At 59.8% G+C, this 55739-nt stretch carries 54 protein-coding genes and 2 pseudogenes (2 of these 56 running past the window's edge); 29 read left to right on the forward strand and 27 right to left on the reverse strand.

The window, feature by feature from the left end:
- From KGB18_RS01595 to coaBC, 4 genes and pseudogenes are all read right to left on the reverse strand, one after another.
- Nucleotides 1-1199: pseudogene (locus KGB18_RS01595) on the reverse strand (phosphomannomutase/phosphoglucomutase) (its annotated part extends 205 nt beyond the left edge of the window); the annotation flags it as partial.
- Complete coding sequence (locus KGB18_RS01600; RefSeq protein ID WP_123720225.1) at nucleotides 1190-1390, reverse strand: hypothetical protein; 201 nt, start codon at nucleotides 1388-1390, stop codon at nucleotides 1190-1192. The pseudogene KGB18_RS01595 and the gene KGB18_RS01600, both read right to left, overlap by 10 nt.
- 65 nt (nucleotides 1391-1455) lie before the next feature.
- Nucleotides 1456-1911 carry a dUTP diphosphatase gene (gene dut / locus KGB18_RS01605; RefSeq protein ID WP_007894692.1) on the reverse strand — a complete coding sequence of 152 codons (456 nt, stop codon included), beginning with the start codon at nucleotides 1909-1911 and terminating at the stop codon, nucleotides 1456-1458.
- A 5-nt stretch (nucleotides 1912-1916) separates the two neighbouring features.
- The gene (gene coaBC / locus KGB18_RS01610) at nucleotides 1917-3125 is read right to left on the reverse strand and encodes a bifunctional phosphopantothenoylcysteine decarboxylase/phosphopantothenate--cysteine ligase CoaBC (protein WP_123720226.1); all 1209 of its coding nucleotides are present in this window, start codon (nucleotides 3123-3125) and stop codon (nucleotides 1917-1919) included.
- A gap of 136 nt (nucleotides 3126-3261) precedes the next feature.
- Between coaBC and radC the strand changes: the two genes are divergently transcribed.
- Nucleotides 3262-3936 carry a RadC family protein gene (radC, locus tag KGB18_RS01615; protein WP_123357421.1) on the forward strand — a complete coding sequence of 225 codons (675 nt, stop codon included), beginning with the start codon at nucleotides 3262-3264 and terminating at the stop codon, nucleotides 3934-3936.
- 188 nt (nucleotides 3937-4124) lie between these two features.
- Here radC and KGB18_RS01620 read toward each other — a convergent pair whose 3' ends face one another.
- The gene (locus KGB18_RS01620) at nucleotides 4125-5711 is read right to left on the reverse strand and encodes an ABC transporter substrate-binding protein (RefSeq protein ID WP_223569304.1); all 1587 of its coding nucleotides are present in this window, start codon (nucleotides 5709-5711) and stop codon (nucleotides 4125-4127) included.
- A gap of 445 nt (nucleotides 5712-6156) precedes the next feature.
- Here KGB18_RS01620 and rpmB point away from each other — a divergent pair, with 445 nt between their 5' ends.
- Nucleotides 6157-6390 (forward strand): 50S ribosomal protein L28, encoded by a 234-nt coding sequence (gene rpmB, locus KGB18_RS01625; RefSeq protein ID WP_007894701.1) that lies wholly within the window; start codon nucleotides 6157-6159, stop codon nucleotides 6388-6390.
- An 11-nt stretch (nucleotides 6391-6401) separates the two neighbouring features.
- Complete coding sequence (gene rpmG, locus KGB18_RS01630) at nucleotides 6402-6557, forward strand: 50S ribosomal protein L33 (protein ID WP_007894709.1); 156 nt, start codon at nucleotides 6402-6404, stop codon at nucleotides 6555-6557.
- A 189-nt stretch (nucleotides 6558-6746) separates the two neighbouring features.
- On the opposite strand, the gene KGB18_RS01635 is transcribed toward rpmG, so the two are convergent.
- The gene (locus KGB18_RS01635; RefSeq protein WP_038980750.1) at nucleotides 6747-7109 is read right to left on the reverse strand and encodes a cupin domain-containing protein; all 363 of its coding nucleotides are present in this window, start codon (nucleotides 7107-7109) and stop codon (nucleotides 6747-6749) included.
- Between the two features lie 227 nt (nucleotides 7110-7336).
- On the opposite strand from KGB18_RS01635, the gene KGB18_RS01640 reads away from it, so the two are divergent.
- Entirely contained in the window at nucleotides 7337-8830 is a 1494-nt protein-coding gene (locus tag KGB18_RS01640; RefSeq protein WP_201061253.1) for an aldehyde dehydrogenase, read from the forward strand.
- Nucleotides 8831-9013: 183 nt separating this feature from the next.
- The gene (locus KGB18_RS01645) at nucleotides 9014-10159 is read left to right on the forward strand and encodes an MFS transporter (RefSeq protein ID WP_123720229.1); all 1146 of its coding nucleotides are present in this window, start codon (nucleotides 9014-9016) and stop codon (nucleotides 10157-10159) included.
- A 56-nt stretch (nucleotides 10160-10215) separates the two neighbouring features.
- Here KGB18_RS01645 and KGB18_RS01650 read toward each other — a convergent pair whose 3' ends face one another.
- A complete protein-coding gene (locus KGB18_RS01650) occupies nucleotides 10216-11796 on the reverse strand; it encodes a phospholipase D family protein (RefSeq protein ID WP_201061255.1) in 1581 nt (526 codons plus the stop codon).
- Between the two features lie 56 nt (nucleotides 11797-11852).
- A complete protein-coding gene (locus tag KGB18_RS01655; RefSeq protein ID WP_123720231.1) occupies nucleotides 11853-13274 on the reverse strand; it encodes a PLP-dependent aminotransferase family protein in 1422 nt (473 codons plus the stop codon).
- Between the two features lie 179 nt (nucleotides 13275-13453).
- Between KGB18_RS01655 and KGB18_RS01660 the strand changes: the two genes are divergently transcribed.
- Complete coding sequence (locus tag KGB18_RS01660) at nucleotides 13454-13699, forward strand: DUF1127 domain-containing protein (protein ID WP_123720232.1); 246 nt, start codon at nucleotides 13454-13456, stop codon at nucleotides 13697-13699.
- A 143-nt stretch (nucleotides 13700-13842) separates the two neighbouring features.
- Here KGB18_RS01660 and KGB18_RS01665 read toward each other — a convergent pair whose 3' ends face one another.
- Complete coding sequence (locus KGB18_RS01665; protein WP_223569305.1) at nucleotides 13843-15156, reverse strand: NAD(P)/FAD-dependent oxidoreductase; 1314 nt, start codon at nucleotides 15154-15156, stop codon at nucleotides 13843-13845.
- Nucleotides 15157-15304: 148 nt separating this feature from the next.
- Between KGB18_RS01665 and KGB18_RS01670 the strand changes: the two genes are divergently transcribed.
- A complete protein-coding gene (locus KGB18_RS01670; protein ID WP_007894729.1) occupies nucleotides 15305-15658 on the forward strand; it encodes a YkgJ family cysteine cluster protein in 354 nt (117 codons plus the stop codon).
- Between the two features lie 124 nt (nucleotides 15659-15782).
- Here KGB18_RS01670 and KGB18_RS01675 read toward each other — a convergent pair whose 3' ends face one another.
- Nucleotides 15783-16271 (reverse strand): Lrp/AsnC ligand binding domain-containing protein, encoded by a 489-nt coding sequence (locus KGB18_RS01675; RefSeq protein WP_003206849.1) that lies wholly within the window; start codon nucleotides 16269-16271, stop codon nucleotides 15783-15785.
- Between the two features lie 156 nt (nucleotides 16272-16427).
- Here KGB18_RS01675 and dadA point away from each other — a divergent pair, with 156 nt between their 5' ends.
- The 6 genes from dadA to KGB18_RS01705 all read left to right on the forward strand — a co-directional run bounded on the left by dadA (nucleotide 16428) and on the right by KGB18_RS01705 (nucleotide 22559).
- On the forward strand, nucleotides 16428-17732 hold the full coding sequence (dadA, locus tag KGB18_RS01680) for a D-amino acid dehydrogenase (protein WP_217856857.1): 1305 nt from the start codon (nucleotides 16428-16430) through the stop codon (nucleotides 17730-17732).
- Complete coding sequence (locus KGB18_RS01685; RefSeq protein ID WP_038980768.1) at nucleotides 17704-18057, forward strand: RidA family protein; 354 nt, start codon at nucleotides 17704-17706, stop codon at nucleotides 18055-18057. Before dadA ends, KGB18_RS01685 begins: the two co-directional genes overlap by 29 nt.
- A gap of 96 nt (nucleotides 18058-18153) precedes the next feature.
- The gene (alr, locus tag KGB18_RS01690; RefSeq protein ID WP_223569306.1) at nucleotides 18154-19227 is read left to right on the forward strand and encodes an alanine racemase; all 1074 of its coding nucleotides are present in this window, start codon (nucleotides 18154-18156) and stop codon (nucleotides 19225-19227) included.
- Between the two features lie 128 nt (nucleotides 19228-19355).
- The gene (locus tag KGB18_RS01695; RefSeq protein ID WP_007894746.1) at nucleotides 19356-19904 is read left to right on the forward strand and encodes a cupin domain-containing protein; all 549 of its coding nucleotides are present in this window, start codon (nucleotides 19356-19358) and stop codon (nucleotides 19902-19904) included.
- A gap of 182 nt (nucleotides 19905-20086) precedes the next feature.
- On the forward strand, nucleotides 20087-20503 hold the full coding sequence (locus KGB18_RS01700; protein WP_123720235.1) for a c-type cytochrome: 417 nt from the start codon (nucleotides 20087-20089) through the stop codon (nucleotides 20501-20503).
- A 133-nt stretch (nucleotides 20504-20636) separates the two neighbouring features.
- Nucleotides 20637-22559, forward strand: coding sequence for an acetyl-CoA hydrolase/transferase C-terminal domain-containing protein (locus tag KGB18_RS01705; protein WP_223569307.1), 1923 nt, complete (start codon nucleotides 20637-20639; stop codon nucleotides 22557-22559).
- Nucleotides 22560-22686: 127 nt separating this feature from the next.
- Here the strand turns inward: KGB18_RS01705 and KGB18_RS01710 are convergent, their stop codons facing one another.
- The gene (locus KGB18_RS01710) at nucleotides 22687-23259 is read right to left on the reverse strand and encodes a xanthine phosphoribosyltransferase (RefSeq protein ID WP_007934646.1); all 573 of its coding nucleotides are present in this window, start codon (nucleotides 23257-23259) and stop codon (nucleotides 22687-22689) included.
- An 85-nt stretch (nucleotides 23260-23344) separates the two neighbouring features.
- Complete coding sequence (rep, locus tag KGB18_RS01715) at nucleotides 23345-25354, reverse strand: DNA helicase Rep (RefSeq protein WP_007894754.1); 2010 nt, start codon at nucleotides 25352-25354, stop codon at nucleotides 23345-23347.
- 263 nt (nucleotides 25355-25617) lie between these two features.
- On the opposite strand from rep, the gene KGB18_RS01720 reads away from it, so the two are divergent.
- The gene (locus KGB18_RS01720; protein ID WP_201061266.1) at nucleotides 25618-27288 is read left to right on the forward strand and encodes a putative bifunctional diguanylate cyclase/phosphodiesterase; all 1671 of its coding nucleotides are present in this window, start codon (nucleotides 25618-25620) and stop codon (nucleotides 27286-27288) included.
- Between the two features lie 84 nt (nucleotides 27289-27372).
- On the opposite strand, the gene KGB18_RS01725 is transcribed toward KGB18_RS01720, so the two are convergent.
- The gene (locus KGB18_RS01725; RefSeq protein ID WP_123720325.1) at nucleotides 27373-28770 is read right to left on the reverse strand and encodes a NorM family multidrug efflux MATE transporter; all 1398 of its coding nucleotides are present in this window, start codon (nucleotides 28768-28770) and stop codon (nucleotides 27373-27375) included.
- Between the two features lie 157 nt (nucleotides 28771-28927).
- Here KGB18_RS01725 and KGB18_RS01730 point away from each other — a divergent pair, with 157 nt between their 5' ends.
- From KGB18_RS01730 to KGB18_RS01740, 3 genes are all read left to right on the forward strand, one after another.
- Complete coding sequence (locus KGB18_RS01730) at nucleotides 28928-29848, forward strand: LysR substrate-binding domain-containing protein (protein WP_007894759.1); 921 nt, start codon at nucleotides 28928-28930, stop codon at nucleotides 29846-29848.
- A gap of 185 nt (nucleotides 29849-30033) precedes the next feature.
- Nucleotides 30034-32010, forward strand: a complete 1977-nt coding sequence (locus KGB18_RS01735; RefSeq protein ID WP_123720237.1) for a methyl-accepting chemotaxis protein — start codon at nucleotides 30034-30036, stop codon at nucleotides 32008-32010.
- A gap of 265 nt (nucleotides 32011-32275) precedes the next feature.
- Entirely contained in the window at nucleotides 32276-33490 is a 1215-nt protein-coding gene (locus KGB18_RS01740; protein ID WP_201061267.1) for an aldose 1-epimerase family protein, read from the forward strand.
- Between the two features lie 6 nt (nucleotides 33491-33496).
- Here the strand turns inward: KGB18_RS01740 and KGB18_RS01745 are convergent.
- Nucleotides 33497-33667, reverse strand: a pseudogene (locus KGB18_RS01745) (magnesium chelatase); the annotation flags it as partial.
- 32 nt (nucleotides 33668-33699) lie between these two features.
- A complete protein-coding gene (locus tag KGB18_RS01750) occupies nucleotides 33700-35199 on the reverse strand; it encodes a PLP-dependent aminotransferase family protein (RefSeq protein ID WP_123720239.1) in 1500 nt (499 codons plus the stop codon).
- A gap of 288 nt (nucleotides 35200-35487) precedes the next feature.
- Between KGB18_RS01750 and KGB18_RS01755 the strand changes: the two genes are divergently transcribed.
- From KGB18_RS01755 to glyA, 3 genes are read left to right on the forward strand one after another with little or no spacing between them, the layout of a single operon-like run.
- On the forward strand, nucleotides 35488-36738 hold the full coding sequence (locus tag KGB18_RS01755; RefSeq protein WP_201061272.1) for a benzoate/H(+) symporter BenE family transporter: 1251 nt from the start codon (nucleotides 35488-35490) through the stop codon (nucleotides 36736-36738).
- On the forward strand, nucleotides 36738-37556 hold the full coding sequence (locus KGB18_RS01760; protein WP_223569308.1) for a YggS family pyridoxal phosphate-dependent enzyme: 819 nt from the start codon (nucleotides 36738-36740) through the stop codon (nucleotides 37554-37556). Before KGB18_RS01755 ends, KGB18_RS01760 begins: the two co-directional genes overlap by 1 nt.
- A 55-nt stretch (nucleotides 37557-37611) precedes the next feature.
- Nucleotides 37612-38877, forward strand: a complete 1266-nt coding sequence (glyA, locus tag KGB18_RS01765) for a serine hydroxymethyltransferase (protein ID WP_223569309.1) — start codon at nucleotides 37612-37614, stop codon at nucleotides 38875-38877.
- Nucleotides 38878-38970: 93 nt separating this feature from the next.
- On the opposite strand, the gene KGB18_RS01770 is transcribed toward glyA, so the two are convergent.
- Nucleotides 38971-40464: a YifB family Mg chelatase-like AAA ATPase gene (locus tag KGB18_RS01770; protein WP_123720243.1), complete on the reverse strand. Its 1494-nt coding sequence runs from the start codon at nucleotides 40462-40464 to the stop codon at nucleotides 38971-38973.
- A gap of 178 nt (nucleotides 40465-40642) precedes the next feature.
- Complete coding sequence (locus KGB18_RS01775) at nucleotides 40643-40813, reverse strand: hypothetical protein (protein WP_187326404.1); 171 nt, start codon at nucleotides 40811-40813, stop codon at nucleotides 40643-40645.
- A gap of 244 nt (nucleotides 40814-41057) precedes the next feature.
- Here KGB18_RS01775 and KGB18_RS01780 point away from each other — a divergent pair, with 244 nt between their 5' ends.
- Together KGB18_RS01780 and KGB18_RS01785 are read left to right on the forward strand one after the other, a co-directional pair.
- A complete protein-coding gene (locus KGB18_RS01780; RefSeq protein WP_123720244.1) occupies nucleotides 41058-41336 on the forward strand; it encodes a type II toxin-antitoxin system RelE/ParE family toxin in 279 nt (92 codons plus the stop codon).
- 8 nt (nucleotides 41337-41344) lie between these two features.
- Entirely contained in the window at nucleotides 41345-41650 is a 306-nt protein-coding gene (locus KGB18_RS01785) for a HigA family addiction module antitoxin (protein ID WP_223569310.1), read from the forward strand.
- 53 nt (nucleotides 41651-41703) lie between these two features.
- On the opposite strand, the gene KGB18_RS01790 is transcribed toward KGB18_RS01785, so the two are convergent.
- Together KGB18_RS01790 and KGB18_RS01795 are read right to left on the reverse strand one after the other, a co-directional pair.
- Nucleotides 41704-42225, reverse strand: coding sequence for a Bro-N domain-containing protein (locus KGB18_RS01790; RefSeq protein WP_223569311.1), 522 nt, complete (start codon nucleotides 42223-42225; stop codon nucleotides 41704-41706).
- 454 nt (nucleotides 42226-42679) lie between these two features.
- Entirely contained in the window at nucleotides 42680-42940 is a 261-nt protein-coding gene (locus KGB18_RS01795; protein WP_123720247.1) for an accessory factor UbiK family protein, read from the reverse strand.
- A gap of 416 nt (nucleotides 42941-43356) precedes the next feature.
- Between KGB18_RS01795 and glnK the strand changes: the two genes are divergently transcribed.
- The 4 genes from glnK to sutA all read left to right on the forward strand — a co-directional run bounded on the left by glnK (nucleotide 43357) and on the right by sutA (nucleotide 46136).
- Nucleotides 43357-43695: a P-II family nitrogen regulator gene (gene glnK, locus KGB18_RS01800; RefSeq protein WP_002555808.1), complete on the forward strand. Its 339-nt coding sequence runs from the start codon at nucleotides 43357-43359 to the stop codon at nucleotides 43693-43695.
- A 35-nt stretch (nucleotides 43696-43730) separates the two neighbouring features.
- Nucleotides 43731-45068, forward strand: a complete 1338-nt coding sequence (locus tag KGB18_RS01805; RefSeq protein ID WP_123720248.1) for an ammonium transporter — start codon at nucleotides 43731-43733, stop codon at nucleotides 45066-45068.
- Between the two features lie 214 nt (nucleotides 45069-45282).
- Nucleotides 45283-45708: a secondary thiamine-phosphate synthase enzyme YjbQ gene (locus KGB18_RS01810; RefSeq protein ID WP_007989493.1), complete on the forward strand. Its 426-nt coding sequence runs from the start codon at nucleotides 45283-45285 to the stop codon at nucleotides 45706-45708.
- A gap of 104 nt (nucleotides 45709-45812) precedes the next feature.
- Nucleotides 45813-46136 (forward strand): transcriptional regulator SutA, encoded by a 324-nt coding sequence (gene sutA / locus KGB18_RS01815; protein ID WP_030129119.1) that lies wholly within the window; start codon nucleotides 45813-45815, stop codon nucleotides 46134-46136.
- Between the two features lie 187 nt (nucleotides 46137-46323).
- Here the strand turns inward: sutA and KGB18_RS01820 are convergent, their stop codons facing one another.
- The 6 genes from KGB18_RS01820 to lptM are packed head-to-tail and all read right to left on the reverse strand — an operon-like array spanning nucleotide 46324 to nucleotide 50934.
- A complete protein-coding gene (locus tag KGB18_RS01820) occupies nucleotides 46324-47031 on the reverse strand; it encodes an HAD family hydrolase (protein WP_223569312.1) in 708 nt (235 codons plus the stop codon).
- Complete coding sequence (xerC, locus tag KGB18_RS01825; RefSeq protein ID WP_007942372.1) at nucleotides 47028-47927, reverse strand: tyrosine recombinase XerC; 900 nt, start codon at nucleotides 47925-47927, stop codon at nucleotides 47028-47030. Before xerC ends, KGB18_RS01820 begins: the two co-directional genes overlap by 4 nt.
- Nucleotides 47928-47929: 2 nt before the next feature.
- A complete protein-coding gene (locus KGB18_RS01830) occupies nucleotides 47930-48655 on the reverse strand; it encodes a DUF484 family protein (RefSeq protein WP_223569313.1) in 726 nt (241 codons plus the stop codon).
- A gap of 13 nt (nucleotides 48656-48668) precedes the next feature.
- Nucleotides 48669-49499 (reverse strand): diaminopimelate epimerase, encoded by an 831-nt coding sequence (gene dapF, locus KGB18_RS01835; RefSeq protein WP_038980780.1) that lies wholly within the window; start codon nucleotides 49497-49499, stop codon nucleotides 48669-48671.
- A 4-nt stretch (nucleotides 49500-49503) separates the two neighbouring features.
- Nucleotides 49504-50751: a diaminopimelate decarboxylase gene (gene lysA, locus KGB18_RS01840; RefSeq protein WP_038980781.1), complete on the reverse strand. Its 1248-nt coding sequence runs from the start codon at nucleotides 50749-50751 to the stop codon at nucleotides 49504-49506.
- A 9-nt stretch (nucleotides 50752-50760) separates the two neighbouring features.
- Nucleotides 50761-50934: an LPS translocon maturation chaperone LptM gene (gene lptM, locus KGB18_RS01845; RefSeq protein WP_123720251.1), complete on the reverse strand. Its 174-nt coding sequence runs from the start codon at nucleotides 50932-50934 to the stop codon at nucleotides 50761-50763.
- A gap of 314 nt (nucleotides 50935-51248) precedes the next feature.
- On the opposite strand from lptM, the gene cyaY reads away from it, so the two are divergent.
- The 3 genes from cyaY (at nucleotide 51249) to rnk (ending at nucleotide 52465) form a co-directional block, all read left to right on the forward strand.
- A complete protein-coding gene (cyaY, locus tag KGB18_RS01850) occupies nucleotides 51249-51581 on the forward strand; it encodes an iron donor protein CyaY (RefSeq protein ID WP_123720252.1) in 333 nt (110 codons plus the stop codon).
- A gap of 4 nt (nucleotides 51582-51585) precedes the next feature.
- Complete coding sequence (locus KGB18_RS01855) at nucleotides 51586-51813, forward strand: DUF1289 domain-containing protein (RefSeq protein ID WP_123720253.1); 228 nt, start codon at nucleotides 51586-51588, stop codon at nucleotides 51811-51813.
- A 241-nt stretch (nucleotides 51814-52054) separates the two neighbouring features.
- A complete protein-coding gene (gene rnk / locus KGB18_RS01860) occupies nucleotides 52055-52465 on the forward strand; it encodes a nucleoside diphosphate kinase regulator (protein WP_034147684.1) in 411 nt (136 codons plus the stop codon).
- Nucleotides 52466-52472: 7 nt separating this feature from the next.
- Here the strand turns inward: rnk and KGB18_RS01865 are convergent, their stop codons facing one another.
- Together KGB18_RS01865 and KGB18_RS01870 are read right to left on the reverse strand one after the other, a co-directional pair.
- On the reverse strand, nucleotides 52473-55319 hold the full coding sequence (locus tag KGB18_RS01865) for a class I adenylate cyclase (protein ID WP_223569314.1): 2847 nt from the start codon (nucleotides 55317-55319) through the stop codon (nucleotides 52473-52475).
- 194 nt (nucleotides 55320-55513) lie between these two features.
- A protein-coding gene (locus KGB18_RS01870; protein ID WP_007894898.1) for a TIGR02647 family protein crosses the window boundary here: on the reverse strand, nucleotides 55514-55739 show its 3' portion. The gene runs 20 nt beyond the window's last position; only the last 226 of its 246 coding nucleotides appear in the window; its start codon lies beyond the right edge, outside the window; it ends in the stop codon at nucleotides 55514-55516.

Below are 55739 nucleotides of genomic sequence, written 5' to 3' on the forward strand. Positions count from 1 at the left end.
TGCGCATCGTGCAGTGCATCAATGATGCTGAATTTGCTCTCTTCGGTCACATGGATATTGATCTCTGGCGTAGAAATATCGTTCGGGAAGGTCGCGAACAGCTCTTCCGCGGTGGATTTTTCCTTGCTGAGGATCTCCAGCAGCCGCGCGGCGCTGTAAATACCATCGTCGAAACCGAACCAGCGTTCCTTGAAGAAGATATGCCCGCTCATTTCGCCGGCCAACAGGGCGCCGGATTGTTTCATTTTCTTTTTGATCAACGAGTGACCGGTCTTCCACATCAGCGGACGACCGCCGTATTCCTTGATCAGCGGGATCAGGCGACGGGTGCATTTGACGTCGAAGATGATTTCCGCGTTCGGGTTGCGCGCCACGACGTCGCGGGCGAACAGCATCAACAGGCGATCAGGGAAAACGATGCTGCCGGTATTGGTAACAACGCCTACACGGTCGCCGTCGCCGTCGAAAGCCAGGCCCAGGTCGGCGTTGGTTTCCTTGACCTTGGCGATCAGGTCGACCAGGTTTTCAGGCTTGCCCGGGTCCGGGTGGTGATTCGGGAAGTTGCCATCGACTTCGCAGAACAGCGGGATGACTTCGCAGTTCAGGGCTTCGATCAGCTGCGGGGCGATCACGCCGGCCGCGCCGTTACCGCAATCGACCACCACTTTCAGACGGCGGGCGAGTTTGATGTCCTGGACGATTTCAGTGTTGTAGCGGTCGAGGATCTCGACCTTGGTGATGCTGCCCTTGCCGCTGCTCAGGTTGTTGGTCTTGAGGCGTTCATGCAGGGCCTGGATCTGTTCGTTTGCCAGAGTGTCGCCGGCAATGACGATCTTGAAGCCATTGTAGTTCGACGGGTTGTGGCTGCCGGTGAGCATCACGCCGGATTTGCCGGCCAGTACGTTGGCGGCGTAGTACAGCGCCGGGGTTGGCACCAGGCCGACGTCGCTGACGTGGCAACCGCTGTCGGCCAGGCCTTTGATCAGTTGCTCGACCAGTTCCGGGCCGGACAGGCGACCGTCGCGGCCGACTGAAACGTTCGGTTCATCCTGGGCCAGGCTCTGGGAGCCGATGGCGCGACCAAGCCAATAAGCTGTTTCAGCGTTCAAGAATTCCGGGACGGTGCCGCGAATGTCGTAGGCGCGGAAGATGCTGTCGGGGAACTTGGGTGCGACTTGGGCTGGGGTGCTCATTTCTGGAAATGCTCCATCTCTAAAGTGGCTGGACAAGCCTGCGAAAAATTCGTGGGCTGGCTCAAACTGAAGGGTATGACGGCGTTTTCGGCAGAGAGTTCGTGGTGTGTAAATGCCATGCCATCAGCATCGGCGAGCAATTGGCCGGCCAATGCCTTGATTTCCAGTGGTAAACCTTCCAGATGACGTCTTTGCAATTTTCATCCTTAAAATGCAGAGGACAGGTCAGGCCGGGCAGGGCTCCCAGCCTGAGTGCCGATGATCAGTGGCTACCCGAATGGCCGAACCCGCCGGTGCCGCGCTGGGTTTCGACGAACTCTTCGACCATTTCAAAATGCGCTTGAACTACCGGTACCAGCACTAATTGGGCCAGGCGTTCGCCTACCACCATGTTGAAATCGGTCTGGCCACGGTTCCAGCACGACACCATCAGCGGCCCCTGGTAATCGGAGTCGATCAGGCCAACCAGATTGCCCAGCACGATGCCGTGCTTATGGCCCAGGCCGGAGCGCGGCAGAATCAAGGCCGCCAGGCCCGGATCGCCGATGTACACCGACAGGCCAGTCGGAATCAGCAGGGTTTCGCCCGGCTTGATGACGGTGTCTTTTTCCAGCATGGCGCGCAGGTCGAGGCCGGCGGAGCCTGGCGTGGCGTATTGCGGCAGCGGGAATTCGGTACCGATGCGTGGGTCGAGGATCTTGGCTTGCAAAGCGTGCATGTAAATTAAACCTGGTTCAGACGTTCGGCGATAAAAGTGATCAGCTGGCGAGCGATTTTGCTCTTGCTGGTCTGGGCGAAGAGTGTGGCGTGCAGCTCACGGTCGATCACGCTGCAGGCGTTTTCTTCGCTGTTGAAGCCAATACTCGGGTTCGCGACGTCGTTGGCGACGATCAGATCGAGGTTCTTGTCTTTCAACTTGCGTGCAGCATAATCGAGCAAGTGTTCGGTTTCGGCGGCGAAACCGACACTGAACGGACGGTCGGGGCGGGTGGCGATGGTGGCCAGGATGTCTGGGTTACGCACCATCTGTAGCAACAAGCCGTCGCCGTTCGTAGGGTCTTTCTTGAGTTTCTGTGGGGCGACGACTTCCGGGCGGTAGTCTGCGACCGCAGCAGAGGCGATGAACAGGTCGCAAGGGATCGCCGCTTCACAGGCAGCGAGCATGTCGCGGGCACTCACCACGTCGATGCGCGTGACGCGATCCGGGGTCGGCAGGTGCACTGGGCCTGTGATCAGGGTCACGCGGGCGCCGGCTTCTACCGCGGCTTCGGCCAGGGCAAAGCCCATTTTTCCGGAGCTGTGGTTGGTGATGTAGCGCACCGGGTCGATGTTTTCCTGGGTCGGGCCGGCGGTGATCAGCACGTGTTTGCCGGTCAGCGCCTGGCGCTGGAAGCAGTCTGCCGCGCACTGGGCGAGGTCGGTGGCTTCGAGCATGCGACCCATGCCGACGTCGCCGCAGGCCTGGCTGCCGGAGGCTGGGCCGAAGACCTTGAGCTCGCGGCTTTCGAGGGTTTGCAGGTTGGCCTGGGTCGCCGGGTCGCGCCACATGGCCTGGTTCATCGCCGGGGCAACCGCGACCACCGCGTCGGTGGCCAGCACCAGCGTGGTCAGCAGGTCGTCGGCAATGCCTTGGGCCAGGCGGGCGATCAGGTCCGCGGTGGCGGGAGCGATCAGCACCAGGTCGGCCCACTTGGCCAGCTCGATGTGGCCCATCGCGGCTTCGGCCGCCGGGTCCAGCAAATCGAGATGGACCGGATGCCCGGACAACGCCTGCATGGTCAGCGGGGTAATGAATTCGCTGCCGCCACGGGTCATGACCACGCGCACTTCGGCGCCCTGGTCGATCAGGCGGCGAACCAGCTCGGCGCTCTTGTAGGCAGCAATGCCGCCGCCGACGCCCAGAACGATGCGTTTCCGATACAGCCGCTGCATAGGTCTGCCTTTCATTTCGTTGATGACTGCTTGGCGATACCCCCTCCCCAGGGATGAATTCGCCAGCAAAAAAGATGGGCTACGATATCACAGCGACCGCTATGGAACAGCGGCGCCCACATTCCAGGGAGGTGCTATGAGTATTCGCGATTGGCCGGCGGCGGAGCGGCCGAGGGAGAGGTTGCTTGAGTTGGGCTCGGGGAGCCTTTCGGACGCCGAACTGCTGGCGATTTTTTTAAGGACCGGCGTGTCGGGTAAAAGCGCAGTTGATCTGGCGCGACATCTGCTGAATCAGTTTGGCAGCCTGCGCTCACTGCTAGAGGCCGATCAGGCTGCGTTCAGCAGGCAATTAGGTCTTGGACCAGCGAAATTCGCTCAGTTGCAAGCTGCACAGGAAATGGGCAGAAGGCATTTGGCCGAACGTGCGCGCCAAAAATCGGCGCTGGAGAATCCGCAGGCGGTTCGTGATTACCTGAAGTCGATGCTGCGCCACGAGCCTCACGAGGTGTTTGGGTGTCTGTTTTTGGATTCCAAGCATCAAGTGCTGGCGTTTGAAGTGCTGTTTCGCGGCTCCATCGACAGCACCAGTGTTTATCCGAGGCAGGTGGTTAAACGCGCCTTGGCCCACAACGCCGCAGCGTTGATCCTCTGCCACAACCATCCGTCGGGTAACACCAACCCCAGTCAAGCCGATCGCACGCTGACCAAGCGCCTGCAAGAGGCCCTGGACTTGATTGATGTGCGGGTGCTCGACCATTTCATCGTCGGTGACGGCGATCCGCTGTCGATGGCTGAGTATGGGTGGATGTGAGCGAGGGATTCGAAGTTAAGTGAGTCCCTGTGGGAGCGGGCCTGTGGCGAGGGGGCTTGCCCCTGTTTGAGTGCGTAGCATTCACAAGATTTTTGGTGCATCAGAGATTTTGGGGCCGCTTCGCAGCCAACGGGGGCAAGCCCCCTCGCCACAAAAGCCCGCTCCCACAGGTTTTGTGGTGACGCTAATTACTTGAGGTTGACCTTCGAGTAATCCTGACGACCGAACGGGCTGACCTGATAGCCCTGCACATCCTTACGCGTCAGCGCAAAGGCAGTCGGGTGCGCCAGCGGCAGCCACAACGCTTGTTGCTGGATCTGCGCCTGGGCCTGTTCGTAGAGCTTGGTGCGTACACCTTGCTCGCCGGTGGTCTTGCCGGCGCTGATCAGCTTGTCCAGGTCCTGGTTGCAGTAGCGGGCGAAGTTGGTGCCGGATTTGACCCCCGCGCAGGAAAACTGCGGCGTGAGGAAGTTGTCCGGATCACCGTTGTCGCCAGCCCAGCCCATGAATAGCAAGTCGTGCTCGCCGGCCTTGGCGCGCCGAATCAGCTCGCCCCATTCGATCACGCGAATCTCGGCCTGGATGCCGATTTCCGCCAGGTCGGACTGCAGCAATTGCGCACCGAGGCTCGGATTGGGGTTCAGCAGGCTGCCGGAAGGGCGGGTCCAGATGGTGGTCTGGAAACCACTCTTGAGCCCGGCCTTGGCCATCAATGCCCGGGCTTTCTCGACATCATGGGGGTAGCCCGAGAGGTTTTTGGCGTAGCTCCAGGTATTGGGCGGGTATGGGCCATTGGCGGGTTCAGCGGTGTCTTCGAACACGGCCTTGATGTAATTGGCCTTGTCGAACGCCAGGTTGATGGCCTGGCGCACTTCGGGTTTGTCCAGCGGCGGATGCTGGCTGTTGATGCCAACGAATGCGGTCATGAAGGCGTCAGTCTTTTCGACTTTCAGGGTCGGCTCTTTGTGCGCGGCCTGTACGTCCAGCGGTTTGGGCGACAGGGCGATCTGACACTCGTTGCGGCGCAGCTTCTGCAGGCGCACGTTGGCGTCCGGAGTGATGGCGAAGATCAGCGGGTCAACCGACGGCTTGCCACGGAAGTAATCCGGGTTGGCCTTGTAGCGAATCGAGGCGTCTTTCTGGAAGCGCGTGAAGATGAACGGGCCGCTGCCGATCGGCTGGCTGTTGAGTTTCTCCGGGGTGCCGGCCTTCAGCAGTTTGTCCGCGTACTCAGCCGAATAGATCGAGGCGAAACCCATGGTCAGGGTTGGCAGGAAAGTCGAGTCCGGGTGATCAAGGGTGAAGCGGATGGTAAGCGGATCCAATGCGTCGATCTTCTTGATCAACGCCGGTAACTGCATCGACTGGGCGTGCGGGAAGCCGCTCTGGGCGACTTTGTGCCACGGGTTCGCCGGGTCGAGCATGCGGTCGAAGCTGAACTTCACGTCTTCGGCGGTCAGGTCGCGCGTCGGGTTGAAGTATTCGGTACGGTGAAATTTCACCTGCGGGTGCAATTTGAAGACGTAGGTCAGGCCGTCGGGCGTGACTTCCCAGCTGTCCGCCAGGCTGGCGACCACTTTGCCGCTGGCCGTGTCGAAGTCCACCAGGCGGTCCATCAGCACATCGGCCGAGGCATTGGTGGTGGTCAGCGAGTTGTATTGCACCACATCGAACCCTTCCGGGCTGGCTTCGGTGCAGACGCTCAAGGCGGCAGCATGGGCCAAGGGGCTCAGTAGAAGCGGGGCGAGCAGCAGCGGTAGGGCAGCGAGGCGCATGGTCGGATTCCTTTACAGATCGAAGGCCCATCTGCAAGTGCAGTCTGGAAAAGGCTTACCCTAGTGGGCTCTTTTGCAAATGACTATCCCCTTTTTCGTTTTAAGGGGACTATGTGCGCTTGTTTTCGGTGATGCGGGCCGAGGAAAACCCGGAATCGGTCGGTTTGCCGATTCTCTGCGACGAGCGGTCTTAATCGACGACAGCCTTTATCCAAGGCGCCCGGCGCCCGGAAAAGGGGGAATTTATCAAGTTCGCGCACACGGAATGTTGTTGCTCTCCAGTCTTTCTGGTATAAAGCAGCGCTCTTTTCTAGGGGCCCGGTTCCTTCACTGTAGGTGTAGCCGGTAAGACCTCTAAAGAAACGCGGCGCCTGGCGCCAAATGACTGAGAGATTAAGCGGCCAACCCATGCCGGGTTGGGCATGTGGTTTTAGAGGGCTGAGGCATGTCGAGAGTATGTCAAGTTACCGGTAAGGGTCCGGTGACTGGGAATAACATTTCCCACGCAAACAACAAAACCCGTCGTCGTTTCCTGCCGAACCTGCAGCATCACCGCTTCTGGGTTGAAGAAGAGAAACGTTTCGTGCGTCTGCGCGTATCTGCCAAAGGCATGCGTATCATCGACAAGCGTGGCATCACTGTCGTGCTGGCCGAAATCCGCAAAGCCGGCAAGATCTAAGGGAGCTAATCATGCGTGAATTGATTCGTTTGATTTCGAGCGCCGGTACTGGTCACTTCTACACTACCGACAAGAACAAGCGCACTACTCCGGACAAAATCGAGATCAAGAAATTTGATCCGGTTGTTCGTAAGCACGTGATCTACAAAGAAGGCAAAATCAAGTAATTGATTTTTCCCTCTTACGAAAAAGGCCCGTATCGCGAGATACGGGCCTTTTTTGTTGCCTGCGGGTTTTGTGTTGTCTGTCAGGGCCTCATCGCGGGCAAGCCACGCTCCCACAGGTTTTGTGATTGACACAGATCCCTGTGGGAGCGGGCTTGCCCGCGATGAGGTCGGCCGGGGCAGCACAAATCTTCAAGCCTTCTGTTCAAACACCACATAGATCTTGCGGCACGGCTCCAGCACTTCCCAGGTGCCTTTGAAACCGGCCGGAATCACGAAGCGATCGCCCACACGCAGGGTCTTGGCGTTGCCGTCGCCGTCACGCAGCACTGAAACCCCCTGAACGATTTCGCAGTATTCATGCTCGGTGTAGTTCACTAGCCACTGGCCGACTTCGCCTTCCCAAACACCTGCACTCATCTGGCCGCACGGGCTGTTGTAGTGGTTGTACACCGCTTGCTCGGGGTCGCCCTTGAGGACTTTTGCAGGGTCGGGCCGATAACGATCGGGCTGGGTGTTGGCTTGGCTGAAATCGACGATATCCTGAATGCTCATGCTGGTATTCCCCCGTGATTGCGCTGGAAAATTGAAAGTCTATGTTTATTAAAATGAACATCGCAAGGCCGTTTGCCAGCCTTGTGTCAAATATATTGAAACTTCACCGGCCACTGGTTTAGGGTAACGGTTGCCTTGAGCCGAAAAGCAGGCTGGCCGGGCAGAATTCCTGACAGCACCCGCATAGAACGCGGGGCACTCGTATTCAATAAGAGGAGGACACTCGAATGACCACCCTGACTCGTGCCGACTGGGAACAACGGGCTCGCGATCTGAAGATCGAAGGCCGCGCCTACATCAATGGCGAATACACCGATGCCGTCTCCGGTGAGACCTTCGAGTGCATCAGCCCCGTCGATGGCCGTCTGCTGGGCAAGATTGCCAGCTGTGACGCCGCCGATGCCCAGCGTGCCGTGGACAACGCCCGCGCCACTTTCAATTCCGGCGCCTGGTCGCGCCTGGCGCCGACCAAACGCAAAGCCACCATGATTCGTTTCGCCGGCCTGCTGAAACAGCACGCCGAAGAGCTGGCCCTGCTCGAAACCCTGGACATGGGCAAGCCGATCAGCGATTCCCTGTACATCGACGTTCCCGGCGCGGCGCAAGCCCTGAGCTGGAGCGGTGAAGCCATCGACAAGATCTACGACGAAGTCGCTGCTACCCCGCACGATCAACTGGGGTTGGTGACTCGCGAGCCGGTCGGCGTGGTCGGCGCGATCGTGCCGTGGAACTTCCCGTTGATGATGGCCTGCTGGAAACTCGGCCCGGCGCTGTCCACCGGTAACTCGGTGATCCTCAAGCCTTCCGAAAAATCGCCGCTGACAGCCATTCGCCTTGCGGCGCTGGCCGTTGAAGCCGGTATTCCGAAAGGTGTGTTGAACGTGCTGCCGGGTTACGGTCACACCGTCGGCAAGGCCCTGGCCCTGCACAATGATGTGGACACCCTGGTGTTCACCGGTTCGACCAAAATCGCCAAGCAACTGCTGATCTACTCCGGCGAATCGAACATGAAACGTGTCTGGCTGGAAGCTGGCGGCAAGAGCCCGAACATCGTGTTCGCCGATGCGCCGGACCTGCAAGCCGCCGCCGAAGCCGCTGCCGGTGCCATCGCCTTCAACCAGGGCGAAGTCTGCACCGCCGGTTCGCGCCTGCTGGTGGAGCGTTCGATCAAGGACAAATTCCTGCCGCTGGTAATTGAGGCCCTGAAAACCTGGAAGCCGGGCAATCCGCTGGACCCGGCAACCAATGTCGGTGCGCTGGTGGACACCCAGCAGATGAACACTGTGCTTTCCTACATCGAATCCGGTCACACCGATGGCGCCAAACTGGTGGCTGGCGGTAAGCGCATTCTTCAGGAAACCGGTGGCACTTACGTCGAGCCAACGATTTTCGATGGTGTGAGCAACGCGATGAAAATTGCTCAGGAAGAAATCTTCGGTCCGGTGTTGTCGGTCATCACCTTCGACAGCGCTGAAGAAGCCATCCAGATCGCCAACGACACGCCTTACGGTCTGGCCGCTGCAGTCTGGACCGCCGACATCTCCAAGGCTCACCTGACCGCCAAGGCTTTGCGTGCCGGTAGCGTGTGGGTCAATCAGTACGACGGCGGCGACATGACCGCGCCGTTTGGTGGCTTCAAACAGTCCGGCAACGGTCGCGACAAATCGCTGCACGCGTTCGACAAATACACCGAGCTGAAGGCGACCTGGATCAAGTTGTAATGTGTAGCGGACCCCGGTTCATATCGAGGCCCGACGCAACATAGATCCCTTGTGGGAGCGAGCCTGCTCGCGATAGCGGTATGACAGTCGACGTCAATGTTGAATGTTGCTCCGTCATCGCGAGCGGGCTCGCTCCCACACTGTTTTGTGCTGTACATAAAAATATCCACAGGAGTGTGGAACATGCGTTGGGCGACGTATTTCGCCGTTTTGGCGTCTGTCTTGAGTGTCGGCCTGGCCCTGGGGGTCAGCATGCCGTTGGTATCGCTGCGTCTGGAAGGCTGGGGTTACGGCTCGTTCGCGATCGGCGTGATGGCGGCGATGCCGGCCATTGGTGTGCTGCTGGGGGCGAAAATTTCCAGCCACCTCGCGGCCCGTCTTGGCACGGCCAATCTGATGCGCTTGTGTCTGTGGGCCGGTGCGGTATCCATCGGTTTGCTGGCAGTATGGCCGAGCTACCCGGTCTGGCTGGCACTGCGGTTGATGATCGGGGTGATCCTGACCCTCGTCTTCATTCTTGGTGAAAGCTGGATCAACCAACTGGTGGTCGAGCAATGGCGCGGTCGGCTGGTGGCGCTGTATGGCAGTAGCTATGCGCTGAGTCAGTTGGCCGGGCCGTTACTGTTGGGGGCGTTGGGCACCGAGCACGATTATGGCTTCTGGGTCGGCGTCGGTTTGCTCATGACGTCACCGTTCCTGCTGCTGGGCCGCGGCGGCGCACCCACCAGTGAAGCCTGCAGCGTAACCCTCGGTGACTTGTTGACCTTCTGCCGCGGCCTGCCGGCAATTGCCTGGGCGGTATCGCTGTTCGCGGCGTTCGAAGCGATGATCCTGACTTTGCTGCCGGTTTACTGCCTGCGTCAGGGCTTCACCACGGAAATCGCCTTGGCGATGGTCAGCACGGTGGTGGTGGGTGATGCCTTGCTGCAGTTGCCGATTGGCGCGCTGGCCGATCGCTTGTCGCGGCGTACGTTGTTTACCGGCTGTGCGATGCTTTTGCTGCTGTCGAGCCTGGCTATTCCGTTGCTGATCGACACGCTACTGATCTGGCCGCTGTGGGTGTTGTTTGGCGCCAGTGCCGGCGGGTTATTCACCTTGTCGCTGATCCTGATCGGCGAACGTTATCGCGACGATGCGCTGGTGCGCGCCAATGCCCATATCGCGCAGCTGTGGGGTATTGGTTGCCTGATCGGGCCCTTGGCAGCCGGTGCCGGAAGCCAGTGGATCAGCGGGCATGCCTTGCCGTTGTTGATGGCGGCGGGCGCATTGGGGCTGGTGATTCTGGTATCGCGGCAAGGCGCGTTTGGGACAGTTGCCGAACCGGCCTGAGCACTGCACAAACCTGTGGTGAGGGGGCTCACCACAATTCATCACCAGCCTCTTGGCTACAACATCCGCTCCAGGCCGACCATGCTGCTGAGCCATGAATTGAAGTGTCGCCACCACCCCCCCGGTTCTTTGGTCAATGTGTGCTGCTTGCCGTCATCTTCGGTGACCCAGACGATCTGACCTTTTTCCAGCCGGGCCTGATAGCTGAGGGCCGGCGCCATACCCTCCAGTGCCAGTTCGCGCACCCGCCCGGCGAGCTGCGGGTTGTCCACCAGTACCCCGACTTCGGTGTTCCACAGTACCGAGCGCGGGTCGAAATTGAACGAGCCGATGAAGGCTTTCTGTCGGTCGAAAATCATCGCCTTGCTGTGCAGGCTGGAGTTAGAACTACGATAGGAGCTGCTCCCGCTGTGAAACAGACGCGGTCCACTGCCGCTGTCATCGGTGTCGCCGGGCTGTCGGCGTAATTCGAACAGCTGCACACCATGCTCCAGCAAGGCTTTGCGATAAGGCGCGTAACCACCGTGCGTGGCCGGTACGTCGGTGGCTTCCAGTGAGTTGGTCAGCACGCTGACCGATACGCCGGCATCGGCGCGACCGGTCAGGTAAACCAGCCCCGGTTCGCCGGGTACGAGGTAGGCCGAGACCATGATTAGCTCTTTGCTGACCCCATTAAGTTCGGGCGCCAACTGGGTGGTCAGCAGCAAGTGCGGGTCTGGTTCGCCGTCGGACAGCACCTTGCTCGGCGCGTCCCACAATGCCTGGTTCCAGGCCCATATCAACTCACGGCGCCAGACGTCCAGGCGCGGATGAGTGGTGTAGGTCATCAACTGTTGATAGAGCGCGTGGTTCTGTTTGCGCGTTTCCTCCAGGGATTCGTCCAGTCGGGTCCGGGTGTTTCTGAGATCCCTGGCTGTCGGCTTGGTCGAGAGAAACTGCTCGATCGGCTTGCTCAGGGCGCTGTTCCAGTACTGGTCGAAGCTGTGCCCCAGCTGCTCGGCAACCGGGCCGACACTCAGCATGTCGATGTCGGTGAAATTCAGGTTGGGCTCGGCATCGAAATATTCGTCCCCCAGGTTACGCCCGCCAACGATCGCCGCGCTGTTGTCCGCCACCCACAGTTTGTTGTGCATGCGCCGGTGTTGCTGCGACAGGTTGAAGAACCGGCCCATGGTTCGCGTAACGACGGTGCTGCGGCCCAGGTGCAGCGGGTTGAACACGCGGATCTGAATCTTCGGATGTGCGGCGAGGGTCGCGATGATCCGGTCCAGACCATCGCTGGTGGTGTCGTCGAGCAGAATCCGCACCCGTACTCCGCGGTCAGCGGCCTTGAGCAGCTCGCTCACCAGTATTCGAGTGCTGATGCCGTCATGGACGATGTAGTACTGCAGATCGAGGCTGCTTTGGGCGTTGCGAATCAGCTCGGCGCGGGCGGTGAAGGCCTCTGAGCTATCGGAGAGCAAGCGAAAGCCCGATTGGCCCTCATGGGGGGCGGCCTGTGCCTGGATCGAACGGCCGAACGCCGAGTCGGCCGCCGGCAGGGCCTGACTCGGCTCGCGAGAGACATTGAGTGTTGTGCAGCCACCAAGGAGCGAGGTGAGTAACAGAAGAGCAAGCAGGGGCTGTCTGATTCTCACGGAGCGTATTCCGGGTGGTGGCAGTTAGCATATGGACGCCGCTTCCCGAAGAAAGGTCAGTCGGTTTCCGCCAGCAGTTTGATCGCTGTCGCACCGACCTTGCGTACTGCTTCTTCGATCTGCGGGGTTGTTTTGGCAGCGTAGTTCATCCGCAGGCAATTACGGTATTTGCCCGAGGCGGAAAAGATACTGCCGACAGCAATCTGTACGCCTTGATCATGCAGCGCCCGATTGAGTTTCAGGGTATCGAAGCCCTCCGGCAGTTCGACCCACAGCATGAAGCTGCCTTGCGGACGGCTGGCCCGGGTGCCAGCAGGAAAATAGCGGGTCACCCAGTCGATCATCGCGTCGCGATTGCGCTGGTATTGCGTGCGCATCTTCCGCAAATGCGGTTCGAAGTGACCGGCCTTGAGAAATTCGGCAATCGCAATTTGCGGTTGCGGCGCGGTGGAGCCGGTGCTGATGTACTTCATGTGCAGCACCCGTTCCAGATAACGGCCCGGTGCGACCCAACCAATGCGCAGGCCTGGTGCCAAAGTCTTGGAAAAAGAACTGCAGAGCAGGACGCGGCCGTCTTCGTCGAAGGATTTGATCGTGCGCGGGCGTGGGTAGGTGTAGGCCAGTTCGCCATACACATCGTCCTCGATAATCGCCACGTCGAAGCGCTGCGCGAGCGTCAACAACGCGCGTTTGCGTGACTCCGGCATGATGTAGCCCAGCGGGTTGTTGCAGTTGGGGGTCAACTGTATGACCTTGATCGGCCATTGCTCCAGCGCCAGTTCCAAAGCATCGAGGCTGATTCCGGTAAGCGGGTCGGTGGGGATTTCCAGGGCTTTCATGCCCAGACCCTTGAGCGTCTGCATGGCGCCGTGAAAGCTCGGTGAGTCCACGGCCACGATGTCACCCGGCTCGCAGATGGCGCGGATGCTGGTGGACAGTGCTTCGTGGCAACCGGTGGTGATCACCAGATCGTTGGCGCTCAACTGGCAGCCGGAATCGAGCATCAGACGAGCGATCTGTTCGCGCAGTTCGAGGGTGCCGCAGATGTTGTCGTAATACAGACCGGGCATGTCCTGCCGACGGCTGATTCGCGCAAGGTTGCGCAGCAGCGGTTTCATGGTCGGCGTGGTGATGTCCGGCATGCCGCGACCCAGTTGCACGACGTCCTTGCGCGGTACGGCGCGGATCAGTTCCAGCACTTGATCCCACTGCGAAATATCCACCGGTCGTTGGGCTGGCCGGCCAACCACTGGCAGCTCCGGCAGCTCGCGACTCACCGGTACGAAGTAGCCGGACTTGGGTTTTGGCATCGCCAGGCCAACGTCTTCCAGCACTCGATAGGCCTGCTGCACCGTGCTCAGGCTGACCCCGTGTTCGACACTCAGTGCCCGCACCGAGGGCAACCGGTCGCCGGGACGATAGAAGCCCTGTTCGATACGAGTGCCGAGTAATTCGGCGAGGTTGACGTAAAGGGTCATGGCGCAGTCTCGGTGTGGGTGATTCGGTTAACCAGCACAGATGGGGCAAAAATATGTGATTCAGAGGCTGAAATGGAAAATCTGTATGGAATTAATACACCATCGTTGAATCTGTAATGCTTTTCGCCGTCCGCGCATCATGAAACCTCTGGCTACCCAAGTAAACAGGAGCAATGAAAATGAACGGCTTGAGCGATGTGCGGCTGACGTTACACAGTCAGGAACTGGCGGCAGGGCAAAAAAACGGAGCACGCGAGGCGGTCATGCGCAACGCACCGTCCTGCCTGGGTCGCTGGGGCCTGTTCTGGCATCGTCTGCACACGCGCAAGGTGTTGCTGGAATTGACGCCGGAGCAGCTCAGGGATGTCGGATTGAGTCAGGAGCAGGCGTTGGAGGAGGGGCTTAAGCCGTTCTGGCGGATCTGAGATCCAGGGCGTTTTTTCGGGCCTCATCGCGGGCAAGCCCGCTCCCACAGGGATTGGCGGTGAACACAATTCTTGTGAACACCAGCGACCATTGTGGGAGCGGGCTTGCCCGCGATGAGGCCCGAAAGAACGCAGCTAACCGATCAGACCAACTCCTTCATCCGATGCCACAACATCCCCAACGCCAACAACGGCGAACGCAAATGTTTGCCGCCGGGGAAGGTGATATGCGGCACCTTGGCGAACAGATCGAAACCACCGCCTTGCTGGCCGCTGATGGCTTCAGCCAACAACTTCCCCGCCAAGTGCGTGGCGTTCAACCCATGACCGGAATAGGCCTGGGCGTAATAGACATTCGGCTGTTCCTTGAGCCGACCGATCTGCGGCAGGCGATTGGCGCCGATGCCGATCATCCCGCCCCATTGATAATCGATTTTCACCCCGGCCAGTTGCGGGAACACCGCCAGCATCTTCGGCCGCATGTACGCGGCGATGTCTTTCGGATCGCGCCCTGAATAATGGCAGGCACCGCCGAACAGCAAGCGTCGGTCCGCCGAGAGTCGGTAATAATCCAGCGCCACCCGTTGATCGCAGGCCGCCATGTTTTGCGGCAGCAGCGCGTGAGCCTGTTCTTCACTCAAGGGTTCGGTGGCGATGATGTAACTGCCGGCGGGCAGCACCTTGCCGCCGAGTTGCGGATTGAGATCGTTGAGGTAGGCGTTGCAACCCAGCACCAGCGTCTTCGCGCGAACCGAGCCCTGGGCGGTGTGGACTTTGACCACGGGGCCGTAATCGATGCGGGTCACCGCCGATTGTTCGAACAGCTTTACGCCCAATTGTTGGGCGGCGGCCGCTTCGCCGAGTGCCAGGTTCAAGGGGTGCAGATGCCCGGAGCCCATGTCGATCAAGCCGCCGACATAGCGGTCGGATCCCACCACGCTGTGCATTTCGTGGGCTTGCAGCAGACGGGTTTCGTAACGGTAGCCGAGTCTGTGCAACTCGATGGCGTCTTCGGCGAAGCCTTCCAGGTCTTGAGCCTTGTTGGCGAGGTCGCAGTAACCCCAGGTCAGATCGCAAGGGATCTGAAAACGCTCGATCCGCTGTCGGACGATTTCCACTGCTTCCAGGCCCATCAGTTTCATCTGACGCACACCGTCTGCACCGATCACGTTGGCGAACTGATCGAGGCCATGCCCGACGCCGCGAATCAATTGCCCGCCATTGCGTCCGCTGGCGCCCCAACCGATTTTGTGTGCTTCCAGCAGCACCACGCTGAAGCCACGGTCGGCCAATTCAATCGCGGTGTTCAGCCCGGAGAACCCGCCGCCCACCACACATACGTCCGCAACCAGCTCACCTGTGAGCACCGCAAGATCGGGTTGCGGCAAGCTGCTGGCGGCGTAATAAGAGGCCGCGTGTTGATGGCTCGGGGCTGGTTGCTGAACGGGGGCGTTCATGTGCGTCATCCTGAGTTCGTGTGTTTGAAAAAGTTGACGGAGCATAAGCCGCCGCTTCGGACACGGGCAACACCGGTCGGTTGGCGCTGTCTGGATCGGGGTTTTTGCGTCAGAATCCCGGTCTATTCCGCATTCGGTCACCGCTTCGATGAGTTGCAACAGTCAGAAAATTCGCACGCTGCGCCAGCAGATTCCCTCTTTCGAGTGCGTGCCCGGCTGCCATGACTGCTGTGGGCCGGTGACCACCTCGCCCGAAGAAATGTCCCGCCTGCCGCGCAAGACCCGGGCCGAGCAGGATGCGGCGATGGATGAGCTCAACTGCGTCCATCTGGGGCCCAACGGCTGCACGGTGTATGACGAGCGACCGCTGATCTGTCGACTGTTCGGTACCACCAAGACGTTGCCATGCCCCAACGGGCGGCGACCGGTGGAGCTGATCCATCCGCGGGTCGAGAAGCAGATTCATGAGTACATGGCTTCTACCCGACAGGTCTTGGTCTGACTGTTGCGTGAATCAGGGGCACCGAGTCGACTCCATCGCGGGCAAGCCCGCTCCCACAAGATCGGCGCAACACCTGTGGGAGCGGGCTTGCCCGCGATGGGGCCCGAACATGCACCACAAAGCCTCAATCCGGAATCGGCAGGTTCAAGCTCTCTTTCACTTCTTCCATCACGATATAGCTCTTGGATTCGCGCACATGTGGCAGCTTGAGCAGGATGTCGCCCAGCAGTTTGCGGTACGAGGCCATCTCGGATATCCGTGCTTTCACCAGGTAATCGAAATCCCCTGACACCAAATGGCATTCCAGTACGTGGGGCAGTTTCAACACCGCGCGTCGGAACTCTTCGAAAGTATCGCCGGATTTGTAGTCGAGGCTGATCTCGACGAACACCAGCAAGCTACCCTTGAGGTGCTGCGGATTCAGGCGGGCGTTGTAGCCCATGATGATCCCTTCGCGCTCCAGTCGCCGTACCCGCTCGGTGCAGGGCGTGGTGGAGAGGCCGACCTTTTCCCCCAGTTCGGTGAAGGAAATACGCCCGTCCGCTTGCAGGATCCGCAGGATGTTGCGGTCGATCTTGTCCAGCTCACGTTTGGTCTGAGTGTTGGTCCGCATAGGGGATGCGCCTCCGTGAAAAGGGTTTTTGCCGAGAATTGTCGCCAAATATAGGCACTTATATAGTGAAAAGCACTGGCTAATCTTTTTTAAACTGCCCACATCTTCGGTCTGCACAATAAACGTCAGCGGTAAGCCGCGATGAGGGATATGAAAATGCGCGTTCTGGTCTTGGGTAGCGGCGTCATCGGTACCGCCAGTGCCTATTATCTGGCACGGGCCGGCTTTGAGGTGACGGTGGTTGACCGTCAGCCCGCGGCGGCCATGGAAACCAGTTTCGCCAATGCCGGGCAGGTTTCGCCGGGTTATGCCTCGCCGTGGGCCGCGCCGGGCGTGCCGCTCAAAGCCATCAAGTGGCTGTTGCAGCGTCACGCGCCATTGGCGATCAAGGCCACCGCCGACATCGACCAATACCTGTGGATGGCGCAGATGCTGCGCAACTGCACCGCCAGCCGTTACGCGGTGAACAAGGAGCGCATGGTGCGCCTGTCCGAGTACAGTCGCGACTGCCTCGACGAATTGCGCGCCGAAACCGGTATTGCCTACGAAGGCCGCAGCCTCGGTACTACCCAGCTGTTCCGCACCCAGGCGCAGCTTGATGGCGCCGCCAAAGACATCGCCGTGCTGCAAGAGTCCGGCGTGCCGTTCGAATTGCTCGACCGCGCCGGCATTGCCCGGGTCGAACCGGCCCTGGCCAGTGTCACCGACATCCTCGCCGGTGCCTTGCGCCTGCCGAACGACCAGACCGGCGACTGCCAGATTTTCACCACCCGCCTGGCCGAAATGGCCACGAAACTGGGTGTGGAATTCCGTTTCGGCCAGGACATTCAGCGCCTCGACTTCGCCGGTGATCGCATCAACGGCGTGTGGATCGACGGCAAGCTGGAAACCGCCGACCGCTACGTGCTGGCGCTGGGCAGCTACTCGCCGCAATTGCTCAAGCCGTTGGGCATCCGGGCTCCGGTGTATCCGCTCAAGGGTTACTCGCTGACCGTGCCGATCATCAACCCGGCGATGGCCCCGACGTCGACCATTCTCGACGAGACCTACAAGGTCGCGATCACCCGTTTCGACAACCGCATCCGCGTCGGCGGCATGGCGGAAATTGCCGGTTTTGACCTGTCGTTGAACCCGCGTCGACGCGAAACCCTGGAGATGATCGTCAACGACCTTTATCCTCAGGGCGGCGATCTGCCTCAGGCGAGCTTCTGGACCGGCCTGCGTCCGACCACTCCGGACGGCACCCCGATTGTTGGCGCCACACCGTTCAAAAATCTGTTTCTGAATACGGGCCACGGTACGCTCGGCTGGACCATGGCCTGTGGCTCCGGTCGTTTGCTGGCCGATCTGATGGCGAAGAAAACGCCGCAGATCAGCGCCGAAGGCCTCGATATTTCCCGTTATGGCAACAAACTTCAGGAGTCCGCAAAACATGTCAATCCAGCGCCAGCTCACCAATGAGCGCATGAGCCAGATCGTTGTCCACAACAGTACCGTGTATCTGGCAGGGCAGGTCGGCGATGACATGAGCGCCGGGATTGAACAGCAGACCCGTGAAACCCTCGCCAACATCGAGCGTTTGCTGGATCTGGCCGGGACCGACAAGAACCGTCTGCTGTCGGTGACGATTTACCTGAAAGACATCGACGCGCACTTCGAAGGCATGAATTCGGTGTGGGACCAGTGGCTGCCAAAGGGCGTCGCCCCGGCCCGCGCTACCGTTGAATCGAAGCTGTGCGAACCGGAAATCCTGGTTGAGCTGTCGGTTGTTGCCGCGCTGCCATAACGCTCAGCCAGAAAGATCCCTCTCCCGGCGCTGTTGGCGGTTCGCTGTCAGCCAGCGCCGGTTTTTTTTCAAATGACCGACTAGAAGTCTGCCGCCATGCGTCCAGCCCGTGCCCTGATCGACCTTCAAGCCCTGCGCCACAACTACCGGATCGCCCGTGAAGTCACGGGGGCCAAGGCCCTCGCGGTGATCAAGGCCGATGCCTATGGCCATGGCGCGGTACGCTGCGCCCAGGCGCTGGAAGCCGAGGCGGACGGGTTTGCCGTGGCGTGCATCGAAGAGGCGTTGGAGCTGCGTGCCGCCGGCATTCGTGCGCCGGTGTTGTTGCTCGAAGGTTTTTTCGAAGCCGATGAGCTGTCGCTGATCGTCGAGCATGACTTCTGGTGCGTGGTGCATTCGCTGTGGCAGCTCGAAGCCATCGAAAAAGCCGCGCTGAGCAAACCGATCACGGTATGGCTCAAGCTCGACTCGGGCATGCATCGGGTTGGCTTGCACCCGGCGGATTACCAGGCGGCCTATCAACGGCTGCTGGCCAGCGGCAAAGTGGCAAAGATCGTGCTGATGAGTCACTTCGCCCGCGCCGATGAACTGCACTGCCAGACCAGCGCCGAGCAGGTCGCGGTGTTCGAGGCGGCGCGTCAGGGGTTGTCGGCTGAAATCAGCCTGCGTAATTCGCCGGCGGTGCTCGGTTGGCCGCAGATTCCGAGCGATTGGGTGCGCCCGGGCATCATGCTCTACGGCGCAACGCCTTTCGAAGAGGCCAATGCCGTGGCGTCCCGCCTGCAACCGGTGATGACCCTGGAATCGAAAGTGATTTGCGTGCGTGAACTGCCGGCCGGCGAGCCGATTGGTTACGGCGCGAAATTCGTCACCCCCAAGCCAATGCGCGTTGGCGTGGTGGCGATGGGGTATGCCGACGGCTATCCACGTCAGGCACCGACCGGTACGCCCGTGATGGTCGCCGGGCAGCGCAGCCAGTTGATTGGCCGCGTGTCGATGGACATGCTCTGCATCGACCTGACCGACGTGCCGCAAGCCGGCCTCGGTTCGCCCGTCGAGTTGTGGGGCAAAAATATCCTCGCCAGTGACGTTGCGACGGCCGCGGGCACGATTCCTTACCAGATCTTCTGCAACCTGCGTCGAGTGCCGCTGCTCTATTCCGGGGCCTGACGAAAAACGTTCCCGACCGAAAGTCGCTTCGCCAAACAGGATTCAGGTCCAAGTGTTGTAAATACTGAACGCTGTCGCCATGATAACGCTCAATATTCCTGCAACCTGAATCCCTGGAGGCTCCAGCATTGGACGTCGGTGAACGACTGCAATCCATCCGTAAGCTCAAAGGTCTTTCCCAGCGTGAGCTCGCCAAACGCGCGGGTGTTACCAACAGCACTATTTCGATGATCGAGAAGAACAGCGTCAGCCCCTCGATCAGTTCGCTGAGGAAGGTACTGGGCGGGATTCCCATGTCCATGGTCGAGTTCTTTTCCGAAGAAATCCTGCAGGAAAAACCGACTCAGATCGTCTACAAGGCCCACGAGCTGATCGATATTTCCGATGGGGCAGTGACCATGAAACTGGTCGGTCGGGCTCACCCGAGCCGGGCTATCGCGTTCCTCAACGAAATCTACCCGCCAGGCGCCGACACCGGTGACGAGATGCTCACCCATGAGGGCGAGGAAACCGGGATTCTGGTGGAAGGTCGGCTGGAGCTTGTGGTCGGGCTCGAAACATTTGTGCTCGAAGCCGGCGATAGCTACTACTTTGAAAGTACCAAGCCGCACCGCTTCCGTAATCCGTTCGATGCCCCGGCGCGACTAATCAGCGCAGCCACTCCAGCGAATTTCTAAGAGAAGAGGCGTCCTGCCCGGATTGTGGAGACGCCCATGCTGTATTCCCATCCCACGACAAGACCCCTTCGACTTTGGGGTTGTTTCAGTGTGACGGGCTTACCGCTATACTTGCGCCCGCCTGCGAACCGTGGCCGTGGGCGTGACTAGCCACCATTGAGGGTGAACGCGTGAATCTAATTATGAAAATGCTGGCCGTACCAGCAACCGTATTGGCCCTTTGGGCAGTCAGCGCACAAGCAGCGACCAACGACGATATTGCTAAACGTCTTGAACCTGTCGGCCAGGTTTGTGTGCAGGGCAAAGAGTGCAAGGGGATGGAAGTCGCTGCATCTGCTGGTGGCGGTGGTGGTGCCAAGACCCCTGACGAAGTGATTGCGAAACATTGCAACGCTTGCCACGGTACCGGCCTGTTGGGCGCACCGAAAATTGGTGATGCTGCAGCCTGGGGCGAGCGCGCCAAAAAAGAAGGCGGCCTAGACGGCTTGCTGGCGAAAGCCATCTCCGGCATCAACGCAATGCCGCCAAAAGGCACTTGCGCCGATTGCGCAGACGCCGAGCTCAAGGGCGCCATCCAGAAGATGTCTGGCCTGAAGTAAACCCGGTCTTCAACGAAAAGCCGCTTGCGAGCGGCTTTTTTGTGCCTGCGATTTACCCCTGAGGCTATGCTTTGCAGCAAAGACCCGGCAAGCTCGGTCCAACCCCAATTCATGGAACGGGCGGGAGGATCAGATGGTGCAGTTGTGTTCTATCGAACAGGCGGTCGATGATGTCCTGGCGCGGTTGCCTGCGCATATCCACATGGGCTTGCCGCTGGGGCTGGGCAAGCCCAATCACTTCGTCAACGCGCTGTATCAACGGATCGCGCAGCTGCCCGAGCGGCAACTGACGATTTACACCGCCCTGTGCCTCGGACGCCCGCCATTGGGTGATGGCTTGCAAAAGCGCTTCCTCGAACCCTTCATCGAGCGGGTGTTTGGCGATTATCCGGAGCTGGATTTCCTCGCCGACCTGCATCGCGACAGCCTGCCGGCCAACATCCACATTCATCAATTCTTCATGCAGCCAGGCAGCCTGCTTAACAGCGCATCGGCCCAGCAGGATTACGTCAGCAGCAATTACAGCCACGCTGCCCGGGACATCAATGCCGCCGGCTTGAACCTGGTCGCGCAACTGGTCGCCAGCCACAGCGAGCATCCCGATCGCTTGAGCCTGAGCTGCAACCCGGACATCACCCTCGACCTGTTGCCGATGATCGCCAAACGCCGGGCGGTGGGGGAAACGATCCTGCTGGTGGGCCAGGTACACAACGATTTGCCATACATGCCTGGCGATGCGGAAATCGGCATCGACAGCTTCGACCTGCTGATCGACGCGAAGGACAGCACCACGTTGTTTTCCACGCCGAACATGCCGGTGGGTTTCCAGGATCATTTCATCGGCCTGCACGCCAGCACGCTGGTGCGCGACGGCGGTACCTTGCAGATTGGCATCGGCGCCATGGGCGATGCCCTGACGGCAGCGTTGCTGGCGCGGCAGGCTGACAGTGACGGTTATAAGGCGTTGCTGGCGGATCTGAATCTCAGCCAGTGGGCGCAGTTGATTGAGCGTGAAGGAGGCATCGAACCGTTCGCCAAGGGCCTTTACGGTTGCAGCGAAATGTTCGTCAACGGCTTGCTGGTATTAGCGGACGCCGGGATTGTACGGCGCAAGGTCTACCCGGACGTGCCGACCCAGCAGCAGGCGAATGCCGGAACGCTGGACGAGTCTGTGCAGACTGACGGCATCTCGGTGCATGGCGGATTTTTCCTCGGGCCGCGCAGTTTCTATGAACGCCTGCGGGAGATGCCTCAAGGTAAACGGCTCGAATTCAACATGACCCGCATCAGCTACATCAACGAGCTCTACGGTCAGGAAGAACTCAAACGCTTGCAGCGCCTTGATGCGCGCTTCATCAACACTGTCTTCACCATGACCTTGCTCGGCGCCGGCGTGGCCGATCAACTCGAAGACGGGCGGGTGCTGAGCGGTGTCGGCGGGCAATACAACTTCGTCGTCCAGGGCCATGCGCTGGAAGGTGCGCGTTCGATCCTGCTGCTGCGCAGTTGGCGCGAGTCGGGCGGTGAAGTCAGTTCGAATATCGTCTGGGAATACGGTCACTGCACGATCCCACGGCACCTGCGGGACATCGTCGTCACCGAATACGGCATCGCCGATTTGCGGGGCAAGACCGACGCGGCGGTGATCGAGGCATTGCTGAATATCAGCGACTCACGCTTCCAGCCGGGGCTGATCGAGCAGGCGCAGAGCGTTGGCAAATTGCCGAAGCATTTCCGCCTCGATCCGCGTTTCGCCGACAACAGCCCACAACGTTTGCAGGCCATTCAGTGTCGACATTTGAATCTGTTTCCGGAATATCCGTTGGGCTGTGATTTCACCGCTGAGGAACGGGATTTATTGCGGGCGCTGAACTGGTTGAAGAGCAAGTTCAAGCTCACGGAGATTCTGGAATTGGGCAAGGCTGCGCTGGATGCGCCAGCGGCTTCGGAATTTCCGGTGCATCTGGAAAGGATGCAGCTGACCAACCCGGAAGGGCTGAAAGAGGATTTGTTTCAGCGGTTACTGCTCACCGGTCTCAAAGCCACTGCGCAATAACAGCCACCACAAAAACCTGTGGGAGCGGGCTTGCCCGCGATGGCGGTGGAACAGCCAACATCAATGTTGAATGTCATGACCTCATCGCGGGCAAGCCCGCTCCCACAGGTTCGGTGATGCAGCTGGTTTATTCGATGAAGGTTACAACGCCATCCTTCAGCGACTGCACCCGAGCCAACGATTCCACGCGATAACCCTGGGCATCCAGTTCCGCACGGCCGCCCTGAAACGACTTCTCGATCACAATACCCAAGCCTGCAACGGTCGCGCCGGCCTGTTTGATGATCGAGATCAGCGCTTGCGACGCCTTACCGTTAGCCAGGAAGTCGTCGATGATCAGCACGCGGTCGCTGCTGGTCAGGTGGCGCGGGGAGATCGCCACGGTGCTTTCGGTTTGCTTGGTGAACGAGTAAACGGTCGCCGACAGCAGGTTTTCAGTCAGGGTCAGGGACTGATGCTTGCGGGCGAAAATCACCGGTACGCCGAGGTTCAGGCCGGTCATGATCGCCGGGGCAATGCCCGAGGCCTCGATGGTGACGATCTTGGTGATGCCCGAATCCTTGAACAGCGTGGCGAATTCGTCGCCGATCAGCTTCATCAGGGCCGGGTCGATCTGGTGGTTCAGAAAGGCGTCGACTTTCAGAACCTGGTCGGAAAGCACGATGCCTTCTTCGCGAATTTTCTTGTGCAGTGCTTCCATGAAGCTTTCCTCTACTGGCGCCGTGTGCGCCTAGCTTGTAAAAAGTGTTCGGTTAAAAAATGCATCGGCTAAAAAGTGCTCAATTCTAGCGCTTTAACATCGCGCGTATATCCGCCAATGCGGTATTACCGCGAACGGCTTTGACTTCAACGGGAGTGTCGTCATTGCCTTCCCAGGCCAGGTCGTCCGGCGGCAGTTCATCGAGGAAACGGCTAGGCGCGCAGTCGATGATCTCGCCGTATTGCTTACGCTTGGCGGCGAAGGTGAATGCCAACGTCTGACGCGCTCGGGTAATCCCGACGTAGGCCAGGCGACGTTCCTCTTCGATGGTGTCGGCTTCGATGCTGGAGCGGTGCGGGAGGATTTCCTCTTCCATGCCCATGATGAACACGTAAGGAAATTCCAGACCCTTGGAGGCGTGCAAGGTCATCATCTGCACACCTTCGGCGCCGTCTTCCTCTTCCTGCTGACGCTCCAGCATGTCGCGCAGAACGAGTTTGCCGATGGCGTCTTCGACGGTCATCTCGCCTTCTTCGTCTTTCTCCAGCGTGTTCTTCAGCGCCTCGATCAGGAACCAGACGTTACCCATGCGGTAATCGGCGGCCTTGTCGCTGGAGCTGTTGGTGCGCAGCCAGTTCTCGTAGTCGATGTCCATGACCATGCTGCGCAGGGCGGAGATCGGGTCTTCGCCGGCACACTGCTCGCGGACCTTGTCCATGAAACGCTTGAAGCGCGACAGGCGATCGGTGAAGCGCGTGTCCAGATGCTCGCCCAAGCCGATTTCGTCGGTGGCGGCGTACATCGAGATTTTTCGCTCGGTGGCGTAGTTGCCCAGCTTTTCCAGGGTGGTCGAACCGATCTCCCGGCGCGGGACGTTGATCACCCGCAGGAAGGCGTTGTCGTCGTCCGGGTTCACGATCAATCGGAAGTAGGCCATCAGGTCTTTCACTTCCTGACGTCCGAAAAAGCTGTTGCCGCCGGACAGGCGATACGGAATCTGGTGGTGCTGCAGCTTCAGCTCGATCAGCTTGGCCTGGTAGTTGCCGCGATACAGGATCGCAAAATCGCTGTATGGCCGATCCGTGCGCAGGTGCAGGGTCAGCAATTCGACGGCCACGCGCTCGGCTTCGGCGTCTTCGTTGCGGCAACGGATCACGCGGATTTCGTCGCCGTGGCCCATCTCACTCCACAGCTGTTTTTCGAATTCGTGTGGATTGTTGGAAATCAGCACGTTGGCGCAGCGCAGGATGCGGCTGGTGGAGCGGTAGTTTTGCTCCAGCATCACCACTTTCAGGGACGGATAGTCGTCCTTGAGCAGCATCAGGTTTTCCGGGCGGGCGCCGCGCCAGGCGTAGATCGACTGGTCGTCGTCGCCCACCACCGTGAACTGGTTGCGTTTGCCGATCAGCAGTTTCACCAGCAAATACTGGCTGGCGTTGGTGTCCTGGTATTCGTCCACCAACAGGTAGCGGACCTTGTTCTGCCATTTTTCCAGGATATCGTCGTGTTCCTGGAACAGTTTTACCGGCAGCAGGATCAGGTCGTCGAAGTCCACCGCGTTGAACGCCTTGAGCGTGCGCTGGTAGTGGGTGTAGACGATGGCGGCGGTCTGTTCCTTGGGGTTGCGGGCGTTTTCCAGGGCTTCGGGCGGCAGGATCAGGTCGTTTTTCCACGAGCCGATCATGTTTTTGATCTCGTCGACGCCGTCGTCGCCCGAGTATTCCTTCTGCATGATGTCGGTCATCAGGGCTTTGACGTCGGTCTCGTCGAAGATCGAGAAGCCCGGTTTGTAGCCCAGCCGCACGTGTTCCTTGCGGATGATGTTCAGGCCCAGGTTGTGGAAGGTGCAGACCGTCAGGCCGCGGCCTTCGCCGCCTTTGAGCAGGGTGCCGACCCGTTCCTTCATCTCTCGCGCGGCCTTGTTGGTAAAGGTCATGGCGACAATGTATTGGGCTCGGATGCCACAGCTCTGGATCAGATGCGCAATTTTGCGGGTGATCACGCTGGTCTTGCCGGAGCCTGCGCCGGCGAGCACCAAAAGAGGGCCGCCGACATAGCTCACGGCTTCTTGCTGCCGGGGATTGAGTCGGGACATACGAAATCAGGGAGTCATTAGCGAAATGGGCCGGCATTTTAACAGGCTCAGCGAATTGTGCTGCTCTCTCCGACTTGTGACCCAACACGCTATCTCTATTTGCCGGTTTTGCTACTTTCACGCAGGATGCGCAGTGAATTTGCGTCTAATGTTCGTATTCAATACGCCAAAGTCGTGTTTGATAACCGATGTCATGTTGTCATTGGTTATCTGCGCGGCATAATGCCCGCCGCCTACATCTTTGCAGAGTCTAGGGAGCTAGCTTGTCTACGCCTGTCGAACCCTTGCGTTTGCTGCTACTGGCCGAAGAGCCGGCGTGGGCAGCGTTGTTGCGCGAGTGTCTGGCTCCGATGGGGAGTTCGGCTGTGCTGCTCAGCGCGCCGAGCTGGGAGTCGGTCAGCAACCTGTTTGATGACAACCGCAGCGCGGTGTTGTTGACAATTCCTGCTCTCCAGCCGGCACCCGGCCGTTGCAACCTGCCGACGGTGTTGCTGCTCGAACACGAGCCGCTGGCGCCGCCCGACGGTGTGAGCGACTGGCTGGTGCGCAATCTGCTGGATCCCGGCATGTTGCGCCGCTGCCTGCGTCATGTGCGTGAGCGCGGCGTGCTGGAAAACACTTTGCAGCGCCTGGCCGAGCAGGATCCGTTGACCGGTATCGCCAACCGTCAGGGTTTCCAGACCTTGCTGGCGGCGCGTCTGGCCGAAAACGAAGGTCGCGGCCTGGCCCTCGGTCACCTCGATCTCGACAACTTCCGACACGCCAACGACGCCCTCGGCCACCAAGCCGGCGATCGGTTGATCCTGCAAGTGGTCTCGCGGCTGAAAAGCCAACTGGAGGCCAGCGATCAACTGGCGCGGCTGGGCAGCGATGAATTCGCCCTGCTGATCGACACCCGCCGCGCCCCTCAGCGCGCCGAATGGATGGCCGAACGCATTACCGAAGCCCTGTCCGAACCCTATTGGGTCGACGGCGAAAGCCTGTTGATCGGTTCCAGCCTTGGCATCGCTCACGCACGAGCGCAGGCCGGCCCCGACCCGTTGATGTGGCACGCGCACATCGCCATGCAGCAGGCCAAGAGCACTCAGGGCTGCACCTTTCACATCTTCAACGAGCGGATCAATCGCAATGCCCGCAGCATCGCCGACCTCGAAAGCGAGCTGCGCCGGGCCTTGCGTCGCGATGAGCTGGAATTGCATTACCAGCCACGCCTGAACCTCGAGGACGGCCAGATCGTCGGCCTCGAAGCGTTGGTGCGCTGGCGTCATGGCGAACGCGGCTTGCTGCCCCCCAGCGAATTCGTGCCGCTGGCCGAGCAAAGCGGCTTGATCGTGCCGTTGGGTTACTGGGTGATTTCCCGGGCCCTGCGAGACATGCAGGCGTTGCGCGAACGAGGTCTGCCAGCGCTGCACATGGCAATCAACCTGTCGTTCCGGCAGTTTCAGGACAGCCAGTTGCTGTCGACCCTGAGCCGGCTGATTGCCGAGCGAGGCGTCGAGGCGCAATGGCTGGAATTCGAACTGACCGAAACCGCGGTGATGCGTCGCAGCGATCTGGTCAAGCAGACCATGGACGCCCTTGGGCGTTTGGGCGTGCGCTTCTCGCTGGACGATTTCGGCACCGGGTTCTCTTCGTTCGTGCACCTCAACAGCCTGCCGATTGCGTTGTTGAAGGTCGACAAGAGCTTTGTCGGCGGCATGGAAGAACGGGAAGAGAATCGCAAACTGGTCCACGCGATGATCAACCTGGCGCACAACCTCAATCTCGAAGTGGTTGCCGAAGGAGTGGAAACAGCGGAGCAGCTGGATTTGTTGCGCGGGTTTGGTTGCGATCAGGTTCAGGGGTATCTGATCAGCAAGCCGTTGCCGTTGGCGGAGTTGGTGGAGTACCTGACGTTCGGTTCCAGTCAGATGGCTGTGGTTGAGGCCATTTAAAAGATCGCAGCCTTCGGCAGCTCCTACAAAAGCGCGGTCATGCGCGATCCTGTAGGAGCTGCCGCAGGCTGCGATCTTTTGATCTTAATCCGGCTGAATCACTTGAAAGCTGCCTTGCGCTGACGGCTCCCGCCGAATCATCCGCTTTATCTTCCACTCAAACGCCAGCGTCAGACTCACCGCCGCACACGCCAGCCCCAGCGCCAGGCCCCACCAGACCCCCGTTGGCCCCCAGTTCAAATGGAAGGCCATCCACCAAGCGGCCGGTGCGCCGATCAGCCAATAGCAACCCAAACCCACCAGGAACGTGGTCTTGGCATCCTTGAGCCCGCGGATGCAGCCCATGGCGATGGTTTGCGTGCCGTCGAACAGCTCGAACCACGCCGCTACTGCCAGCAGGCTCACAGCCAGGTTGATGACTTCGCGGAACGCCGGGTCGTTGTGGTCCAGGAATAAGCCGATCAACTGATGCGGCAGCAGCCAGAAGACCATCGCGAAGCCAAGCATTGCCGCAGCCCCGAAGGCGATCCCGACACGTCCGGCCAGCCGCGCATCAAGCAATTGCCCGGCGCCGTAATGCTGGCCGATGCGCATGGTGATCGCGTAGGAAAGCCCCGCCGGAATCATGAACGCCACCGAGACGATTTGCAGGGCGATCTGATGCGCCGCCAGTTGCGTACTGCCCATGGTGCCCATGCACAGCGCAGCGAAGGCAAACAGGCCGACTTCCACCGCATAGGTGCCGCCAATCGGCAGGCCCAGGCGCCACAATTCCTTCAAGTACTGACGGTTGGGCCGCGACAGACCCTGACTCAATGGATACGCGTCGTAGGCCGGATGCCGACGAATGTGCAGCGCGAGCGCCAGTGCCATGAGGTTAGCGACGATCGCCGTGACCAGACCGATGCCCACCAGGCCCATTTTTGGTAGGCCGAACATGCCGGTGATCAAGGCATAGTTGAGCAGGAAGTTGGCCACAGTGCCGGCGAGGCTGATGACCATCACCGGTGTCGCCCGGCCGATGGCGCTGGTGAAACCGCGCAGCGCCATGAAGCTCAGGTAGCCGGGCAGGGCGAACGGCAGAATCAACAGAAACTGGCCGGCAGCCTGGACGTTGGTTTCGGTCTGGCCGAACAGCAGCAACACTGGTTTCAGGTTCCACAGCAGCAAACCCGCCACCAGCGCCATCAACCATGCCAGCCACAACCCGGCCTGGGTCAGCCGCGCCGCGCCAATGATGTCGCCCGCGCCCTGACGGATCGCCACCAGGGTGCCAACGGCGGCGATTACGCCGATGCAGAAAATCGACACGAACGAATACGTCGCCGCACCCAGACCGCCACCGGCCAGCGCCTCTGGGCTCAGGCGAGCCATCATCAATGTGTCGGTGAGGACCATCAACATGTGCGCCAACTGCGAGGCAATCAACGGCCCCGCCAGCCGCAGGATGGCCCAGAGTTCAATACGCGCTGGATGCTGCATGATCATCACGCTCGATTGTGAGAGAGAACAGGAAGCGTCGATTCTCGGCGCTCTGCAGGGTTTTCACAAAGGGATAAAAAGGATGGGTGGCATGATTAAAACTCATGCTGGGGAGTTTCTGATAAGTTGGTGCAATCGCGCTATAGGAGCTTTCCTGATGTCTCGTCGTCTTCCTCCTTTGTATGCCCTTCGAGCATTCGAAGCGGCGGCGCGGCATAGCTCGTTTACCCGCGCCGCCGAAGAACTGTCGATCACGCAAAGTGCGGTCAGTCGGCACATTCGTACGCTCGAAGAGCATTTCGCCTGTCGGCTGTTTCATCGCAGCGGGCGCAACCTGCAACTGACCGAATCGGCGCGGCTGATCCTGCCCGGCATTCGCGAAGGCTTCACCGCCCTCGAACGGGCCTGCAATACCTTGCGCGCCGAGGACGACATCCTGCGCATGAAAGCCCCGTCGACCCTGACCATGCGTTGGTTGTTGGCGCGGCTCAGCCGTTTTCGGCACCTGCGACCGGGGAACGAGGTGCAATTGACCAGCGCCTGGATGGACATCGATACGGTGGACTTCAACCACGAACCCTTCGACTGCGCTGTCATTCTCAGCAACGGGCATTTTCCACCGGACTGGGAGGCAACTTTCCTGTTCCCCGAAGAGCTGATTCCGGTGGGCGCGCCGAATCTTCTGAAGGATCAACCGTGGGACGTTGCGCGCCTGGCCAGTACCGAGTTGCTGCACCCGACGCCGGACCGCCGTGACTGGCGCAATTGGCTGGAGCGCATGGGCCTGACCGATCAAGTCTCGCTCAAGGGCGGGCAGGTGTTCGACACGCTGGAGCTGGGCATGATCGCCGCTGCCCGGGGTTACGGCGTGTCCATGGGCGATTTGCTGATGGTGGCGGAGGATGTTGCGCAGGGACGTCTGAGTTTGCCGTGGCCGACGGCCGTCGCCAGTGGTGAGAATTACTACCTGGTCTGGCCGAAAACCCGCCCCGGCGGTGAGCGTTTGCGCCGCCTCAGCGATTTCCTGCAAGGCGAGGTCCGGGCCATGGAATTACCGGATGTCGAACGTCTGGGCTGAATCGATGGAGCCGCCGCAATGGCGGCCTTGAGCCATATCCCCGTTAATTACTCAAGTATTCAGCTTTGCCGCCGAAAATCTGCTGATGGGACCTTCGTGCAGGTTCCATGTTTTCCCCACAATCAGAAATTTTGCCGAGTGTGCGATGGGATCAAAATGATCCGGCCACTGGGTCAGGAGCTGTCATGTCTCAACCTCGTGCTCGGATTGCCTCACAGCTGGGTCTTGCGCTTGCCGTGATTCTGGCGATTGTCATCAGTGGCAGTACAGTATTCGCCCTGCGCTCGCTGGACACCGCCAACCTCGCCACCCGCGAAGAGCATCTGGCCAGTGAGGCCCGCTTGCTTGCCGATCAGCTGAGCACCTTTCACGGCACCTTGCGTGAAAGCACCCAGCGCCTGGCCGGCCTGTTCGAGAAGCGCTTCAGCGCCGGTTTGAGCGTGCATCCGGATGAGCCGGTGACCGTGGCGGGTGTGCAGACCCCGGGCCTGCACTTGGGCAATGAAGTGTTGAACAACAACTTCGCAGAAGTCGACGAGTTCAAGCAGATGACCGCAGGCGTCGCGACCGTGTTCGTGCGCAGTGGTGAGGAGTTCATTCGGGTCAGCACGAATGTCAGCAAACAAGATGGCAGCCGTGCCATCGGCACTCTGCTCGACCACGCGAACCCGGCTTACGCCCGTTTGATGGCGGGGCAGAGCTACGTGGGTCGAGCTTTGCTTTTCGAACGCTTCTACATGTCGCAGTACACCCCCGTACGCGACAGCAGCGGTAAGATCATTGCCGTGCTGTACGTAGGATTCGATTACACCGACGCGCAGAACGCGCAGTTCGCCAACCTCAAACGCTTCCGCATCGGCCAGACCGGTTCCTTGGCGTTGCTGGATGAACAAGGCAAATGGCTGGTGCCGATTGCAGGTGTACAAGCACTGGATCAGGCGGTCTCGAGCATTGTCGGTCTGGCCAAGACACCGGGCAAAGGCGACTTCTGGAACGACAAGTCGCAAGACTTTTACAGTGTTGCCGTGCCGTTCGAAGGCGGACCGTGGTCGGTGGTGGCGAGCATGCCGAAAACCGAAATCCGCGCCGTGACCTGGAGCGTCGGTATTCAATTGGCGATCGGCAGTCTGCTGGCGATGCTGCTGGCGGTCGGTGCGGCGGTCTGGTTGCTGCGCAGCAAACTGGCGCCTCTGGGCGATCTGGTGCGTCAGGCCGAAGCCTTGGGTGCCGGTGATTTGAGTGTTCGCCTGAACGTGTCGAGCAATGACGAAATCGGTCAACTTGCCCGCGCCTTCAACCAGATGAGCCAGGCCCTGTCGACCATGGTCGAGCACATCCGTAAAGCCTCGGGAGAGGTCAACAGCCGTGCCCAGGCGTTGTCCGGTTTGTCCGGTGGTGCCTATGAAGGGATGGAGCAGCAGTCCGGCGAAATCACCAGCATGGCTGGCGCCGTAGAAGAATTTAGCGCCACCTCGCTGAACATTGCCGACAACATGGGCAACACCCAGCGTCTGGCGCAGGAAAACGCACAGCAAACGCAGATCGGTCGTACGTCGATGGACGAAGCGTCCTCATCCCTGGAGCAAATCGCCGGTGCACTGAACAGCACCGCGACGGTGATCAATACCTTGGGGCAGCGCTCCCAGGAAATCGGCGGCATTGTCGGGGTGATTACCGCGATCGCCGAGCAAACCAACTTGCTGGCGCTCAACGCCGCCATCGAAGCCGCCCGCGCTGGTGAGCAGGGCCGTGGGTTTGCGGTGGTGGCCGATGAGGTGCGCAACCTGGCCTCTCGCACCCGCCAGGCCACTGACGAAATTTCCGGGATGATCCAAAGCATCCAGCAGGAAACCGGCAACGCCATCAGCACCATGGAGCAAGGCAACGTGCTGATGCAGGAAGGCCTGTCGCGCAACGCCAACGTCGCCTCAGCGCTGGCACGGATCGATGAACAAAGCCGCTCGGCCGGTCAGCAATTCGCTGCCATCACCACCGCGACCCAGGAACAAAGCAGCACCGCGACCTTGCTCAGCAGCAATCTGCAAAGCATCGCTTTGGCGAACAGTGAACAGCGGGAAGTGGTGTCGAACCTGGCTGTGACCGCCAAAGAGCTGGAGAAGCTCGCGGCGGATTTGCGGCATGAGGTTGACCGGTTTCGTTGAGTCACCTCTGAAATCGCCTTCGCGAGCAAGCCCGCTCCCACAGTAGATCTGCGGTGAACACAGTATTTGTGAACGCTGGAGATCATGTGGGAGCGGGCTTGCCCGCGAAGGGATCGACTCGATTCCCAATTTGTCTCAAAGCTGTGGATCAATTCCTCACTAATAGTCTTCCTTGGCACTTAGCACCAGTGTCTCGATTTTTATGCTTGCTGAAACGTTTCTTCAAGTCTATAAAATTGGCACAACTCCAAGAAAGGCTGCTGCCATGACCCCGCTCAAACTCTTCGTTGCTATCAGCGCACTGTCCGCTGCCTCCCAAGCCATGGCCTGGGACTACGTCCTGCTCGACACCGATAAAGCCGCCCAGAACTGGCAAATCACCAGCCAGCAACTCGGCGTAAAAACCGACAAACCCTTCAGCGTGACGCTGCGCACCTTGCACGGCGGGCGGCAAGAGGGCGTCAGCATCGTCGACATCGATAACGGCACGATGAAACTTTCGGTAGTACCGACTCGCGGCATGAACGTCCTGCAGGCCTCGGTCGGCGATGTGCGCATGGGCTGGGATTCGCCGGTCAAGGAAGTGGTCAATCCATCCTTCATCGAACTCAACGGCCGTGGTGGCCTGGGCTGGCTGGAAGGTTTCAATGAGCTGGTCACCCGCTGTGGCTACGAATGGGTCGGCCACCCCGGCATCGACAACGGCGAACTGCTGACCCTGCACGGCCGGGCCGCCAACATCCCTGCGAACAAAGTCACCCTGCACATCGACGAAAAACCGCCGTACGCCATCACTCTGCGCGGCGAGCTGAAAGAACAGGCGTTCAAGAAAGTCGACTTCTCCGTCGCGACCGAACTGGTCACCGAACCCGGCAGCGTAGCGTTCGCCCTCAACGACACCCTGACCAACAACGGCGACTATCCGAAGGAATACCAGGCGCTGTATCACAGCAACTTCAGCACCCCATTCCTGGAGCAGGGCGCTCGCTTCGCCGCGCCGGTGAAACAGGTGTCGCCATTCAACGACAAGGCCAAGGGCGATCTACCCGACTGGCAAACCTACCGCGCACCGACCAAGGACTACGACGAAACGGTCTACAACGTGGTGCCGTATGCCGATGCCAAGGGCGATACGTTGACCGTGCTGCATAACAAGGCCGGCAGCTTGGGCGTTTCGGTCGGCTTCAACACTCAAACACTGCCCGTGTTCTCCCTGTGGAAGAACACCGATACCCAAGGGCAGGGCTATGTCACGGGGCTGGAGCCGGGGACGAGTTTTTCCTACAACCGCCGGTATCAGCGGCCACTGAACCTGGTGCCGACGATTGGTCCGAAGGAACAGAAGCAGTTCGGGATCAGCTACAGCTTGTTGGCGGATAAGGCTGCTGTGGATAAGGCGTTGAAGCGGGTGAGCGAAATTCAGGGCGGGCGGGAGACTGAGGTGCGGCAGACGCCGTTGGTTGATCTCACCAAGGGGTGATGCCTGCTAATTTGTGCTCGGCCGGTATTGCAGTGCCTCGGCCAAGTGCTCGCGGGTAATTCCATCGACTTGCTCAAGGTCCGCCAGGGTGCGCGCCACTTTGAGCAGTCGATGGGCTGACCTCAGCGACAAGGTCAGCCGTTCACACGCCGTTTCCAGCCAGGTTTGGTCAGCAGTGACGTGAATCGCGCGCGCCCTCCCAAAATGCCCTACCGGGTTTTCAGTGCATTGGCCAGGCGCAGCATGGCCGCTTCGATTTCATAAGCGGTCAGCGACGAGTAACCCAATAACCAGCCTTGTTTCTTCTCCTCACCGGCGTACAACCGGCTCAGACCGGAAAGCTGAACGCCCGCGCTGGCTGCTTGGCGGATGGTTTTTTCTTCAGACCAGCCATCGTGCAGCAGGCAGGGAATTTGTAGCCCGCCAGGAGGGCGCAAGGCGGTAACGATGCCGTCCAAGTGCTTACCGATCGTGTCGAGCATGATGGAGCGGCGTCCGGCATACAGCTTGCGCATGGCTCGGACGTGGGCGTTGTAATGGCCGTCCTCCATAAAGCGCGCCAGGGTCAGTTGCAGAATTTGGGGTGTATGGCCGTCAATCATGCTGCGGGCGTAGGTAAAAGCCTTGATCAGCTCGTGGGGCAGTACCATGTAACCCATTCGCAAACCGGGGTAGAGGGTCTTGCTGAAGGTGCCGATATAGAGCGTACGCTGATACTTGTCCAGACCCTGTACGCAGGCGGTCGGTTGCCCGTCGTAGTGAAACTCGCTGTCGTAATCATCTTCGATGACCCATTTGCCTTTCTCCGCTGCCCAGTTGATCAACTCAAGACGACGCTCCAGTGGCAAGGTTGCGCCGGTGGGGTATTGATGAGAAGGCGTGACATAAACGCAATTGGCGCCGCTGCGGTCGGCGTACAGCAGGTCGGTGCGTATGCCCAGTTCATCGACATCGATGGGAAGAACGTTGGTCTCGGCGGTTTCAAAGGCTTTCTTGGCGCCATAGTAACCCGGGTTTTCCAGCAGGATCGGTTTGCCGGCGTCCACCAGCAACTGCGCACACAGAAAAAGAGCCTGGCGAGTGCTGCTCAATACCATGATCTGGTCGGGGGAGCATTTGGCCCCGCGCTCGAGGTTCAAGTAGGTGGCGATGGCCTTGCGCAGCGGCTCGGCGCCTTGCGGGTCGCCGTGCAACAGCACGTTGGCGCGATAGTCCTTCATCACCTGGCGCTGCAGGCGCTCCCAGACATCGGTAGGGAAGGTACGGGTTTCCGGCAGGCCGGTCGCAAACGCCTTGATCACCTGCTGATCGTTCACGCCGCCACTGTCGAAGATCATCCGCCCGCGTTGGCTCAATCCCGCCCCCGGTGCCGCCTGACTGCTTTTGACTTCCTGCGCCTTGATGCGTCGGCGCGCTGCGCCGCGCAATTCGGTGCCCAGCGTTTCACAGACATAACTGCCAGCCCCCTCGCGCCGCACGATAAAACCGTCGCGGTGCAGTTGCACGTAGGCGTTTTCAACGGTGTCGCGGGCAATCCCGAGTGACTTGGCCAGGACCCGGGTCGCGGGCAGCTTCAAGCCTGGGGCAAGGGCGCCATCGAGGATCAATGCACGCAGTGCGCGCTGAATCCGCTGATGCAGATTCAACAGCTGAAACTCAACATCGTTGAGGCGCATTTTCAGCGTTTCCAGCTCGAACGTTTTCGCCATGCGGTCTGCCTGATCTTAGTAAATTGGCCTGCAAAGGCAGGCCAGTCTATCCGTAGAATCCGCCCCACGTCACTGCCTTTGCGCTTGGTGATCGGTCGATGCATTGAGCGACTTCATGAAGAATTTTGCCCGCGGGCTGAGGCAGGGATCGCTTTCAGTCACAGCAAGCAGTCTGGTAAGTGGTCTGGCCTTCTGCGAGAAAGTGTGGGGGCAAAACATGCCATTTCAACGTTATAAATCCGCCCTTATCCGGGACAGGCACCTCGTTTTGCAAGGAGCAAAGCCATCATGTCGTCTTCAGCATTGCCATCGCCCCTGCGTCTACGGGACCTTCTGCATCCGATTGTCGCCGGGCTGATTTCAGTCATCGTCAACTATGGCGGCACTTTCATCCTGGTCTTTCAGGCCGCCAAAGTGGCCGGGCTCAGCCCAGAGCTGACGGCGTCGTGGGTATGGTCGGTGTCGATTGGCGTGGGCATTACCGGGCTGTTTCTGAGTTGGGTGAGCCGTGAGCCGATCATTACCGCCTGGTCGACACCCGCGGCGGCTTTTCTGGTCGTCGCGCTGTCCACCACGCCTTACGCCGAGGCGGTGGGTGCGTACATTATTTCGGCCGCCGCCTTCGTGCTGCTGGGTTTGTCCGGTTGCTTCGAAAAACTCATCCGCCTGATTCCGTCGGGTGTGGCTGCGGGCCTGCTGGCCGGTATCTTGCTGCAGTTCGGAATCGGCGCGTTTGGCGGCATGAGTCTTGACCCGGTGTTGGTCGGGTTGCTGATTGCCGCCTACGTTGTGCTCAAGCGCTTTACCGCACGCTATGCGGTGGTGGGCATTCTGGTGCTGGGGCTGGCGTTTCTTCTGACGCAGGGCCGTGTAGAACTGTCGGGACTGGCGCTGCAATTCGCGGCACCGGTATTCACCCAGCCTGAGTTTTCGATCAATGCGCTGCTCAGTGTGGCACTGCCGCTGTTCCTGATCACGCTCACCGGCCAGTACATGCCGGGCATGCTGGTGCTGCGCAACGATGGCTTCAGTACCAGCGCTAATCCTATCCTGACTGTCACAGGGCTGGGCTCCTTGCTAATGGCGCCCTTCGGTTCTCACGCCTTCAATATCGCGGCCATCACGGCGGCCATCTGCACCGGCAAAGAAGCCTCGGAGGATCCGTCCAAGCGCTGGATCGCCGGGGTTGCTGCGGGACTGTTCTACATCCTCGTAGGGATTTTCGGGGTGACCCTCGCTGCAGTGTTCATGGCGTTACCGGCCACCTTCATTACGACGCTGGCCGGGCTGGCCCTGCTCGGCACTATCGGCGCGAGCCTGGCCAGCGCCATGGCTGACGTCAAAACCCGCGAAGCCTCGCTGATCACCTTTCTGGCGTCCGCCGCAAACATCACCTTGCTGGGGATTGGTGGGGCGTTCTGGGGATTGCTGATCGGTCTGGCGGCTTACGCCTTACTCAATGGCCGCTTACCGCGTCGCGAGACGATGGTCATTCCGGCTGCCGACGCTGTTGTGACGACCAAAGGAGCCACCCACTGATGTTTGATCAATTGGAAAAAACCGTCACCCTGCACGAGCGTCATGGCCGTTACCCACAGGCCACCAGCGTCGAGGACTTTCGCCGCAACCTGGCAGCCGTGCAGCAGCGGATCGCTAACGCCTGTCAGCGGGTTGGACGTGATCCGGCGAGTGTGCGCCTGCTGCCGGTCAGTAAAACCTTTGACGAAGCTTATCTGCGTCTGGCCTACGCTGCCGGCTGCCGGCTACTGGGTGAGAACAAAGTGCAGGAAGCGCAGCGCAAATCGCAGGCCATGGCCGATCTGGCCGACCTGCAATGGTCGGTTATCGGCCACCTGCAAACCAACAAGGCCAAGCAGGTGGCGCGTTTTGCCAGTGAGTTTCAGGCGCTGGACAGCCTGCGAGTGGCCGAGGCCCTGGATCGTCGCCTGCACATCGAGGGGCGCCAGCTGGATGTGTTCGTTCAGGTCAATACCTCCGGCGAAGCCAGCAAATATGGCTTGACGCCCGAAGCCGTCGCGGACTTTTTGAACGCCCTGCCGGCGTTCCCGGCCTTACGGGTGCGTGGGTTGATGACACTGGCGTTGTTTTCGGCCGACGTGGTCCGTGTCCGCGCTTGCTTTGTACGGCTGCGCGAACTGCGCGAGCGCTTGCGCCAGCGCGCCCCGGCGGGCGTCGGGCTGGAGGAACTGTCCATGGGCATGTCCGGTGATTTCGAAGTCGCCATTGAAGAGGGGGCCACCGTGGTGCGTGTCGGTCAGGCCATCTTCGGCGCACGTACCATGCCGGATGCCTACTACTGGCCGACCGCGGATGCCCGTCCGGGAAGTGATGAGTAGTCGCCGCTGACATTCCCCTTAACATCTTGATCCAGCTCTACAGGAAGCCAATCCGATGTACGACTCAACGCTGACCCTTAAAGCATTCGACGCCGAGCTGTGTGAGGCGATTCATAACGAAGAACATCGTCAGGAAGACCACGTCGAACTGATCGCTTCCGAAAATTACGCCAGCCCTCTGGTGATGAAAATCCAGAGCACCGTGCTCACCAATAAATACGCCGAAGGCTATCCAGGCAAGCGCTACTACAGCGGCTGCGAGTATGTCGATGTGGCCGAGCGTCTGGCCATCGAGCGGGTCAAGGCCCTGTTCAACTGTGACTACGCCAACGTGCAGCCGCATGCGGGTGCCCAGGCGAACGCCGCGGTATTCCTGGCATTGATCAATCCCGGCGATACGGTGATGGGCATGAACCTGGCCCAAGGTGGGCACCTGACCCACGGTAGTCCTTCAAACTTCTCGGGGCGTCATTACACGATCGTTCCTTATGGCCTTGACCCGCAGACGGGCTTTCTCGACTACGACGAGATGGAACGTATCGCCCTGGAAACCCGGCCGAAGATGCTGATCGGTGGTTTTTCTGCCTACTCCCGGTACAAAGACTGGGCGCGCATGCGGGCCATTGCCGACAAGGTCGGGGCCATTTTCTGGGTCGACATGGCCCACGTCGCAGGGTTGGTGGCCGCGGGAGAATACCCGGACCCATTGCCGCATGCCCATGTGGTCACCAGCACTACGCACAAGACCCTGCGGGGCCCACGGGGTGGCTTGATTTTGTCCAAGGGGCAAGATGAAGCATTCTACAAAAAGCTCGATTCTGCGGTATTCCCGGGTGTCCAGGGCGGCCCATTGATGCACCAGATCGCCGCCAAGGCCGTCGCTTTCAAGGAAGCACTGAAGCCAGAGTTCAAAACCTATCAGGCCCAGGTGGTGATCAACGCCCGGGCCATGGCGGCCGTGCTGCAAGAGCGGGGTTACAAGATCGTCTCCGGTGGCACCGATAACCACATGATGCTAATCGACCTGTCCGACAGGCCTTATACCGGCAAGGAAGCCGATGCGGCCCTGAGCAATGCCTATATCACCGCTAACAAGAACTCGGTGCCCAACGACCCGCGGTCACCGTTCGTGACCTCCGGGTTGCGCATCGGTACCCCAGCCATCACCACCCGTGGTTTCGGCGTGATCGAATGTGAACAATTGGCGGGCTGGTTGTGCGACGTACTGGACGCCCTGGAAAACGGCAACAGCGAGAAGGTGGGGCATCACGTACGTGAACAGGTGGTGGAGCTCTGCCGCCGTCATCCTGTCTATCGTTAACCCTGTTACTCCGGGCTATTACCCGGCTGATGTCATCATTTGGGCGAAAAACCAGACGCTTGGGACGACCGGGTGCACTCGATGCCCATCTCTCTAGCTGGATGCGGATGGCCGATATTGCAGTGCTTCGGCGACGTGGCTGCGACCGATAGCGTCTACTTGTTCCAGATCCGCCAGGGTACGGGCGACTTTCAGTAGGCGGTGAGCGGCACGAAGCGAAAGGGTTAGTCGCTCGCAGGCGCTTTCCAGCCAGCCTTCATCGGCTTTGGATAACGCGCAATGCTGGCGCAGCCCTGGCAGGTCGAGAAAGGCGTTGGCGCAGCCCTGACGCTGTTGCTGACGCTCCCGGGCTTGGGCGACCAGGGCAGAAGCGCTGGCCGTGTCGTCACCGGTTTTGATCGGGTTCAGCGCCGTGCTTTCCCGGGCCACGGTTAGATGCAGATCGATGCGGTCCAGCAAGGGCCCGGACAATTTGTTGCGATAGCGCTGAACCATGTCCGGCGTGCAGGAGCAACGGCCACTTGGCTCGCCAAGATATCCACAGGGACAGGGATTCATCGCGGCGACCAGCTGAAAGCGAGCCGGGAAGCGTACGCGGTCCTTGGCGCGGGAAATCACGATATGGCCGGATTCCAGTGGCTCTCTCAGTACTTCCAACACCTTGCGATCAAATTCCGGGAGTTCATCGAGGAACAGCACACCATGGTGGGCGAGTGTGATTTCGCCGGGTTGCGGTTTCGAGCCGCCGCCCACCAGCGCCGGGCCTGAAGCGGAGTGGTGTGGTTGTCGGAAGGGGCGTTGCGGCCAATGACTCAGTGGCACACAACTGGCGACGGATTGAATCGCCGCGACTTCCAATGCTTCGCTCTCGGACAATGGTGGTAACAGCCCCGGCAGACGACTCGCCAACAACGTTTTTCCCGTGCCGGGTGGACCACTAAACAGCAGGTTATGACCTCCCGCGGCAGCGATCAGCAATGCGCGTTTGGCTGCAAGCTGACCCTGCACTTCATTCAAGTCTGGATAAGGTTTGCTGGCGTAGAGCAAGCCATTGGAAGCGTAGGGTGCGATGGGCGTGTGGCCGTTGAAATGCGCGACCGCTTCCAGCAAATGATCCACCGCAATCACCTTCAACCCCGAAGCCAGGCAGGCCTCCTCGGCATTCGCTCGCGGCACCACCAGTGTGCGTCCGGCCTTGCGCGCCGCCAGCGCTGCGGGCAATACACCCCGAACCGCCCGCACCGCACCCGACAGTGCCAACTCCCCAAGACACTCCACATCATCCAGCGTCAATGTTGGCACTTGCACGCTGGCCGACAGAATCCCCAGTGCGATCGCCAGATCGAACCGTCCGCCGTCCTTCGGTAAATCGGCCGGGGCGAGATTCAAGGTGATACGCCGCGCCGGAAATTGCAGCCCCGAATTGATGATCGCGCTGCGCACCCGGTCCTTGCTTTCCTTCACGGCGGCTTCAGGCAAACCGACCATGGTCAGCGACGGCAAGCCATTGGCCAAATGCACTTCTACGGTAACGGCGGGCGCTTCCACGCCGACCTGGGCGCGGCTGTGGACGATGGAGAGGGACATGGTCGTTCCTTGAGCTGAAGAGCACCGCTTCCTGCGGTTTTTTGAAGGGTAGTTGGCGGAGGAAGTTCTGGTGGGGTGGTTTAGGTGACAAACTTTCACTGGATGTTGCAAGTACGAAGCAGGCCAATCGCGAGGCACAAAAAAACCGCCGCTCGGGCGGTTTCTTCGGGGAACCTAGTCAGGCTCGTGCACCTGCAAGCAAGCCATCAGGTTCAAGTTCTTTGCCATATGTTGCCGCCACTTTAAAAAAGCGATGTTGGCTGGCAGAAACGTTTCCGGCTAAACGGAGCGCCTCGGCATGATGCTCAGCGATCATTAACGGCTTCGCTTTTTGCTTTTTGCGTTTCATAGACACCTCGCGTGCCTGGATGAGTGTTCGAGTCAATCAGCTTAAGAGATGTGCTTACTTGTGAGGCAATGGGAATTGGAGGTTTTTTTTGTAGGAATCAGCTTGGTTTTGAAGACCTTCTGAAGGGCGCAGGTAGTCCTTTTCTTAGATTTTTGAAGGGAGGCCAAAAGTCAAAACAGCACGTTTGCATTTGTGAATTCAGGTTATACACTCAAGATTAATGCATAACGTTAAGCTTTAAATTATGATCGTTAGCTTTAAGTGTTCTGAGACCAAGTACCTGTTTCGCAGCGGAAGAACTCGTGTGTGGTCAGCCATTTTGAATGTCGCGGAACGAAAGCTGACGATGCTTGATGCCGCAGCTGTGCTAATAGATCTCCGATCACCGCCGGGCAATCGTCTGGAAGCGCTCGAGGGTAGTCGCAAAGGGCAGCACAGCATCCGTATCAACGCCCAATGGCGAATTTGCTTTATCTGGAGTCCTAACGGACCGGAGAATGTCGAAATCGTCGATTATCACTGAGGTGAGTAATGACTAAGAATGGTATGCGCCCGGTTCATCCCGGCGAGATCCTCAAAGAGGAATACCTGGAGCCTCTGAACCTTACAGCTGCTGCTTTGGCCAGGGCATTGAGCGTCTCGACTCCGACGGTGAACGACATCGTGCTTCAGCGTAGGGGCGTCAGTGCAGACATGGCGCTCAGGCTTTCCATCTGCCTGGATACGACCCCAGAATTTTGGCTGAACCTGCAATCGACATACGATTTGCGCAAAACCGAGATTGAACGGGGTGCCGTGATTCGAGATCAGGTTGAGCGTATTCCTCACTGCGCCTGATCTTTCGTATTAACTGAACCCCACGTCTAAAGCGTGGGGTTCTTTTTTGGAGATCAGAATGCTTGGAGCACCTTCGATACTCGCTTCCACCAAGGTTCGTTGACGGCGCTTCGTGGTCGATCCTGGTCAGGCAACATCTGCGGAACGTCTTGCAACCGAATCCACGGCTGGTTATTCCAGTGCAGCAAACTCAACGACATTTCCGGCCAGTTCAGCAGGCTCAGGATCGGGCGTTCGGTTGAGGTGGGTTGCTGGGCGTCTCTGAGCGCCGGCACCACGTCGTGGGTCAGCCATTCGCGCAGGCTTCGGTATTCGGGGCAGTAGTGGTAGACCAGTAATGCGTAGACACCGGATTCGCTGATGAGCAGGGTGTTTTCGACGGTGCCATGGATGAGCATCTGTAGGGTTTGGTGTTGGTCGGGGTCGAGTTTGCGGACGGCGCGTTCGTCGAGGAAGAGGCGCAGGAGTCGGCCGAGGTCTCGGGCGCTGAACCAGGGTTGGTTTCCGAGGAGGAGGGCGTGGAGGTGGAGTTTGTGGCGGGTGAATATGTGTGGTGTCAGATAGTTTTCGTCCATAGTGCAGTACCCAAATTCGCTTGATAGATGACTGCCTCTTATCGTCGCCAAACAATAAAGGTGGCAGCTGCGTGCGGGTTGGCGAACCGGCCAAGCGAATACCGGCAGACCCGAAGGTCTCCCACACACAGCCGCCATATAACGAATCGAGAGAAATACCCGATATCGAATGACGTTGCGTGCATAGCTTGGTTCCAGGTCGCCAAACCTAGTGCTGACATTCAGCATCAGGTGAGCTTAGGAGCCGGGGCTTTGCGACGCTATCGGACGGCGGTGCTGATCTTTGTAGGAAGTTGCCGGGATGTTTGCGGGGCTTAAGATCAAAAGATCGCAGCCTTCGGCAGCTCCTACAGGGGTGGTCGTTCCAGCGAGGGGCTGCTGGAACACCGTGGTGACTCTATCGCGAGCAGGCTCGCTCCCACATAGACCCCATTGTCAAAGGGGATCGGCGGGGTTACTCGGTCGGTGGATTGAGCTTCGCTTCCAGCTCAGTCACTTTCGCCTCTAGGCTCTCCAACCGTGCGCGGGTCCGTGCCAGTACGACCATCTGGCTATCGAACTCTTCCCGGCTCACCAGGTCCAGCTTGCTGAAGCCACTCTGCAACAAAGCTTTGAACTGGCTTTCGATTTCGCTTTTTGGCAGTGGGGTGTCGCCGCTGAAGAGGCGGGAGGCGGTGCCGCTCAGGGCGTCGAGGAAGTCTTTGGGCGCGAGCATGGGAAATGTCCTGTCAACAATGGCGGGCAGTGTATCACGCAGTGTCTATAGTCAATCTCGGCGACTGCGATGCACGCTTTTCGCGCATGTGAGTGGACGGCCGCGCACTGTTGTTGTGCGTAACTGTTGCGTCAATTGAGCGAAAGGGTCTGCGGCAGCGGCCAAGCACTTGAAATCAATGGGTTTTGGATAGATGGCAAGCTTTCTGCTTAGTCGCTGGTGACCCATGCACTGATGCAGTCGCTGTGACGAATGCAGTGCGCCAAGCGGAACGGGGGAAGTTTCGTGCGGAGTGGTTCGCTGGCGTCGGACGGGCAGGTAAGGCCGACGATGCGTTACAAAGCCAGGCACTGCGCTTAGACTTGAGTCGGGTTTGTTTTCCTGGGGCAAGTCCACCAATTCGGGAGAGAGTTTTCATGAAGCTAGTCACTGCCATCATCAAGCCGTTCAAACTGGACGACGTGCGCGAGTCGCTGTCCGAGATCGGCGTGCAGGGCATTACCGTTACTGAGGTCAAAGGCTTCGGTCGGCAGAAGGGTCACACCGAGCTGTATCGCGGCGCGGAGTACGTGGTCGATTTTCTGCCCAAGGTGAAGATCGATGTCGCCATTGACGACAAGGATCTGGACCGGGTTATCGAGGCGATAACCAAGGCCGCCAACACCGGCAAGATCGGTGACGGCAAGATCTTCGTGGTCAATCTGGAACAGGCGATTCGCATCCGTACCGGCGAAACCGATACCGACGCAATCTAAGCCGCCACAAACCCAACGCCCCAGGAGAAAACAATATGACTCTGCGTAAATTCGCAGGGCTAGGAGCCCTGTTGTCCCTCGTAATGCCCGGCCTGGCCATGGCGGCAGACGAAGTGGCGGCCCCAGTCCTCAATTCCGGCGATACCGCCTGGATGATGACCTCGACAGCCCTTGTGCTGTTCATGACCATTCCCGGTCTCGCGCTGTTCTACGGCGGCATGGTTCGCTCGAAAAACATTCTTTCCGTGATGATGCAGTGCTTCGCCATTACCGGTCTGATCAGCATTCTGTGGGTCATTTATGGCTACAGCATTGCGTTCGACACCACCGGCATGGAGCAGGGTGTCGTCAACTTCAACTCGTTCTTCGGTGGCATGGGCAAGGCGTTCCTCGCCGGTGTCACGCCTTCGAGCCTGACCGGCCCCGCGGCGCTGTTCCCCGAGGCGGTCTTCATTACCTTCCAGATGACTTTTGCCATCATCACCCCAGCGTTGATCGTCGGTGCTTTCGCCGAGCGGATGAAGTTTTCCGCCATGCTGATCTTCATGGGCATCTGGTTCACCCTGGTTTACGCACCGATTGCGCACATGGTCTGGTCCGGCAACGGCGGTCTGATGTGGGATTGGGGCGTACTCGACTTCGCCGGCGGCACCGTGGTGCACATCAACGCTGGTGTGGCAGGTCTGATTGCCTGCCTGGTGTTGGGCAAGCGTAAAGGTTTCCCGACCACCCCGATGGCTCCGCATAACCTCGGCTACACCCTGATGGGCGCCGCGATGCTGTGGGTCGGCTGGTTCGGCTTCAACGCCGGTTCTGCTGCCGCCGCTAACGGCACTGCCGGCATGGCGATGTTGGTCACCCAGATCGCCACTGCCGCTGCGGCGCTGGGCTGGATGTTTGCCGAGTGGATTACCCACGGCAAGCCAAGCGCACTGGGTATCGCTTCGGGTGTTGTGGCCGGTCTGGTTGCAATCACTCCGGCGGCCGGCACCGTGGGCCCGATGGGCGCTCTGGTGATCGGTCTGGCGGCGGGCGTGGTGTGCTTCTTCTGCGCAACCACCCTGAAACGCAAGCTCGGTTATGACGACTCCCTGGATGCCTTCGGCGTGCACGGTATCGGCGGTATCCTCGGCGCGATCCTGACTGGTGTGTTTGCTGCACCATCGCTGGGCGGTTTCGGCACCGTTACCGACATCGCTGCTCAAGTCTGGATTCAGTGCAAAGGCGTGGGCTTCACGGTGATCTACACCGCGATCGTCACGTTCATCATCCTTAAGGTCCTGGACGCCGTCATGGGGCTGCGTGTCACCGAGGAAGAAGAAGCTGTCGGCATCGATCTGGCGCTCCACAACGAACGCGGCTACAACTTGTAAGCACGCGCATAAAAAAATTGCCCGGCTTGCCGGGCATTTTTTTGTCTGGAATTTGTCAGTGGAGGAAGGGCTGAAAGGTTTTTTCTCACACGTTCAGTCGCGTTTACGACGGGCGTTTTTCTACGGCCAATGGCTTACACGATTGAAGGAATATTAGGGCCTTTGTTTTTTCACAGAGCGCGCTAGAATGCGCCCCGAACGTGCGGAGAACTGTATGTGGCAACAGACTCTGATTACCCTGCGGGCACGGCCCCGGGGCTTTCATCTGGTAACGGATGAATTACTCGCCGGCTTGCCTGAACTCAAGGCGTGTCGGGTCGGTCTGTTGCATTTGTGGCTACAGCATACCTCGGCGTCGTTGACCATCAACGAGAACGCCGATCCGGCGGTACGTCGCGACTTCGAACGATTTTTCAATCGTCTGATCCCACAAGGAACAGACGGCTATGAGCATAACGACGAAGGCCTGGACGACCTCCCGGCGCACTTCAAGGCCAGCGTACTTGGCTGTCAGCTCAGTTTGCCGATCTCGGCAGGCCGACTGGCGTTGGGGACCTGGCAAGGTGTTTATCTGGGCGAGCACCGTGATCATGGCGGTGCCCGTAAAGTCCTCGCCACCGTGCACGGTGAAGGGGCATGAAAACCGCTGGTTACCAGCGGTGGTTGATTTTTTTCCGGCAGCCGTCGACAGACGGCAAAGCTGGGCTATAACTAATCTGCTTTTCGCAAGTCATGAGGTAGAACATGAGCGACGATGATCTGGAAAACGACGACCTCGAAGTAGGCGACGAAGACGAAACCGAAGAAGGCCTTGAAGCGGCGGCAGAAGACGTCGCTGAAGATGACGGCGGCGATACGCCCGTTCCGACTGCCAAAGGCAAGGCCAAGGCTGCGGTATCGGTCGATGAGCTGCCGAGCGTCGAAGCCAAGAACAAGGAACGCGACGCCCTGGCCAAGGCCATGGAAGAGTTTCTGGCACGGGGCGGCAAGGTGCAGGAAGTGGAGGCCAATGTGGTCGCCGATCCTCCCAAGAAGCCTGATAACAAGTACGGCAGCCGGCCTATCTAAGCGCCTGCTTCTGCTTGCTGAAAAAGCCCGCCGTCGCTGCGGGCTTTTTCATGGGTGAGGATAAAAAATCAAAGTTTACGGTGACCCCTGTGGGAGCGGGCTTGCCCGCGATGAGGCCGTCACATTCAAAATTTATGTTGGATGAAACACCGCCATCGCGGGCAAGCCCGCTCCCACAGGTTATGTGTCAGGCGGAAGCCGAATTCCACCGCGCCAACAACCCCGGCAATTCGTTCAGGCTACGAATCTCGGCATCCGGCGCCTTCTCGGCTTCCCACACCTTGCCCGCCGGGTTAAACCAGATTGCCCGCAACCCCGCCTGTTGGGCGCCGGCAATGTCATCACCGGGATGGTCGCCGATATGCACTGCGGTTTCGGCCGTCGCGCCACCCCGTTGCAACGCTTCGTGAAACAGTCGCGCATCCGGCTTGGCGATGCCGATGTCTTCGGCGCACAGGGCAAACTTGAAGTAATCCGCCAGCCCCAATCGACGCACATCGGCATTGCCGTTGGTCACCACGCCAAGCGCATAGTGATTGGCCAGAATTTCCAGGGTCGGTTGCACCTCCGGGAAGATCTCCAACTGATGCCGCGCATGCAGAAACACTTCGAAACCCTGATCGGCCAGGTCGAATGCTTCGGTATGTCCGTAACCGGCTTCTTCCAGCGCATGGAACAACACCCGCCGACGCAGGGCGCTGATGCGGTGCTTGAGGCTCGGTTCGTTGCTCAGCACTCGCTCGCGAATCGACCACAGATGTTCCACCGGTACCGCGCCCAGGTTCGGTGCATGCTCGATCAGCCATTCACGCAGTATGGCTTCGGCGCTGACGATCACCGGGGCGGTGTCCCACAGGGTGTCGTCGAGGTCGAAGGTGATCAATTGGATGGTCATGAATCATCGCCTTTAATGCGTTTGGCCCGTGGATGGGCACTGTCGTAGACCGTCGCCAGGTGCTGGAAGTCCAGGTGGGTGTAAATCTGGGTGGTCTTGATGTCCGAGTGGCCGAGCAGTTCCTGCACCGCCCGCAAGTCCTGAGAGGACTCCAGCAAATGGCTGGCGAAGGAGTGTCGCAACATGTGCGGGTGCAGGTTCTGCCCCAGTTCGCGCTCGCCGGCGGCCTTGACCCGTACCTGAATCGCCCGAGGGCCGAGGCGCCGTCCTTGCTGGCTGACAAACACTGCGTCGTCCGCCGGGTTGGTCATGGCTCGTAGCGGCAGCCACAACTCCAGCGCTTCGCGAGCCTTTTTGCCCACTGGCAACAGTCGAGTCTTGCTGCCCTTGCCGAGCACCTGGACCATGCCGTCAGCCAGGTCCAGCTGATCAAGATTGAGCCCGGTCAGTTCCGAAAGCCGCAAGCCGGAGGAATAGAACAGTTCCAGAATCGCCTGATCCCGACGCGCGAGAAAATCATCCTCTACCGCGCCCTCAAGCAGTTGCAGCGCGCGGTCGGTGTCGAGGGTCTTCGGCAGGCGACGTTCGCCCTTGGGCGGTGCCAGGCCATTGGCCGGGTCGTGATCGCACAGACCTTCGCGGTTCAGATAGTGATAGAGCCCGCGCACTGCCGACAGCAGCCGCGCCAGGCTGCGGGATGACTGACCTTGGGAATGCAGGCGAGCGATCAGGCTGCGCAGGCGCTGGATATCCAGCGCGGCCCAGCTGTCGATGTTCTGTTTGACGCACCAGCCCAGCACTTTGTCGAGGTCGCGGCGGTAGGCGTACAGCGTGTGTGGCGACACCTGCCGCTCACTGCGCAGGTGTTCGCAGTAAGCGTCCAGTTGTCGTTCCATGGTCAGCGTACCGAGCGCAGGGAGCTGTTGACCCGTGGCAGCACGCGGCCCATGACTTCGGCGATGTAACTCAGGAACAGCGTGCCCACCGAGCTCTTGTAGTGCTGCGGATCGCGGCTGGCGATGGCCAGAACGCCGTGGATGCCCTGGTAGCTGATGGCGACGACGGCGGTGGAGCCGATCTGCTTGCGCTGTTCTTCGCCGAACAGGAAGTCCAGTTCATGCTCGCGCAGGCTGCCGCTGACGCTTTTGTCTTCCGAGAGCAAGCCGCCGATGGCCGTTTGTGCCTCGGCATGCGTCACCCAACGGCCCACCGGCATCGGGTTGTCGCCCAGCAGGATCAGGCTGACGAAGGGCACCTGGAAGTCTTGTCGCAGACTGTCTTCAACGCTGATCACCACATCTTCCAGGCTGGTGGCGTCCATCAGCGCGAGAATCAGGCGGCGGGTCTTGTCGAAGAGTCGATCGTTGTCGCGGGCCACGTCCATCAATTGCGAGAGGCGGTGACGCATCTCGATATTGCGGTCGCGCAGAATCGTCATCTGGCGTTCGACCAGCGAAATGGTGTCGCCGCGCTGGTGCGGAATGCGCAGGGCCGGGAGCAGTTCTTCGTGCTCGATGAAGAAATCCGGATGAGCCTCCAGGTACGCGGCAATCGCCGCCGCCTCAAGGCTTTCGGAAGGGGATTCGTCGGGCTGTAGGGCGGGAACCTGAGGCTTGTCGGTCATGGATTTCGCTCACTCAAAGACGCACTTGTCCTTCGTATACGCGCACTGCCGGGCCGGTCATCATGACCGGTTGGCCAGGGCCTGCCCATTCAATGGACAGACGCCCGCCGGGCAGGTCGATCAATAGCGGCGAATCCATCCACCCCTGGCTGATCGCGGCCACTGCGGCAGCACAGGCGCCGGTTCCGCATGCCTGGGTTTCCCCGGCCCCGCGCTCCCAGACGCGCAACTGCGCGCGGCTCCGGTCGATGACCTGGAGAAAACCGACATTGACCCGCGCCGGGAAGCGCGGGTGATGTTCGATTTTCGGCCCCAGTTCATGCACCGGTGCGTTGTTGATGTCGCTGACCCGCAATACGGCATGGGGGTTGCCCATGGACACTGCGGCCAGTTCGACCGTGGTGCCGTCGACGTCGACCTGATAGCTCAGGGCCTGGCTCGGGGCTTCGAACGGAATCTCGGCCGGTACCAGGCGCGGGGCGCCCATGTTGACGCTGATCTGGCCATCGTTGCGGATGTCCAGTTCGATGATGCCGCTTTTGGTCTCGACGCGAATCAGCCGCTTGGCGGTCAGGCGCTTGTCGAGTACGAAGCGGGCGAAACAGCGCGCACCGTTGCCGCACTGTTCAACTTCGGAGCCGTCGGCGTTGAAGATCCGGTAGCGGAAATCCACGTCCGGGTTGCTGGGCGCTTCGACGATCAGCAACTGATCGAAACCGATCCCCGTGTGCCGATCGCCCCATTGCTTGGCGTGTTTTGGCAGGATGTGCGCGTGCTGGCTGACCAGGTCGAGAACCATGAAGTCATTGCCCAGGCCATGCATCTTGGTAAAACGCAGCAGCATGGTTTTACTCCGGCAGCAGGCTTTCGCCAGCAAACAACTCGGCTACCGTCTCACGGCGACGCACTTCAAATGCCTGATCACCGTCCACCAACACTTCAGCGGCACGGCCGCGGGTGTTGTAGTTGGAACTCATGACAAACCCATAGGCTCCGGCGGAATGCACGGCCAGCAGGTCGCCTTCTTCCAGGGCCAGCTGACGATCCTTGGCCAGGAAGTCGCCGGTTTCGCAGATCGGGCCAACGATGTCGTAGGCGCGAGCGGCGCTGTTGCGCGGGCGCACGGCGGTGACGTCCATCCAGGCTTGATACAGCGCCGGGCGGATCAGGTCGTTCATGGCCGCGTCGACAATGGCGAAGTCTTTGTGTTCGGTGTGCTTGAGGTACTCGACCTGGGTCAGCAGCACGCCGGCGTTGGCGACGATGAAGCGGCCCGGCTCGAACACCAGCGCCAGGTCACGACCGTCGAGACGCTCGCGCACGGCTTTGATGTAGTCGGCAGCCAATGGCGGCTCTTCATCGCGATAACGCACACCCAAGCCACCACCGAGATCGATGTGGCGCAGGTAGATGCCGCAATCGCCGAGGCGGTCGACCAGGCCCAGCAGGCGGTCGAGGGCGTCGATGAATGGCGGCAGGGTGGTCAGTTGCGAACCGATGTGGCAATCGACGCCGACCACTTCCAGGTTAGGCAGTTGCGCGGCACGGATGTACACGTCTTCGGCGTCGGCGATGGCGATGCCGAACTTGTTTTCCTTGAGACCGGTGGAGATGTACGGGTGAGTGCCGGCATCGACGTCCGGGTTCACGCGCAACGAGATCGGCGCGCGAACGCCTAGCTCGGCGGCCACTACTTGCAGGCGTTCGAGCTCATCGGTGGACTCGACGTTGAAGCAGTGCACGCCGACTTCCAGCGCACGACGCATGTCGTCACGGGTCTTGCCGACACCGGAGAACACGATCTTGTCAGCAGTGCCGCCAGCGGCCAGTACGCGCTCCAGCTCGCCACGGGAAACGATGTCGAAACCGGCGCCCAAACGCGCCAGGACATTCAGTACACCCAGGTTGGAGTTGGCCTTGACCGCAAAGCAGACCAGGTGCGGCATGCCGGCCAGCGCATCGGCGTAAGCCAGGTACTGGGCTTCGATGTGGGCACGGGAGTAGACGTAGGTCGGTGTACCAAAGCGTTCGGCGATGGCGGACAGTGCAACACCTTCCGCGAACAGCTCACCGTCACGGTAGTTAAAAGCGTCCATAGCGTTCCCTTAGTAGACGTCGTGCTTGTGTGCCTTGGAGGCAGGCTGCTGTTGCGAGGACTTGGCCTGCTCGGCAGGATCCTGGTTCTCATCAGGCAGGTACAGCGGGCCTTTTTGACCACAGGCCGACACAAGACAGGCAACCGCGACGAGCGCAGCAAGGGAAGAGATCAGGCGCTTCATGGCGAAATCCTTGAAAATGCGTTAATTGCGCCGGAGTATACCGGCCACCCGGCAGCTTGCCTATGCGACGCGCCTCCCGTCCGGCGGGGCTTGGCACGATGTCGGTCAGCCAAGCGCAATCCCTGTGGGAGCGAGCCTGCTCGCGAAGGCGTAGTGTCAGTCAACATTGATGTTGAATATGATGGCCTCTTCGCGAGCAGGCTCGCTCCCACAGGTTTCGTGATAGCCATGGGTCGTTATTCTTTGCAATCACCGGGGCTCGCCCGTATCTTGCGGCGCTTGAGCGTGAGTAGACACTTTTTGAGGTTCCCGCAATGAGTTTGACCGAAGCCCGTTTCCACGACCTGGTCGATGCAACCCAGCAGTCGCTGGAGGATATTTTCGACGAGAGTGGCCTGGATATCGATCTGGAGAGCTCGGCCGGTGTGCTCACCGTCAAGTTCGAAAACGGCAGCCAATTGATCTTCAGTCGTCAGGAACCGCTGCGTCAGCTGTGGCTGGCGGCCGTATCGGGTGGCTTCCACTTTGATTACGACGCAGAAACCGAGCGCTGGATGTGTGACAAAAGTGAAGAGCAGCTTGGTGAGATGCTTGAGCGCATCGTCAAGCAGCAAGCCGACGTCGAACTCGATTTCGAAGGTCTGTGAGATCGTGACCCAGCCTGCGCCCGTTCGTCCGCTCAAACCGCTTTACAGCAATGTCAGCCCGGCGGTGCCTTCGCCGTGCAGCGGTGTGTGTCGGCTGGATGAGCAGAAGGTCTGCCTGGGATGTTTTCGCCATGTCGAAGATATTCGCGAATGGCGTTCGGCGGATGATGAGCGGCGGCGGGTGATTTGTGCGCAGGCGTCGAATCGTAAGGCCACCGCCAGTTCACTGTAGGAGCTGCCGCAGGCTGCGATCTTTTGGCTGCGCTGAAGATTGCTGTAGAGCAAGATCAAAAGATCGCAGCCTGCGGCAGCTCCTACAGGGGCGGAAAACCGTCCGCCGCTCCTGACTTGTATATTTATTGAGCTGTGATAGTGTCCAGAGACGCCTCAACCCATCGAGGCTCGTGAAAACCCCGCCTTTTTCTGGCGGGGTTTTGCTTTTTTCGTGCAGAAGAAAGGAGTCTGCCCTGATCATGACCGCACCTTCCATCACCCTTACCCGTCTGGACGTACAACGTCTGGAGCGCCTGATCGACAGCCTGGATGACACGCTGCCGGGCGTTATCGCGCTGCAAACCGAACTGGATCGCGCCGATACTCTGGTCGGTCACGATGAAGTGCCCGCCGATGTCGTGACCATGAATTCCCGTGTGCATTGCCGCGAAGAGAGCAGCGGCAAGGACTATCACCTGACTTTGGTTTACCCCAAGGATGCCAACGCCGACGAAGGCCGGATTTCCATTCTGGCGCCGGTGGGCAGTGCTTTGCTGGGCTTGAAAGTCGGTCAGCACATCGACTGGCCGGCACCAGGCGGCAAGACCCTCAAACTGACCCTGCTGGAAGTTGAATCGCAGCCTGCTCATGGCGGCGACTTCCCGGAATAACATCCTTTCAGACCTGCTCGAGCGCCTCGTTCAGTGCGCGTTCCAGGTCGGCCTTGTAGCGTAGATACAGCTGGCTTGAAGCCTGACCATCACCGAGCAGGCCCGACAGGTCCAGGTCGGTGATGTAGCAGCGATAGCGTTCGGTCTCGCGGCGCTGCTCGACGATTTCCCCGGCGACCACACTGAACAGTTGGTCGCCATATTCCAGCTCCGAAAATTCCCGCTGATTGCAATACAACGTGACCTGCACCTGCCCTGGTGCGGCCTTGCCGACGATCGCCTGCACGTCATAGAACGGTTTGTTGACCGGGGTTTGCGGCGCCGGTCGGGCTTCGACCCGACGCGCCCGCGCGGTACCTGAAGGCAACAACTGGTAATACAAAGTATCCAGGCTCAGTGGTTGGGCTGCGTCCATCGGCAGCAAGGCATCGCGCCGGTACTGGATCGATTGCAGGAAGCGTTGCAGCGGCACCAGCAGGCTTTGTTCGTCGTGATAAGGCAAGCGCTGCTGCCACAGGGCATTGAATTCATCCAGTACATACAAATCGGCCTGGTGTTCGTTGATCCGGTAGAACACCTGAACGCAGTCGGGTTGCCCCATGGGCAGGATCAGCGCCAGGTCGTGGTCTTCCAGTGCCATCGGGTCCAGATGAAACGGGCTGTAGCTCGCCAGTTCTTCGCCGAGGTAGTCGAGCAGCGCTGGCAGAGTGGCGAGGGCGACGTGATTGACCTGGCCCGGCACCAGCTCCAGCACGTGGTAGTGCTGCTGGACCTGAATCAGGTAACGATGATTGAGTTTGCTCAGCAGCAGGTTCTGCGCGGTGTCGAGGATTTCTTCGACCCGCCGGGCAATGAATTGCGCGCGGTTGTGGCAGAAGCACCGCACCCGCAGCTTGGGCTGTTGTGGCCCGTCCGGCAGATTGTTGAGGTAATCACGCAGGCAGTCGAGCAGGGCGTGGGGGCCGTCAAAACGGCTGACCAGCACCTCGTTCCAGCTATTGAGTGTGACCTGATCCAGGGTCAGCACCAGGTTTTCCCGCACGCCGGCGTAGCTCAGGGAATCGGTGCGCTCGGTGGTCATCAGAATATTCAGGTCGCGATGGTGCTTGAGCGGATCGATGCCGACGTTCACCAGAATCAGTACTTCGCTCGGCACACTGGCGCGCAGCAAAGGCTCTTCGGCGACAGTGGTCAGGGGCAGGGCGATGCTTTGTTGCAGGCTGCCAAGCAGGTTGAACAGTTCGAACTCGCTCAAGTCGCTGGTGCCGGGGTGCAAGGCCAGGCGGGTGCTGCTGTCGATCACGCCGTTGCGGTGGCACCAGGTGAGCAGTTCCAGCAGCTGGCGGCTGCGCTTGATCGGCGCGAAATGCTCCCACTCGTGTGCGGCCAGGCTGCCGTTGTACAGACCCCATTGGGTTTGTCCCGGTTCTTTCTTGTTGGGTGCCTGCACCAGCGTCAGGGTGTCTTCGGCCAGATCGGGGGCGATGCCCGGGTTGATGAATTCGACCTTGTCGGCCTTGCGCTCGAAGGCCGCGTACAGCCGCCGGCCCAGCACATTGAGGTCGCGCTTGTTGATCAGGCTGACGGTCTGCTCGTTGCGGGCAAACTGCGTGAGGAAGCGGTAGCTGTAATTCAGCTCGCCGACCAAGGCTCGGCGTTCGGCGCTGACCTGGCGGACTTTCCACTGGCTGCGGCTGTCGAGCAATGCGAGCTGACGCTGATCCCAATGCCATTCGTTGGTCAGGCGTTCGAGCAATGAACGCTGCCAGCTCTGGTTGCGACCGCTGCTACCGGTGAGTTTGCGGTTGACCTTCAGGTACAGCGCGCGGCGTACCAGCTCCAGGCGTTCCGGTTCGCCCCGGGCTGTGAGGTACTCCTCGATGCGCCGGTAAACCACGACGTATGGATCCAGTTCGTCGAGGTCCAGTCGATTGGCAAACACCGCCTGCTTGAAGCGCAGGCTCAGGCAGTGGACCTTGGGGTGTTCGCTGGCGTAGACCTCAGTCAGCAGCAGTTTGAGCACTGATTTGTACGGTGACTCGATGCCTTTGAACAACTGCCAGAGCCCGGCACCGATGAATTCCCCGGGCGGGATATACGCCAGATGCCCCAGGTCCAGGGTTTCGTCCGCACGGATGAAACGCTTGGATAACAGCGTGTGGGTATACCGGTCGTACGCCGCCTCTTCATAAACCGGTACCAGCCACCAGATGGGTGTACGGCCGGCCAGCCAGATCGCGGTGCGGTAGAACTCGTCCAGCAGCAGATAGTGCTGGGTGGTGCCGCAGTCTTCTGAACTCAGTTGGGTATCGCGCTCGCCGAGCACGAAGCGAGCAGGGTCGATCAGAAAGAAATGCGCCTCGGCACCCTGGCTGGCGGCCCATATCTCAAGCAACTGGCATTTCTTGCGCAGCTCTGTGAGCTCGCTTTCGCTCAAGTCCGGCCCGTGACAGACCCATACGTCCATGTCGCTCTGATCGGCTTGGGCCAAGGTGCCGAGGCTACCCATCAGGAACAGGCCGTGAATCGGTCGCGGCGGATTGCTGCCGTGGCGCGGCTTGTAGGAAAACGAGCGAGTCAGGCGCTGGGCTTCGGCGAGGGCGTTGGCGTTTGGTTCGAAATTCGACAGCCCGGCCGGGGTGCTACCCGAAACGTAACCCGGCAATAGCGGATGATTAACGTGGAAAAACAGCGGCAGCAGGGTCAGAACCGTTTGCTGGCGGGTCGACAACCCTTCCATGGCACGGGCCATGCGACCCTCGTTGAGCTTCAGAAAACGGGCGCGCAGCTGGCTGAGAACCTTTCGGTCAATTCCCTCGTCCAGATCGGGGCGGATTTCATGGGTACGGGTCATGTCAGCTCAATCCGGCTCGCGGGGCTCGGACGTGGAGGGCTCGGGATGAGGGGCAGTTTAGCGCCTCGGCCCCGGGACTTTTAAGCTGATTTTGTATTTCTGGTGCCAGGTTCCTATCGCAGGGCGACAGCGGGCACCAAAGTGTGCCCGCGGAAATCCCGTGACAGAGGTTTCCGTGGGCGATGCGGTGAGGCTCAGGCTGTTTCGCGCACGGACAGAATGGTTAGAACGGTTTGCACATTTTGTGCAGCGTCACGCCCCAGGCTGGTCAGATAACCGCCATCGGGCTGGGTGATCAATTCTTTGTCGAACAGTCTTTGGGCAGCGGCAATGGCTTTCGGGGCAGCGGTCTGATGAATTTTCAAACCTTCCTGGGAACTGTCCAGGTTGAAGAGGGCGAGGATTTCCAGTTCGGCAACC

It is taken from the genome of Pseudomonas sp. BF-R-26 (genome assembly GCF_019947395.1).
Classification (GTDB): Bacteria; Pseudomonadota; Gammaproteobacteria; order Pseudomonadales; family Pseudomonadaceae; genus Aquipseudomonas; species Aquipseudomonas farris.

Excerpts from the sequence above, each read along its gene's own strand:
- dut (WP_007894692.1), bottom strand. The coding sequence starts at position 1,911 with ATGCACGCTTTGCAAGCCAAGATCCTCGACCCACGCATCGGTACCGAA.
- coaBC (WP_123720226.1), bottom strand. The coding sequence starts at position 3,125 with ATGCAGCGGCTGTATCGGAAACGCATCGTTCTGGGCGTCGGCGGCGGC.
- radC (WP_123357421.1), top strand. The coding sequence starts at position 3,262 with ATGAGTATTCGCGATTGGCCGGCGGCGGAGCGGCCGAGGGAGAGGTTG.
- KGB18_RS01620 (WP_223569304.1), bottom strand. The coding sequence starts at position 5,711 with ATGCGCCTCGCTGCCCTACCGCTGCTGCTCGCCCCGCTTCTACTGAGC.
- rpmB (WP_007894701.1), top strand. The coding sequence starts at position 6,157 with ATGTCGAGAGTATGTCAAGTTACCGGTAAGGGTCCGGTGACTGGGAAT.
- rpmG (WP_007894709.1), top strand. The coding sequence starts at position 6,402 with ATGCGTGAATTGATTCGTTTGATTTCGAGCGCCGGTACTGGTCACTTC.
- KGB18_RS01635 (WP_038980750.1), bottom strand. The coding sequence starts at position 7,109 with ATGAGCATTCAGGATATCGTCGATTTCAGCCAAGCCAACACCCAGCCC.
- KGB18_RS01640 (WP_201061253.1), top strand. The coding sequence starts at position 7,337 with ATGACCACCCTGACTCGTGCCGACTGGGAACAACGGGCTCGCGATCTG.
- KGB18_RS01645 (WP_123720229.1), top strand. The coding sequence starts at position 9,014 with ATGCGTTGGGCGACGTATTTCGCCGTTTTGGCGTCTGTCTTGAGTGTC.
- KGB18_RS01655 (WP_123720231.1), bottom strand. The coding sequence starts at position 13,274 with ATGACCCTTTACGTCAACCTCGCCGAATTACTCGGCACTCGTATCGAA.
- KGB18_RS01660 (WP_123720232.1), top strand. The coding sequence starts at position 13,454 with ATGAACGGCTTGAGCGATGTGCGGCTGACGTTACACAGTCAGGAACTG.
- KGB18_RS01665 (WP_223569305.1), bottom strand. The coding sequence starts at position 15,156 with ATGAACGCCCCCGTTCAGCAACCAGCCCCGAGCCATCAACACGCGGCC.
- KGB18_RS01670 (WP_007894729.1), top strand. The coding sequence starts at position 15,305 with ATGAGTTGCAACAGTCAGAAAATTCGCACGCTGCGCCAGCAGATTCCC.
- KGB18_RS01675 (WP_003206849.1), bottom strand. The coding sequence starts at position 16,271 with ATGCGGACCAACACTCAGACCAAACGTGAGCTGGACAAGATCGACCGC.
- dadA (WP_217856857.1), top strand. The coding sequence starts at position 16,428 with ATGCGCGTTCTGGTCTTGGGTAGCGGCGTCATCGGTACCGCCAGTGCC.
- KGB18_RS01685 (WP_038980768.1), top strand. The coding sequence starts at position 17,704 with ATGTCAATCCAGCGCCAGCTCACCAATGAGCGCATGAGCCAGATCGTT.
- alr (WP_223569306.1), top strand. The coding sequence starts at position 18,154 with ATGCGTCCAGCCCGTGCCCTGATCGACCTTCAAGCCCTGCGCCACAAC.
- KGB18_RS01700 (WP_123720235.1), top strand. The coding sequence starts at position 20,087 with ATGAAAATGCTGGCCGTACCAGCAACCGTATTGGCCCTTTGGGCAGTC.
- KGB18_RS01705 (WP_223569307.1), top strand. The coding sequence starts at position 20,637 with ATGGTGCAGTTGTGTTCTATCGAACAGGCGGTCGATGATGTCCTGGCG.
- KGB18_RS01710 (WP_007934646.1), bottom strand. The coding sequence starts at position 23,259 with ATGGAAGCACTGCACAAGAAAATTCGCGAAGAAGGCATCGTGCTTTCC.
- rep (WP_007894754.1), bottom strand. The coding sequence starts at position 25,354 with ATGTCCCGACTCAATCCCCGGCAGCAAGAAGCCGTGAGCTATGTCGGC.
- KGB18_RS01725 (WP_123720325.1), bottom strand. The coding sequence starts at position 28,770 with ATGCAGCATCCAGCGCGTATTGAACTCTGGGCCATCCTGCGGCTGGCG.
- KGB18_RS01730 (WP_007894759.1), top strand. The coding sequence starts at position 28,928 with ATGTCTCGTCGTCTTCCTCCTTTGTATGCCCTTCGAGCATTCGAAGCG.
- KGB18_RS01735 (WP_123720237.1), top strand. The coding sequence starts at position 30,034 with ATGTCTCAACCTCGTGCTCGGATTGCCTCACAGCTGGGTCTTGCGCTT.
- KGB18_RS01740 (WP_201061267.1), top strand. The coding sequence starts at position 32,276 with ATGACCCCGCTCAAACTCTTCGTTGCTATCAGCGCACTGTCCGCTGCC.
- KGB18_RS01750 (WP_123720239.1), bottom strand. The coding sequence starts at position 35,199 with ATGGCGAAAACGTTCGAGCTGGAAACGCTGAAAATGCGCCTCAACGAT.
- KGB18_RS01755 (WP_201061272.1), top strand. The coding sequence starts at position 35,488 with ATGTCGTCTTCAGCATTGCCATCGCCCCTGCGTCTACGGGACCTTCTG.
- KGB18_RS01760 (WP_223569308.1), top strand. The coding sequence starts at position 36,738 with ATGTTTGATCAATTGGAAAAAACCGTCACCCTGCACGAGCGTCATGGC.
- glyA (WP_223569309.1), top strand. The coding sequence starts at position 37,612 with ATGTACGACTCAACGCTGACCCTTAAAGCATTCGACGCCGAGCTGTGT.
- KGB18_RS01770 (WP_123720243.1), bottom strand. The coding sequence starts at position 40,464 with ATGTCCCTCTCCATCGTCCACAGCCGCGCCCAGGTCGGCGTGGAAGCG.
- KGB18_RS01775 (WP_187326404.1), bottom strand. The coding sequence starts at position 40,813 with ATGAAACGCAAAAAGCAAAAAGCGAAGCCGTTAATGATCGCTGAGCAT.
- KGB18_RS01780 (WP_123720244.1), top strand. The coding sequence starts at position 41,058 with ATGATCGTTAGCTTTAAGTGTTCTGAGACCAAGTACCTGTTTCGCAGC.
- KGB18_RS01785 (WP_223569310.1), top strand. The coding sequence starts at position 41,345 with ATGACTAAGAATGGTATGCGCCCGGTTCATCCCGGCGAGATCCTCAAA.
- KGB18_RS01790 (WP_223569311.1), bottom strand. The coding sequence starts at position 42,225 with ATGGACGAAAACTATCTGACACCACACATATTCACCCGCCACAAACTC.
- KGB18_RS01795 (WP_123720247.1), bottom strand. The coding sequence starts at position 42,940 with ATGCTCGCGCCCAAAGACTTCCTCGACGCCCTGAGCGGCACCGCCTCC.
- glnK (WP_002555808.1), top strand. The coding sequence starts at position 43,357 with ATGAAGCTAGTCACTGCCATCATCAAGCCGTTCAAACTGGACGACGTG.
- KGB18_RS01805 (WP_123720248.1), top strand. The coding sequence starts at position 43,731 with ATGACTCTGCGTAAATTCGCAGGGCTAGGAGCCCTGTTGTCCCTCGTA.
- KGB18_RS01810 (WP_007989493.1), top strand. The coding sequence starts at position 45,283 with ATGTGGCAACAGACTCTGATTACCCTGCGGGCACGGCCCCGGGGCTTT.
- sutA (WP_030129119.1), top strand. The coding sequence starts at position 45,813 with ATGAGCGACGATGATCTGGAAAACGACGACCTCGAAGTAGGCGACGAA.
- KGB18_RS01820 (WP_223569312.1), bottom strand. The coding sequence starts at position 47,031 with ATGACCATCCAATTGATCACCTTCGACCTCGACGACACCCTGTGGGAC.
- xerC (WP_007942372.1), bottom strand. The coding sequence starts at position 47,927 with ATGGAACGACAACTGGACGCTTACTGCGAACACCTGCGCAGTGAGCGG.
- KGB18_RS01830 (WP_223569313.1), bottom strand. The coding sequence starts at position 48,655 with ATGACCGACAAGCCTCAGGTTCCCGCCCTACAGCCCGACGAATCCCCT.
- dapF (WP_038980780.1), bottom strand. The coding sequence starts at position 49,499 with ATGCTGCTGCGTTTTACCAAGATGCATGGCCTGGGCAATGACTTCATG.
- lysA (WP_038980781.1), bottom strand. The coding sequence starts at position 50,751 with ATGGACGCTTTTAACTACCGTGACGGTGAGCTGTTCGCGGAAGGTGTT.
- lptM (WP_123720251.1), bottom strand. The coding sequence starts at position 50,934 with ATGAAGCGCCTGATCTCTTCCCTTGCTGCGCTCGTCGCGGTTGCCTGT.
- cyaY (WP_123720252.1), top strand. The coding sequence starts at position 51,249 with ATGAGTTTGACCGAAGCCCGTTTCCACGACCTGGTCGATGCAACCCAG.
- rnk (WP_034147684.1), top strand. The coding sequence starts at position 52,055 with ATGACCGCACCTTCCATCACCCTTACCCGTCTGGACGTACAACGTCTG.
- KGB18_RS01865 (WP_223569314.1), bottom strand. The coding sequence starts at position 55,319 with ATGACCCGTACCCATGAAATCCGCCCCGATCTGGACGAGGGAATTGAC.